Below are 49,133 nucleotides of genomic sequence, written 5' to 3'. Positions count from 1 at the left end.
AGCAAGAGGACCCATAGAAACACAACCTTTCGTGACAACCATTATAACATACCACACGATATGTCAAAATAGGGTAAGAACAATTTCTATTTGTTATCTGAAAATATACACGAAATGTCGCAAGCCCGCTTTTTCTTCATTTCCGGATCTTCATCGAGAATCTGCATTAACTGATCCTGACAGTCTTCGGCAAAAGAGCTTCCATAGAATTCTTTTGAGTTTTTTCAGCTAGTACTCGCCGCCACTTTCCAGCAGCTTCTATGTCGCGCTGAAATGTCAAATCTCATGGAAAATCAGCGGCGGCAGATTCATTTCTGTCCGCTTCTGCCACTTCTTAACCCATTTTTCACATAGCTTCAATTCCACTGAGAAACTGTCCTCAAGAGAGAATGTCAGATTAAAATCTGTGTATTCATCTCCCGCAAACGCTTTCTGCTTGGCGACCGCCGCCTTTTGAAGCATCAACGCCTCCCCAGAGTGCACGCGAAAGAAGCGCTGGCGCAGATCGGAAACAGAATTGCGATGCCGACGAACAGATATCCAGGGACCTATAAGGCTGTTTCATCACAGGAGACGTAACTATCTCCCAAGGCTACCTATTCGCTGGGGGACGGCTTTGGTGTGTGGCGTTCCCCATGCCGTACAAGTCCCTAGAAATGACAAGTTTTTCCTGACAATTAAGGCAACTGCCAATTGCTTTAATAAGGCTTGTAACACAAGCAAGAAAAGACGAGTCAGCAAAAATCGTATCCTTCGCAGCGGAGAAAGCCACCATAAGGATGGACGGTATGCCTTCAAACACACCGAACAATTTATTTATAGCTGGAAACCGTAAAAGACAGATGTGGACCAGAGGTGAAATGGGATAGTTTTTCCCTACGTGAAAAAGAAAAGCAACTTTTAATCGCTCCGATTGGTTTTCTATAGCTGTTTTCCATATGCTGTGGTACAATAAAGCCAACGTCACCTGCGGGAGGAAAAGGCAGTGAAAAAACGGCTGATATTAATGGCGATCGAACGCCACGCAATGGATAATTACATGAAAACACTGCGGGAATTCTTTCAGGACACGCTGGAACTGATCGGATACTATGCCAATGGGCAGGAGCTTCCGGCGCGTCTGGACTGTGACCTTGTGCTTTACACCTCGCAGGAACTGGTGCCGATCATTCGCCCGCGCATTACAGAAACAACCAACCTCCTGCTTCTGCGCCGTGTGCTGGTGCGCCGTGAACTGCAAAAGCTTTCTAACTGTCCGCCTGGGACGAGCGCGGTCCTGTTCGACTATACAGAGGAGACCGCCAAGTACATGATCTCACAGATTTTAGACTGCGGATATAAGCATATCAGTTTTACCCCCCTTGGCCGAGACAGCACATCCGAGACGCGGCAGAGGGCTCTCAATGGGCAGAACAGTTTGCTGGTCATTGTTGGCTTGGGCGACCTTGTCACCGCTTCTCTCCCTGAGACCATCGACTTGGGCTGGGCTGCAATCGATCCGAACGAACTGCTCGAGATCGCGATTCTGCTGCGTTGCTTCAATGATCAGATGGAACAACGGCTGTTGCAATACATCCAGTTCACCTCTAATGCCAATCACGGCATCCTCTACTTCCTGCGCACTATCATGGAATCCCAGAGTCGCTATCAGACCGTCGTCGAACTGCTGGAAGATGGTATACTCGTTTACCGAAAGGACGGCTATATCACACATTGCAACGGTGCATTTGCCAGCGCCCTTCATTTAAAGGAAAGCGATGTGGCTGGCGCAAACCTGCACAGCCTGCCGCTCCCCAAGGCCATGCGTGATATCCTGCTTGCCCTTCGGCCGATGGAGGATAAATGGGTCCCCGGCGGCGCCCCTCGGACGAGTTTCACGCTTTCGATATATGAGGTTGGCGTACTTTCCAAGGTCGTCGATTATGTAGCGGTCATCCGCAGCTCCGACCGTGTGCAGAGACGCAGCTCTCAGATCCGTCTGCATTTGAAATCGCAGGGCTTCCGTGCCAAATATACCTTCGACCACATTTTGGGCAACTCACCCGCAATCCTTTCCTGCCGCCATATCGCGGAGCATATCGCCCGCGCGGACGGTCCTGTGCTGATCACAGGCGAAACCGGCACCGGCAAAGAGCTTTTTGCGCAGGCGATACACAACGCTTCCGCGCGCAGCAGAATGCCGTTTGTTGCGCTCAACTGCGCCGCCCTCACGCCTACACTGCTGGAAAGCGAACTGTTCGGCTATGAAGCAGGCGCTTTCACCGGTTCCAAGTCCGAAGGGCATATCGGGCTGTTCGAGTGCGCACACGAGGGGACGATCTTCCTTGACGAGATCGGCGAAATGTCGATGGAACTGCAGGCCAAGCTGCTGCGCGTGCTTGAGGAGCATGAGATACGGCCGGTCGGCAGTCACCGCATCGTGCCGGTCAATGTGCGTATCATTGCGGCGACCAATCAGGACCTTTACCAACTGATGGAAGAGAAGCATTTCCGCGCCGACCTGTTCTATCGACTGAGCCTGTTTCCATTACAGCTGCCTCCCTTACGCGATCGTCCGGAGGACATCCCGCTTCTGGCGCGGGCCTTTTTGGAGCGTATCCGCGGCGGCGTAACCATAACCGACCGGCTGCTGCAAACGCTTATGGGATTGGAATGGCGTGGTAATATCCGTGAGCTGCGTAATTATATCCAGTACATGGAAAGCACGGGCAGCGATGTGCTCGACCTCGACGCGCTGCCGCCGCAAGCACGTATACCGTCAACCGCCGCGCAACGGACCCCCTTTTGCAATACTCCCTCATTGCTTCCCTCCGCGACCCGACAAGAGCAAAGGCTGATGCGCGCGGTGCTGAAAGCGCTGCTTGGCGAAACCATGAGCCGCAGTTCACTAACATACGCTCTGGAAAGACAGGGGTATTCTGTCAGTGAGTATCGGGTGCGCCAAGTGCTTGAACGTCTACGGGCGTACGGCTTGCTGACCTATGGCGCAGGCAGAGGCGGTATCCGCTTGACACAGAAAGGCCTGCTATCGGCATCCAGTCTGCTGACAGCAGAATAATCACAAAACTGGCGTTTTATTGGATGAAAATATGCATCCAATAAAACGCCAGTTTTCTTTTTTGTCATCATTTTCCCATAAATTGTAATACAGGCAAGGGAAGCCCTTAAAGAGTTTTTGTCAAAATTATAAAAATTAGATAAAGTATTTTACTTTGAAAATCACATTTTTTAATTATTTTGACCAAAAACCAGCTTTTTTGTCGATTCCTCACAAATTTGCACACAAAAAATTGTCCGACTCAAAAAGCAGTTTGGTATGAAAACTTGCTTTAATCATTTATATAAAAGCAATATCACGATTGCTTTTATATGTGCAAGAAAGGAGTTCGCAAGCATGAAAATTCTTCTGAAAAACGGCCAAGCTTGGCTCAACCACACTTGGCAGGCCGCCGATCTGCTGGTAGAAGGCGACCGTATCGCCGCAATCGAGACGGACATCGCGCAGCAGGCCGATCAAGTGATCGACGCCGCAGGCAAATACATCCTGCCCGGTATTATCGACTGCCACGTCCACCTCAGCATGAACGGCGGCCCGCACCCGATGGCCGACTTGGGTAAATGCCGTGAGGCTGAGGCCGTCCTGGTCGCCATGGAGAGCGCCGAAGAACTGGTGCGTTCCGGCATTACGACCGCGCGCGACTGCGGCGGCATTGACCGTGAGACCGTCCTCGTCCGCGATGCGATCAAAGCAGGCCGCATCCAGGGTCCACGCGTGGTAGCCTGTGTCGGCGCAATCCGTATAATCGGAGGCCATTTCTACGGCACCGAGATCGCCGGTGCGGATGAAGCACGCCGTGCCGCGCGCGATTATATCCGTAAGGGCGCGCAGTATATCAAGCTGATGGCGACTGCCGGCCTGGGCAAAATCGGCGAGCAGCCCGGCGTTGCCGAGCTGGATGTGGACGAGATGGCCGCAGCCATCCATGAAGGGCAAAAGCACGGCATGGCGTCGGCTGCGCATTGCCACAGCAAAGAGGGCATGATGAACGCGCTCGCCGCCGGCGTTACGACACTGGAGCACTGTACTTTCCTCGACGAGGAGGTTGTCGATAAGATTATCGAACAGGACGTTTTCATGGTGCCGACTTTCTCTCCTTACTGCCAGATGACCCGTTACGGCAAGGAACGCGGCGTTTCGCCTTACATGTGCCAAATGTCCCGTGAGATCTGCGAATACAAAAACAAAACTTTCCCGCTGGCATACCAGAAAGGCGTCAAGATCGCCTTTGGCCGAGACGCAGGCGCGCCGCTCGTCCGCCATGGCGAGTATTACATCGAGATGCTCGACATGGAAGCCGCCGGTATGTGCCGCACCGATATCATCATCAGCGCAACCGAAACCGCTGCGCAGGCCCTGCAGCTCGAAAACGAAACCGGCAGCCTGACTGTCGGCAAATGCGCCGATATCCTGATGCTTGATGCCAACCCGCTCGACGACCTGCGCAATTTCCGCAAGGTCAGTACCGTCATCGCTGCGGGCCGCATCGTGCGCTGAACAGACCACTCCCAAGCATCACTTATTATCATAAAAAGAAACGGACAGAAAGGTGTATTATTATGATGGATCCCAAAACCAATCCTGAATGTCAGGAATATTTCGATAAACTCAGCCTCGACAGCGAGATCACGCCTGAGATTTACCGTAACGCCATCGTTTCCGCGCAGAAAGGCCGCGCGATGATCAGCTATCTGGTCTGGAAAAAGATGAAAGAAATGTATCCCGAAATCGACGCGGACGCCGTCATGATCGCCACCTACCGCGAGTTCGGCATCATCAACGGCAAAAAGTGGGGCGAGATCACTAGCGCGAAGCAGTCGCTGCTGGCACAGTCCTCCAAGTCGGGCTATCTGGTATTCCAGCAGGAGCTCCAGGCGTATTCCGACGATTACGCGCAGAAAGACTTCCATTACTGCCCGCATATCGAGGCGGCCAAGGAGTTGGGCGCAACACCGGAGGAGATCAAGTTCTTCTGTCAGGAGATCCTGTCTGCAGGCGATTACGGCAATATGGAGCCTCACCCCTGCGTCAAGCTGGAATTTAAGAAGCAGATCGGCGCGGGCGACGATCGCTGCGAATACTGCGTGACCAAAATCAAGTGATTTTACCGCATTTGCGGCAATGTTTATAGGGAGTAAAGAATAAAAAGGAGGTACTGCTTTATGAAAAAATCCCAGAAGGTCTCATTGATCGCATCCTTTGCTTATGTGATCGTAGCGACTGTCCTGATCCTTCTGGTCACGCCAACGCTTGGCTGGAAGATCGGCTCGATCCCGGGCATGACTTATGTGGTCATGGCGGCATCGCTGCTATGTCCCATCGTCTGCTACATCATTGTCCCCCGGGTAGAGAAGATGGAAGAAGAAGAAAACCGTGCAGAAGGCAAGAAAGGGGAATGAGCCATGCAGGGCATCCGCGTTATAGAATTAGTTGAGATCGTTATTTATTTGATCGTCTGTATCGGCATCGGCGTTTACTACGGCAAAAAAGCGCACTCCTCCGAGGAGGAATACTGGGTTGCCAGCCGTTTCCTGAACGGTACATGGGGCGCTTTCGCGGTATATGCGGTCGTTGGCTCGGCCTCCACCATCATGGGCTCGGCCGGCATCGCATATAAGGCCGGCCTGCCCGCGGTCATGTGTGTAGCGCTCGGCTTCTCGTTACAGTTCCCGCTGATTGCGCACATCACCGCCGGCCCGCTGCTGGAAAAGAACATCTGCACGCTGGGCGACTTCTTTCAGGACCGCATTGGCGGCCGCCACGTCCGCTGGCTGTACGCCATCCTGTCCCTGATTTTCATGGCGGCGTATGTCGTCCCGAACATGAAGGCTTCCTCTATCGTCGGCCAGTACCTGATGGGCGATAACTTCAGCTATTCGCAGGTCGCTATCGTTATGGGTATCGTATTGGTCATTTATGCCTCTGTCGGCGGCATGTGGGCCGTGACGGTCACCGATATCATCCAGGGCGTTGTCATGATGATCGGTGTTGTCGGCCTTGCGCTTGCGATCCTGCTGAACTGCGGCGAATTCGGCGGCATTGCCGGTCTGCTGGAAGCCGCGGCAGCAGCCCGCCCGGCGATCGCACAGATGGGCTACGTCCCGATCGCCGCACTGGGTCTTGCCATGATCTGGGGACTATGGGGCTTGGTCGCTCCCATGACCGTTATGCGCGTGCTGACCATGCGGAACGGCAAATCCGCACGCCGCTCGCTTATTCTCGGCTCAATCTTCGCAGCCGTTACCGTTATCGTGGCGGGCTTTGTCGCTGCGGTCGCCGCGACCATCGATCCCGATCTTGCCAATGCTGATATGTCTTATATTGTCACCATGGAAAAATATTTCTCGCCGGTCATCGCGGGCTTCTTTGTCGCCGCAATCTTCGCCGCGATCATGTCCTCGGTCGACAGCTTCCTGCTGTCCGCATCGTCCTCGGTGGCGCGTGATATTTACAAGTTCCTGATCAATCCGCAGGCCTCCGAGCAGACGATCATCCGTCTCGGCACGATCTCTCTGATCATCATCGGCCTTATTACAACCGGCATCTCCTGCTTTGATCTGCCACTCATCTCGGTGCTGGCAGGATGGGCGGCGGGCGCGCTGATCTCCGCGTTCTGCTCACCCTTGGTCATCGGCCTGTACTGGAAAGGCATCTCCCGCAACGGCGTGTTCTGGAGCATGCTGATCGGCGCGGTCGGTTACATTTTCCTCAACCTCTGGCCGGCGTTCCCGTCCATGGGCGAGGTTATCGTGATGGTGCCGCTCACCGCAGTTATCTGCTATGTGGTTTCCAAGCTCTCCCCGGATAAGGAGAAGAAATAAATTTTACCTGAATGCCGCCGCGTCCCATGCGGATGTACCCAGGAAACCAACAGAATCATATCGGAGGGCCGCCTGCCCCTCAAGGCGGGCGGCCTTTCCTATCGTCATGGAGGATTACAGGATGAAGATCAAGGTGGCCCTCAACAAAAAACTGATCGGGCAGGAGCGCGCCGAACGAACCGCATCCAAACGCGCGCGGCGTAAGGGCAGAAGCATCTCCTCACAGCCCACAGTAGCGTTGTGCTATAAACGGCTTTACTTCAACAAACTGCTCGGTCTGGCCGCGCGCCCGCCATTCCAGCCTAAGAAGATCAACTATACGCTGTTTTATGACCCCGTTATGGGGCAAGGCGGTCTGACCGACTGCATCCCTGCCTATGAGGAGCGCGAAGTGGACGAAAGTCAAATTGTCAGGGAACGGTACACACTGGATGATTACGAAATGCAAAAAGATAATATTATTGAAAAAAACATCCTGCGCAGCTATTTACTCAAGCGTCCGGAGCTGAAATACATCGGCAGAGAGGAAGTCTACCTGCCATACTGGGTGTTCACTTACGCACCGGATGTCCAGATCTTAGTGAATGCTGCGACAGGACGTATCAATATTTAAATCGCAGGAAAGAGGATACCAAGCATGGATCAAAAGCTATATGACCAGTATATCACGGTGCTCAACGAAGAGCTCGTGACCGCGTTAGGGTGTACTGAGCCCATTGCGATCGCCTATGCCAGCGCATTGGCACGGGAGCAATTGGGCTGTATGCCGGAGCAGATCACCGCATATTGCAGCGGCAACATTATCAAAAATGTCAAGGGCGTCACCGTTCCCAACTCAGGTGGACAGAAAGGCGTTGAGATCGCCGCCATCCTCGGCGCGGTGGGCGGCAGGGCGGATAAGCAGCTTGAGGTGTTGACTCCGATCACCCCCGAGCAGATTGAGCAATCCCGCGCTCTGACGGCCAAGCACCTGTGCCGGGTGGAACTGGTGGAGGGCGTCGCCAACCTGTATATCCGCATCGAGATGCGTGCGGGTTCGGATACCGCACTGGTAGAGATCGCGGACAAGCATACCAACGTCACCCGCATCTCCAAAAACGGCAAAGACCTGCTTCATAAGGATTTCCAGCTCGACGACGGCAGCGTCAGCCATAAACGCGATTTTATGACGGTGGAGGGCATTCTGGATTTTGCAGAGTCTTTGCAGGTCAAGGACGTAAAGCCGTTGCTCGACCACCAGATTGAATGCAATATGGCCATTGCCGAAGAGGGACTGACGAACGCCTATGGCGCTAATGTAGGCAAAAACATCCTCAAGTTATACGGCACAGAAGATGTAGAAACACGCGCAAAGGCTTACGCCGCCGCCGGTTCGGACGCGCGCATGAGCGGCTGCGATATGCCGGTCGTTATCAATTCGGGCAGCGGCAATCAGGGCATTACGGTAACGGTACCCGTTGTGCAATACGCGCGGGCGCTGGATACCTCCGATGAAAGGCTATATCGCGCACTGGTAATCAGCAATCTTGTTGCAGCGCACCTGAAAACCGGTATCGGCAGCCTTTCCGCCTTTTGCGGCGCGGTCAGCGCAGCGACCGGCAGCGGCGCTGCCATCACCTATCTGCGCGGCGGCTCGCGCGCCCAGATCAAACTGACCATCAGCAATACATTGGGTACCGTCTCAGGCATGGTTTGTGACGGCGCGAAATCCTCGTGCGCCGCAAAAATCGCCTCCGCGATAGATGCCGCGATCCTGGCTGACAAGATGTCCGATAACGACGACTATTTCAAGGGCGACGAAGGCATCCTCGACGATAATATCGAGAACACCATCCGCAATATCGGTCGTTTGGGGCGTAAAGGTATGCACGATACGGATACCGAAATCCTTCGGATGATGATTGGGCAATGACCCCCATGCCTATGTAAAGGTCCGCTTCGCGGCAGACCGCCGTCCCCACGGTCTGCCGCTGCCCCAGATGAGCATGTCAGGCTCCCTTGTATCCTTGGCTACGCGGAGGCTGAGCAATATCGCAGAACCGCCTTCCTGCAAATGCTCTAACAGAGATCGCTCAGACTACTATGCAGACCAATCCCGCCACTCTATTTTTAAGGCTATATATAGCCGGATGAAAACCGTACCCACCGTTCTTAGGTCGAATGTCACCATACGCAGCAGGGTAAGTACGATATTTCGCGTTCCCCTTTTTCTACCCGCGGCTCCCTTTGCGGAAAAATCATACGGCGCTCTTTGCACCCCATATGAAAAGTCCCCGCGATCAATGCTGGGCACCCGTAAGACGGCAAATCAATAACTACAACACCAAACAGCAGCTGCCGTGTGGGCATAGGTAAATAAAACACGCTGGATATGGTTGATTTTCAACCAGTCCAACGTGTTTTTTCGTTTATTTGCGTTTTTGCCCTTGCCGGCGGTCAGGTGCGGGTTGGCCTTCCTCCGCCGGCTTGCTGCGGTTTTCAGCAGCTTGGACTTTTGTAGGATGCCCGCCTGCATGACGATTTCCTCCGATGTCAGGCTGTCGTAGTCAATGCGCAGCGTAATCATTTGAACGGACAGTCGCTTTTACAGGCCTAACATCCTATGGTGTAAACGGAATTGCCTTGAGCAATCCCATTATACCATAAGGCGAACAGAAAAAGAGATTTTTATACAATGTATCGAAACGAAATCAAAGTCCTATATCGTCCAGGCGAGCATACCATGAGCGATTGGTTGAAATCCTTATCGATGCGTACGGCTGGAGAACAAGCATCCTTAACCTGTCCAGCAAGCTACGGCGAGGCCGCAGAACTAACCGATACGCTGGGTTATAAGACCGTCTGGCAGAAGCGGAAAGGTTGAAATCTGCAAACGGCATCTTTGCCCATTGATTTTCGAAAAAAGGCGACCGGACGCTTTGGACAATTGTGATGCGAGGAACTTCTTTTTCATAAATTTTAATAAATATCAGGTCAGGGACAATCGGGTTGACATTCTAATTTATTTGCCACCCATCACGCATGGACAATATCCGTGTGCTCGCTGATCTCCCTGTTAATCGTGCATAGATCGTCCAGATTCAGGTCGTGCAGATTCTCATGCCCTGTGATGCGTGCAAACATCTTCAGTTCATCCAGCGTCACCTTCAGGAAATTGCCGACGCGCTTTGCCGCAACCTCGATCTTAAGCCGCTCCCTCAGCTCTGGGTCCTGTGTCGCCACGCCGACCGGACACATGCCGGTACCGCAGATCCGGTATTGCTGGCACGCCATGGCAATGAGCGGTGCGGATGCCATCGCGACCGCGTCCGCCCCCATGGCGATCGCTTTTGCTGCGTCCGCGGATACGCGCAGGCCGCCCGTAATGACCAGGCTGATATCGGAATGGACGCTGTCCAGATACTTTCTCGCCCGCGCCAGTGCATAGATCGTCGGCACACTGGAGGCATCGCGCAGCAGCAGCGGGGAGGAACCGGTCGCACCGCCCCTGCCGTCAATGGTGATGAAGTCCGGTTCCGCATAAACGCAGAACGCCAAATCCCGCTCGATATGGCCTGCCGCGATCTTGATACCGATCGGCCGGCCGTCCGACGCGAGCCGCAGCTGGGAAACCAGCTCTTTCATATCCTCCTTTGTCCGGATGCCCGGAAAACGGGAAGGTGCAATCACATCCTGCCCGACCGGCTTGTTGCGCACTTTGGCAATCTCCGGCGTTACCTTTTCCCCGGGCAGGTGTCCGCCCATCCCCGGTTTGGTCCCCTGCCCGATCTTGATTTCGATTGCATCCACGCGGCGCAGGATCTCCGGCGTGACACTGTACATATTGGCAACGTATTCAAAGATATATCGGTCGGCCGCCTCCATTTCCTCCGGCAGGATCCCGCCTTCTCCCGAACACATTGCGCTCATCGCCATCGCGCTTCCCTTGGCCAGCGCAATTTTTGCCTCGCGCGAAAGCGCTCCGAACGACATATGCGATATGTAGACCGGATTCTGCAGCACCAGCGGCTTTTTCGCCCGAGGGCCGATAACCGTTTCCGTGCAGACGGGCGCGTCCTCCTCCAGCGGCATGGGATCAAGCTGCGCGCCTAAAAGCAGGATATCATCCCACGCGGGCATCGGCAGTTTCGTACCCATTGCGGCGGATACGGATTTCCCGCTGACCGCCATCTGATGAATCTCCTCCATATAGCGGCAGCTCGCATCCTGCCGGTAATATTCCTTGGGATAGTCCAGCTTTTTCTCTGCAGCAGGCGGCGCCTCGGTATTTTTCACTTCCTCAAACAGCGCGAACGCGGTTGCCGGCTGATGGCACACCGGACACTCGTTCAGGCTGGAAAACGGCGCCTGTTCTTTTTCTTCGTCATAAATATATCCGCAGACATTGCAGCGATACCGTGCCATAACAGTTCCTCCTCATGCTTTCTTTCTACATTTCGGGCAGATATAATGGATCATCAGGTCATAAGACAAGATCTCTCCGTCCACCTGCCGCTCCAACGCTTGCGTCAGATCCTGCAGGGTGATGTCCGCCAGCGCGCCACAGCTCCGGCAGAGCAGATGGTCGTGCCGTGTCGGACGGTCGTAGCGGTCCGGCGAATCCTCCATACAGATCCGCCGCAGCTTTCCTTCATCGGTTAACCGGTTTAGATTGTTGTAAACTGTCGCCAACACTATGCTGGGGCATGTTTTTTTCAGCTCTGCGAAAATCTCCTCCGCAGTCAAGTGCTTCTGGGAATCCAGCACCAGCTTCCTGATCATTTCCGCATATTTGGCCAATTGTGTTCCGCCCTTTCTCTGGCTTGTTCCGGACAGGCGATGCCGCCCTGTCCCATACCGCCCGTTTCCACCGCCCTCCATTTTTAGAATTATTCTAATTTCTCGCATCTATCGTATCGCTGAAGCTGCTGGTTAGTCAAGGCAAACCCGCTCCACATTTCCGGCCTTTATTCCGTCCCTCGTTATCTTCCAAACTGCGCTGCCTGCAAAAGGCCACCGCCCAATCGGGCGGTGGCCTCCTTTGCTATACGATATCACTTCTCATTACTTTCAGGCGCTTCCTGTTCCAGCGGCGCGCGCACGATCTCGCCCGCCGGCTTGTCCAACCAGTATTCCGCTTCCTTCCTCGATGGGGCTTCCTGTCCCGCATACAGACGTCCGACCAGCTCCAAGCGGCCCGGCGTGGTATCCAGCCGACGCGCCAGCGCGCAGCGCTCCTCGCTGACGGGGATCACCTCCGCGGGCGGCGGCTCCTTCCCGTCGGGACGGTCTGCGCTCAGCCGCGTTCCCATGTGCTCCTTGAGCCGCGCGGTCTTTTCCTGTGTTTTGGCCGAAACCGCGACCATGACAAAATCGCTGTCCGCTCCGGTCAGCCCTCCGGCCGCGTACATCTGGTCCATCGTGCGCTCCATCGCCAGGTCCAGATGGGAAAAGCGCGGGATCTGCTCCTGCAGCGTTTCCGTGAGCGGCGCCGCGTCCTCGCCCACCGCCCGCACCTCCAGCACCTGGTCGAAGCGGTTGAGCGTATATTCGATCGAGTCCGCCGCGTCAATGCTGACGTAGGCGTACGGCTCATACGCAGCGTAAACGCCGGTCGTCGCCATCGCGCACAGGACCGCTGCGCAGGCCGCCCAGCTCAGGGGCTTTTTCCAGCTCCTGCGCCGCCTGGAGGCCACCTCAATGACCTGGCCGACCGAACGCCCCGCCGCATCCACCCGATAAACCGCGCCATCGCTTGCCAACGCGGCCGCCCGGCGGCCCTGTATTGCAACAATCACTGCCCGCATCGCGCGATCTCCTTCCGAATGGTCTGCAGATATTCCGAAAGCACCGGATAGTCCCCCTCCAGCAGCAGCGCGGCGGCGACAATATAATTCCGGTGCCGCTCGACCAGCTTGCGGGACACGCCGCTCTGCGCGGCGAGCGCCTTGACCGGAAGCGCGTGCGCGCGCCGCAGCTCCGCGAGCAGGGCAGGCGTGCGCAGCAGCGCGGCAACCGCCGCCGCACAGCCCCTGCGCGTTTTCTCCGCGCGCGGCGAGCATTTCCCCAGATCATAAAAGCAGAACCCATAGCCGCGGAACAGGCGGTTCGCCTCCTCGATCTCCTCCGCCGCGCCGGCGGCCGCGGGCGCCGCCATTTTTTCCACCACGGCGCGCTGTACCTCCGCGTCCGGCTGCTCCGCTTCCACTGCTCCGTCAAAAATCTGCGGCGAGAGCGGAACCTCCGCGTCAAACCGGCGCGCCGCGCGGTAATGATCGGTCAGCCGCCTGTCGATCACCAGCCGCGCGTAGCTGCCGAACGAGCCGCCCGCGGCGTTATAGGTGCGCACCGCCTCATAAAACGCCATGAGCGCCACGGAATACTCGTCGTCGCTGCGCGTTACGGCAAAGCCCGCGCTTTGGGAAGCCGCCCGCAGGATAAACGGCTGGTACGCCTCGATAAACCGCTCGAGGAACGGCGTGTCCTGCTGGGCGCGCGCCACCTGCTGTACGGTCTGCATCTTCCGGCCTCCTCTCCGCCATGCTTTTAAGATAGTTCTATCATAGCGGAGCGATGTGTTAAATGTGTGTATAAGCTGTTTTGTTATCAAGAAAATTTCATTGCAGGCCGACAAGAAGCCGCAGCGCCGCCGCAGCTTTTTCCCCTATGGCCCGCACGACGCCCTGCCGCGCCGCGTCCGCGGAAAGCAGAAGTGTATCCACGCTGCCCCGCAGCCCCTCCGACACGGCGTATTTGACCATTCCGGCGCTGCCGCTGCCGGCCGCTGCCGCCAGCGCGGCGGCACTTTGCTCGGTCCGGATATCTGCGCTGCTCATGCCGCCGCCCGTGCCGAGTACCGCTTCCGCGTCCCCGACGGCCTCTCCGTCCACCAGTACCGTATAGGTCGCGCCCTCTTCAACTGCCGCGGATGAGAAGATCACACTGCTCATGCTGCCCAGGGCGGTCGCCGTATACAGGGTGTTCCCCGCCCCGTCCTGAATCGTGACGATACTGCCCTCCGTGATGCCCAGCGCGCTTTCCGGCGCCATGCCGCCGCCCATACCGTCCGGACGGGCAGGCGCGCTGCCTGCCGCGCCGTCGGGCGCATTGTCGGGCGGCTCCATCCCATCCGCCGGAGGCGTTCCTCTGTCCGCGCCGCCCGGCCGGCCGCCGGACGGGTCCGCCGCCGCGTCCGCACCATCGGGCGGGGTGCCGCCGTTCATGCCGCCGCGTCCGCCGCCCATGCCGCCGGGCCGCCCGCCGCCAAACGAGGCGGTGCTGCCGACCGCGACATAGGCCTGCGTACCCGCCGTGGGCGTCATGCCCGCGCCGAACAGTGTGCCGCCTGACAACGTGAACGTGCCGTCGCAGTCGATCGCCACATCCATGCCCGCGTCCGCGCCGTATACCTCCACCGTGCCGCCGGTCATGTTGATGTCATTGTTGGAATCCAGACCGTCCGAGCCTGCGTCGATATACAGGTCGCCGCCGTGGATATTGATGGCGAACCGGTCGCTCCGCTCGCCGATATCGCTGTTGGCCGCGTTCACCCCGTCGTCCGACGCGACGATATCGATGTCGCCGCCGTATATATCGACCGTCGTCCCCTCCAGGCCCTCGTAGCTGGCGGTGATGCGGATTTCGAGCGTCCCGTCCTCCGTGGCGGCGTCCGCTGTGCCGACGGTTAGCGCATCGTCCGCATGCACGGCGTCGTCGCCGGTCGCAAGCGTGAACGAGCCGCCGGTCACGGATACGGTGTCCGCGTGCAGCGCGTCATCCGCGCTGTCGATGGCAAAGCTGCCGCCCGTAACGGTCAATGCGCCGCCCGCTTTCATGCCCTTGCAGGAGGACGCGTCCTCCGCCAGTGCGGTTTCATGCCCGCCGTTCGCGGTGATGTCGAACGAACCGCCCGTAACGGTCAGATCCCCGTCCGCCTGAATCCCGTCCGCGGCTGAAACCAGCGTGAGCGTGCCGCCCGAGATCGTGATATCGCCCTGGGATACGGTATCCGGATCGGTTTCATCGTCCGCATCGGGCGAAGCCTTGACCGCGTCGCCGCCCGCCGTGATGGTCAGCGCGCCGCCGAGGATGGCCAGCTCGTCATCGCACGAAAGCCCGTCGTCCACCGCGTCGATGGCGAGCGTCAGCGCATCGACCGTGATCGAGGCCTCGGCCGCGCCCTTGATGCCGTTCTTATCGTTTCCCTGCACGGTCAGCGCGCCCGTGCCGCCCAGCGTGAGCGTGCCGCCGGTCTTGACCTTGATCGCGGCGCTCTCGTCATTTGCGCCCGCGCTGTCCGCGACCGTGTTTTCACTGCCCGCGGCGGCGAGCAGCGACGCCTCCGCCGCTTTGCCCACCGTGATCGGCGCGGTCGAGGCCGAGGACAGCTCCAGCCCGTTCAACACGAGCGTCACGCCCGTAACCTCCTTTTTGACCGTCACCGAGCCGTCCGCGCATGCGCCGGACAGCACATAGGTCCCCGCGTCCGTAATGGATACCGCGGTCCCGTCGATCTCATACCCGCTGTACTGGCCCGACGCGGCCGCGCCGGTATCGGAAAACGCGATCAGCGTCGCGTTTTCCTCCGTGTAGCTGACCGGCGCGGCGCAGGCCACAGTGGGGAGCAGCGACGCCGCCATACCGGCGGCGAGCAGGGCGGACAGCAGTCGTCTTTTCATAAAGGGCATCTCCTTTTTTCTCATAGTGTTTCCCGAAGCTGCGGCACCTTGCCGCACACGATATCCAAATTTCCATTGCGGCAGCGGATCGCATCGAGCAGCTCCTTTTCGATATCCGCTGATTTGAGCGTGATATGGTAGTGCAGGTTATACAGGCTGCCCATGTTGGTCGTCCGCACAGAAACCAGCTCGCAGGCGCGGGTGTATTCGGCAAACAGGTCGTCGAACAGGCCGGTGTAGTCCAGGTTCTCCGGAATGGTGATCTTCAGCTCCTTTTCCTCCGGCGGCTTTTTGCCGAAGGAGAGCAGGGAATACACGGTCAGCAGCAGGCAGACCGCGATGCCGGTCACGGCCGCAATGCCGATATAGCCCATGCCGCAGGCAAGGCCGAGGGTCATCGCCAGAAAAATACAGGTGATATCCCGCGCCGAACCGGCCGCGGAGCGGAAGCGCACCAGGCTGAACGCCCCCGACACGGCCACGCCCGCGCCGATATTGCCGTTGACCAGCAGGATGATGACCTGCACCAGCGCAGGAATCAGCGCCAGTGTGACCGCCATGGACTGCGTATAGGCGTTCCGGAACATATATACCGCGGCGACCAGCACGCCCAGCGCGAGCGCCGCCAGCAGGCAGATGGAAAACGCGGAAGCGGTGATGCCCGCCGCCAGGATTGAACCGAATAAAATCTCAGGCACAGGAAACGCCCCCTTTCCCCAGCGTCTCTTCGCGAAGCATGGTTTGGTACGCGGCACCGTATTTGGAGAAGTGCGTCGGGAAAACCCCGGCCTCGGATAAGGCGCGCGACAGCCAGAGCGGGGCCGCCTGCGGAATCTTGATCTCCATCAGGCAGGTGCCGGCGTCGAGCAGCGGACGGCCGGCCGTGCCGGCCGCCAGATCAAGGTCCTCCTCCCTCCACCGGATGCCGGAATCGAACGTGATGCGCAGCTCCGGCTGGTGCCGGTCCTGCACCGCAAAGCGGTCATAGAAAATACATACCGCCGGCCGCAGCCCCTCATAAAAGCCGCGGAACCAATCGATCTCCCGCGCGATCTGTCCGCCGGCGGGCGCCGCCCCGCCGCCCAGGTACGCGATCGCCTGTCCATACGGCATGGCGATCCGGCGCTTGTAAACAATATGGTCGTACTTCTTCTTGATTTCGACAAACGCCTCGCTGCCGGCCTCCGGCGTGCAGTAAGCGCGCAGCCGCAGCTTTTCCTTATACGGCGGCCGGTCGAGCGACCGGCGAATCAGCCGGAAATCCGGCGTATCATAGTAAATATTGCCGATCGTGGACTGCGCGAACCGGTCGGGTACCATATGGGGTGCCAGCGCGCGCGCCAGCTGGTTATACTGCCGCTGGGTGACCAGATATTTTTTCTCATAGCGTTTGAATACATCCTGATAGGCTGTCATAAAGCGTTCCTCCCTGTAGCTGTTTTTTGCTCCTGTTTACTCATGCGGCGGGGCGGCGCCTTTTTTTGGGGTCGGTCACAGAATCTTCACGCAAATCCACAAAACCTACACAAAACCGCCGATACCCGCATCCGCCGCGCTGCCTGCCCCCGCAGCGCTTTCAGTAAAGAAAATTTTTCCAGTTTCGAGGAGTGTGTTCATAAAGATGTTCACGTTCCAAGGGACCGGCGTGATGTGCAATCGGCATATCACGCCGGTTCTTTTTTGTCGATAGTGCGTGAAAGACCGATTTCCCCAATAAAATTATAGTGAATATCAATTTGCTGGGTACGGTGTCCGCTGGACTTGTCCGGGGCGTGTACTACAATCTTTTCCACAAAAGCGTGAAGCAGTTCGGGGAACAGCTTGTCCGGCACGGTGTACTTTTTCACCAGCTTCAAAAAGCTGTCCATATTTACGCCCTGTTGTTCGCAAGCCGCAACGCTCTCCCGCAGTTCTTCCACACTGGCCTGTAAACCTGCCTGCTCCCGTTCATAGTCGGCAGACATTTTGGAAAAGCGTTCATCGGTCAGCTTGCCGTTGATGTTGTCCTCATATAACCGCTTGATGATGCCGTCGATTTCTGCAATGCGCCGCTCCTGCTGTTCCAGCGTCCGCTTGGCCTGCGCCTGTTCCTGTATCTGCGCCGCCATCCGGTTGGACATGGCCTGACGGACAAAGCCCTCGGTGTCCTCACGGGCAAAAGCAATGACTTCCCGCAGGTTTTCCAGCACAAGTTGTTCCAGTACCACCGCACGGATAAAATGGGCGGTACATTCGCCCTTTTTCCGCTTGTAGGTGCCGCAGGTGTAGTTGTCCTGCTCCCGCGCCCATGATTTGGTGCGGTTGAGGTTGAGCGTGCGGCCGCAGTCGGCGCAGTATAACAGACCAGAAAACAGTCCCATATCGCCCATACGGGTCGGCCTGCGCCGGTTCTCTCGGTTCTTCTGTACGATCTCCCACGTTTCCTGCGATACCAACGCCTCATGGGTGTTCTCAAAGACCACCTGTTTTTCTTCGGGATTTTGCATCGTTTTTTTACTCTTGTAAGATTTCTTGGTGGTCTTGAAGTTTACCGTATGGCCGAGGTAATCGCGGTTGTTCAAAATGTGGACAATGGTGCTGGACAGCCAGAAGCAGGGATGCTCCGGGTCATAGCGCCGGGTGCGCCCCGTGCGCTCAAACTCCAGCGTCCCCGGCGTAATAATTTCCATTTCCCGCAAATGGTGGGCAATCTTGCCGGGACCGTTGCCCTCGGCGGCAAGCTGGAATATCAGCCGGACGACTGGAGCGGTTTCCGGGTCGGTTGTAAGGTTTCCTTCGCTGTCCCGCAGATAGCCGTAGGGTGCCTGCGTGGAGAGCCGCTTACTGCTCATGCCCTTTGCCTTGAATACGGCGCGGATCTTCTTGCTCGTATCTTTCGCATATCATTCGTTTATGATGTTTCGGAACGGGGTAAAATCGTTGTCCTCGCGCTCACTGTCCACGCCGTCATTGACGGCGATAAACCGCACGTCAAACTCCGGGAAGCGAATCTCCGTATACATCCCCACCTCAAGGTAGTTGCGCCCGAAGCGCGACATATCCTTGACAATAACCATGTTTACAAGGCCGCTTTCAATATCGGAAAGCATTTCCTGAAAGCCGGGACGGTTGAAGTTCGTACCTGAAAATCCATCGTCTTTATAGACTTTATACCGGGTGATGTCATGGTCTTTCGCATACTTTTTGAGGATTTCGATTTGATGGGCAATGCTGTTGCTGTCGCCCTCGTTATCATCGTCGCGGGAGAGACGAACATAGAGCGCCGCCCATTTCCCTGTTTCTGAATTGTTGTATGGATAGTTTTTGACAGACTGCCTTTTCATTGTAGACCTCCATTCCGGCAGTCACCACAGCAGGTCTTTTATGACGCTATTATTATACCATTTTTCGCAAAATAGTGCAAATATTCAGCGTTTTGCGCTGGTTTTCCTCTCTTTTGTTGCAATGTCGATTAAGTGGCGTACATGGTCGGCTGCGGTGCTGCCTGTCTGTTTGAAATGCGAGGTCACGATGTATGTAGTACCATCTATGGTCCTTTCTCTCTTTGGCGGCTTTGCGCGGGTATGGCCTGCCATCGGAACACCTCCCATAATGCGTCCCAAGTTGGGACTGATTTTACAATATGACCAAATCCGCTTCGGACGCCGGCATGCTCCAATGCGGATTTCATTTTTGCAAAATAGCAAGAAGCAGTTCAGGCGGCGGCTGGCATGGCCGCTCCATAGGTTTTCCCTCCCTCCATTCCCATGGCGGGGCGTCCTACGCTGTGACGCATAGCCGACACAAGTATCATTATCATCCATGCAAGGTCGCGGCCCGCAGCTTTTGCCAATCGCTGCTCCCCAGCGCGGCGTTTCCCGCTCCTGCCAATCGGCTGTCATGGCGCGCCCGCTGTCCGGCTCTCCCGCATGGGGAACGTTTTCTGGACTGCTCTATTCAGTTGTCAGGGAATTCCCTTTACTATTATTTCTGAAAAACCGAATGGGATTAGAAATTTTCGCCAAAAGAAAACAAAGATTCTAAAAACAACATTCTTTTTGAGATTGTTCTTAAAATACAAAACAGGAAAAATTATACTGAATTCATTCACCTGTTCATTGTCATGAAACAGATTTACAGCCGCACAGCTATCCGGTCGGCCGAATCAGGATAACCAATGTACAGCGCCGCCGGAGGGGCGTTGTACAAGCAAGTATGGCATTTGTGCCACAAACGCCGCTTGTCAGGGGCAGGCCCCTGAAACCCCATGCGCAAGCAGCGGGGCGTTATCCCGTGTGCGGAGGGTATCCCGCCGTCCATCCGCCGTCAAGGCCGGGCGTCTGCTGCGCAGCCGCCCGCGAGCCGCCCCTTTGATGGGGCGGGACTTGACTGCGGATTTCCGGTGGGATTAGAGGTCGCCAAGGGGATAACGCCTCACAGGGCGCGCAATGCGCGCCCTGTGTTTATGCTGGTCTCCAGACAGGACTGTACCCAAAAACGAAAACCGAATTTAATGTGTCCCAAGTTGGGACTCATTTTGAATGACGCTGCGAAAGCTGCGCTGGACTATCCGGCGCGGTTTTTCCTAGTGGCACTTATTATTCTGTGAAAGTAGGGCCGAACTTGATTTTTTCCCGATAATCTGTCAAAAGTTCCTAAAAGAAAATGCTTTACTATATTTCCAACGCTAATCAGGTCTTTTAATCTGTCCCAACTTGGGACGCATTATTTTCCCGAAACAGAGGAACTCCCGTGCGATTATCACACGGGAGTCCTTTTCAGGTGCTTACAAGTTGAAAAATGCAGGTTATGCCATGTCGCGATACAGGAAGGTCACGATTTGGGCGCGGGTGCAGGCGTTGTTCGGGCTGAACGTCGTCGCGCTGGTGCCTGCTGTAACATTCTCAGCCACTGCCCACTGGACAGCCGCAGCATAATATGCGTCAGCCGCTACGTCGGCAAACGAGCTGCTACCGGAAACGGCAGGGGAGCCGTTTGCACGATACAGGAACGTTACCGTCTGCCCGCGGGTCACGGTTGCATCCGGGCTGAACGTGGTGGCGCTGGTGCCGCTGGTGATGCCCTTTTCCACGGCCCACAGAACCGCGTCATAGTAGTAGGCATCCGGCTTCACATCGGTGAATGGATTTGTACCGCCTGCCTTGGGCGAGCCGTTCGCACGCCACAGGAAGGTGACCATCTGCGCGCGGGTGCAGGAAGCGTTCGGGCTGAAGGTGGTAGCGGTGGTGCCGCTGGTGACGCCCTCTTCGACCGCCCACTCGACCGCATCATAGTAGTAGGCGCTGGTGGATACGTCGGTGAACACCGGGGTTTCCGGGGTCTCCGGCTCGGTGGCGGCCTTCTCGAAGATGGCCTTGACCGTCACCTTGGATGCGGGCATGGTGAAGGTGTACTTGCCGTTGCCCTTGTTGGTGAGCTTCACGGTATCGCCATTCTTGTCAGTGACGGTCAGCTCGTCCAGCTCGTAACCGCTGTTCGGAGTGACGGTGATGGTGACCGTGCTGCCCTTGGAGGCGTTCTTCGGGCTGACCGATACAGAACCGTTGGACGCCGAGGACACGCTTACGGCGTAGCCGCTGCTGCTGGACGAACCGCCGCCGCCACCGCCGCCGGAAGTGGACAGGTTGACCGTGATAGTCTCTGCCTTGGTAACAGTGAATGTGCTGGTCTGGGTGCGGTAGCCGCTCTTGGAGACCGTATAGGTATAATTCTTACCGTTCTCCAGTGCATACTTGCCGCCGACTGCGCTTACTTCGTTGCCATCAGAATCCTTGACAACGATGCTGGCGTCGGACGGGGTTACGCTGAAGGTAACGATGGATGTCTGCTTGCCGGTTCCTGCCACGCTGCCGGTGCCAGAAATCGTACCGCTGTTTTCAAGCGTGCCGTTATTGGTCAGAGTAACATTTTCCGCAATCGTCAGGGTCACACCCTCAGCCACCTTCAGGGTGACGTTTGCGGGGATGCTGGCATCGCTGTCCAAGCTGGCATTCTTTACAACAGTAATAACGTTATTTGCACTGACATTATCGCTTTTCAGTGCGGTATCCAGATCTTCGTACACGGTCTGGGTGGTCTCGTTGTACGCTTCGCCCAGCTCGGAAACGTCGTCCGTGTAGTAGGTGTAGCCCTTCAGGTTATCGCCAACGCCTTTCACATCATCAAAGCTGCTGAAATTGGAGCCAGTGAGGGTAATAGTCGTGGCATTCTCAGAGCCCGCGGGCTTCTCTGTCCAGATCTTAACAGGTTCGGCCATGTTGTTGTCGGCGCCCGTCAGGGTGAACGAACCGCTGTTGTCCACATTCACCGCGCCCCAGGTGTTGCCGCTGGTGGTAAGGTTTGTGGCAGTGACCTTGCCATTGTTAACCACAACGGCAGCGGTGCCGCAGTTCTGGATTTTCACGTTTTCAAGCGTAACATTGGGCTGGCTGCTTTCATCAGCCTTCGCCCAAATGTTGATGCCATGGCGGGTGCTCTCATGGCCCACGATGGTCAGATTCTTAATGGTGACCGTTGCGCCCGCAGCCGTTACACCGAGAATATGGTTCTTCTGGGGATAATCATTGGTGGTCTGCCATCCCTCTGCCTTTGCGGTGATAGAATACCCCGCGCCGTCCAGCGTTACGCCGTCGGGGAGCGTATAGATTGCCTCAGAGGCAAGGGAATCGGCTGTATTGGAAACCTCAATATTCTTGAGCAGCGTAATGGTGCCGCCGTTGTCCTTTACAGCGTTCAGAGCCTCCGTCAGAGAACCGCTGCCGGTGCTGACAGACTCACCGTCTACCACCCAAGTGGCCTCAGCATCTGCCGCAACCTCCTGCGCAGTAAATCCGGAGAAGTGGGGCGTGGTCCAAGTCAGCTTACCACCATCCTTGTCCCAAGTGGTCTTCATCGGGCCACGCTTACCGCTGTCGGTGCAGTAGACAATAACATCGGCAGCGTTCTCCGAGGCGGAGTAAGTCACCGTAACATCAATAGTGGAGGTAGTGCTTTCGGTAAAGACATCCTCACTACCAGCCTTGGCCGTGATTTCCCAGCCAGTGACCTTGTCGCTGTCCTTCTTCACCTCGACGGAGATCTTAACAGCAGCCTTGTTCGCTGCCTCGGTCATATCCTTCCAAGCGTCGCTGGAAATGTCCAGAGTCGCTACATCGGTGACCAGGGAAACATCGTTGTTGGAGTTCTTAACAGAGGTCAAGGACTCGTTGGCGATCGAAACCGTAGCAGAGGTGACAGTTTCATTGACAACAGGATCGCTCGATCCATCTTCTTTCGTGCCTGTCGTCACGTCGATCTGGATGGTGTCGTTTTCGGTGTTGACCTCGTCGCCGTTCTGGTCATTGTTGGTATTGTAGCTGCCGCCCACGGAAGCGCTGGCATTTCCGTTCGATGCCGAGGCATCAGCCTCCATACCGCTGGTGGGAACGACCTGATAGGTACCATTCGATTCCTGCGTGGTGTAGCCAATGGCGCAGTAATCCTTCGCATTGTTGGAGAACGTGCCGCCAGTGATGGAAACAACGCCCTCCGGGCAAGAACCATCTGTCGGAAAGCTGACATTCGTAACGGGCTGAAGGCTCTCCACGGCATTCCCGTACAGCTCCGCGATTGTACCTTTAAAAGTACCGCCAGCGATATCGATCTTAGCAGCAACTGTCGGCCAAACCTGGGGATATTTCATCTGCCAAGTATATACATTCTTGGCAAAGGTGCCGCCGTTGATGGTCAGTTGACCGCCAATATTGGAATATGCAGCACTGTTAACATCGCCGTTAAAAGTACCGCTGTTGATGGTGGAAATACCCCAGTTCTGCACAGCCTGATCACTCGAGATGGTGCCGCTCTCAACAGTCAGCTTACCCAACTTATTCGCGCCAGACTCGTCCACCTTGATAGCGATGCCTTTGCCGCGGGATATGGTCAGGTTGTCACCCTTGACATGCAGCTCGCCAAGCACACAAATAGCGGTGATGGTGCCGGTCGTGTTGGTTCGACTGTCGGTAATGGCGCTGTTCGCAGTATTGCCAACCAGCTCCAACTTGGCATCAGAATTGATTTTCAACATATAGTTGTTGTTCGTTATGGTGCCGTTGCTGATCGTGTGGCCGTTCAGGTCGATGGTCAGCGTGCCGGTAATTTCCTGCATAGCCGACAACTCCACGTCTTTCAGCAGCGTGACCGTGCCGCTGTTTTCCTGCGCAGCCGAGATAGCCGCCTGCAAGGTTGTGTAAGTAGTGTCACCAACCTGCGCCACCGACTCCGTTTCGACTGTTCCTCCAACAGTATCGTCTTCATTGGTGTTGTCGTCTTCAGAAAGCAATACGGTTTCTTGACCGGTTTCTTCTGTGCCTTCGTCTGTGGCAAAAGCCGCAGGCGCCATCGTCAGCATCATGGCCATAGCCAGCAATGCGGACAATAATCGCTTTTTCATGTTTTTCCTCCTTTTTGTTTGATATAGGGAATTGCTGTCTTGTGCTTTGTTGTACAAAGACCACCCCCGTCATTTTGGGAAAGTGTACTTTTCCAGAGGAGTATTTCGGTTTGTGAATTTGCGCGGAAACCCTTGAAAAATTAAGGAATATCGAGTATGATTTTCATAGGTGCTTACCGACTAAGATTTTGGAAAAGTACACTTTCCCAAACTTTTATCCGATTTATTTAACCTCCTTTTTCAAATCGCACGGCTTTGTCATAGAACGTCCCCACCGGCATCCCGCAGGCTTTCGCCGCCAGCCGGAGAGGGATTTTCTTTTCCCGCCATGCCTTATGTACCTCGTGGAAGTTATCGGGCAGGGGCAGGGCTGGCCTGCCGAACTTCACGCCGCGCGCCTTGGCGGCGGCGATACCCTCGGCCTGCCGCTGCCGGATGTTTTCGCGTTCGTTTTCCGCGACGAAGGACAGCACCTGCAATACGATATCGCTGAGGAACGTCCCCATCAGGTCTTTGCCGCGCCGTGTGTCGAGCAGGGGCATGTCCATCACGACGATATCCACGCCCTTTTCCTTGGTCAGTATGCGCCATTGCTCCAAAATTTCCTTATAATTGCGCCCCAGACGGTCAATGCTCTTGATATAGAGCAGATCGTCTTTTTTCATGCGCCGCAACAGTTTCTTATATTGCGGCCGCTTAAAATCTTTTCCGCTCTGCTTGTCGGTGTAAATATTCCGTTCAGGGATGCAAAGCCCTTGCATGGCAACAAGCTGCCGGTCCTCGTTCTGGTCGCGACTGCTGACGCGGATATATGCGAATGGTTCTCCGATTTTGTATACCTCCTTCATATTCTGACTTCCATAGGCCGTTCCCTTGGTTGTTAGTGTATCGCATATTGGCTTCCTCTGCTTTCATGGGATTTAATACGTCCCAAGTTGGGACTGATTTCTTTCTATCTGCGTTTTGGTCGCAGGCTTGCCGGGACCAGAATAAATGCAGGGCGCGCATCGCGCGCCCTGCGGGAGTGTTATCCCCTTGGCGACCTTTAATCCCGCTGGAAATCCGCAGTCAAGGCCCGCCCCTTTGGTGGGGCGGCTCGCGGGCGGTTGCGCAGCAAACGCCCGGCCTTGACGGCGGACAGACGGCGGGATACCCTCCGCACATGGGATAACGCTCTGCTGATGCGGATGGGGTTTCAGGGGATTGTCCCTGACAAGCGGCGTTTGTGGCACAAATGCCGTACTTGCGCGGACAGCGGCGGCTGGTCAACTTCTATCGGTCTAGCCGCTATCCCACTGTCCGTCCGGCTGCAAATCCGTTTCGTGATGGATTGATAGATGGATAGATTTAATTAACTCAGTATAATTCTTATCAGTATAATTAGATTCGTTTTTTCCGCACTCTTGACTTCCTGTTTTCCGCGGTACAGAAGTATCATTTTGAGCCGTCAAGACTGCTGCGTCTGTACCGTCTTGACCTCGACTGCCGATAGGATGATTGGGCGGCTCCGGACGCTCTTGCACGGTAAACTGTTTGACATAGATTTTGGACGGTTGCCCTGTCCCTGACGAATACGTTCCATTAAGCCGACGCCTTTTTTATCATCCAACTCATTCAACAACTTTAATACCTTGTCCTTTTTGCAGTTGAGGTGTTCCGCGATATCCGTGACAGTATAATAGATAAATACACGTCCCTGTTCGTCATACCAGCCATTACGGGCGGATAAGCACATACGATCCAGCATTAAACTGTAAAGCAGCTTGGCGTCTGTGGATAGGCCGCGAAACTGAGGGGAGGTAAACAACAGACGGGGAACCCGCAGAAAGCGGAAGCTTTCGGACTGTTCTCCGTAGTAATAATCGAAATTCATTTTTTGCATAGACTTTTCCTCCTTGGTAGATAAGAAAAACGGCACTATCCAATGGATAGTGCCGTTTTCTGGCGTTTATTTCCTTGTCATAAAGATTTTTGTGCGGTGACTGCCTCTTTTTTTGCTTTTTCCACTTTCTTTGCTACTCTTTATGAGTATCGAGCTTGTTTTTGCTGATTTAACGCTTGCAACCTTTCCCCGCATTGGATATAATGAAAGCAGCTTATTTTACTAAAAGCAGGGGATCGAGATGTCAACGCTTAAAGAATTAGCTGAATACACCGGTTTTTCCATCACAACCATCTCCCGTGTGCTCAATAACGACCCGACCATGAGCGTCAGCGACGCCACCCGCGCCAAGATCCTGGAGGCCGCGGGCAAGCTGCATTACCGCTCCTCCGCCCGCCCGCGCCGGATCCGGACGGGCGCGCCCTCCTCGCTGCGCATCGCCATCGCGGAGATGCTTTCTCCGGCGGAGCAGTTAGTGGACCCTTATTACCTCTACCTCAAAAATTACGCCGAGCAGCGCTGCTGCGACTGCGGCTATTCGGTCATCCACCTGTCCGAGCAGGCCGGCGCCTACCGCGCGCCCGTCCCCACCTCGTTTGACGGCCTGCTGGCCATCGGCATTTTTTCCGAGGCGCAGATACAGAACCTGTCCGCTCTGTCGTCCAACCTTGTGTTCCTGGATTCCGCGCCGGATGAGCTGAAGTTCCCCTCGGTCGTGCTGAATTTCCAGTTAGGGGTGGAGCAGGCGCTCGATTACCTGCTCGCGCGCGGCCACCGGTATATCGGCTTCCTGGGTCCGGACCGCAAGCTCGACCAGAAGAAACGGCCCGCGCCCGAGGTGCGCCGCCAGTTTTTCATCGACTATATGACGCGCAAGGGCCTGTTCGACCCCGCGTTCCTGTTTGAAGCGAAAATGACTTCCTCGGACGCCCGCGCCGCGCTGTCCGGCCGCATCCAGTCCGGCGGCGCTTTGCCGACCGCCCTGCTGGCCGCCAACGAGGAAGCCGCGATCGGCGCGTGCGCCGCGCTGCGGGAAAACGGCCTGCACGTTCCGCGCGATATGTCCATCATCAGCTTCAACGACACACCGCTCTCCACCCTCACCGACCCGCCGCTCACCAGCGTCAGCACCCATGTCGCCGCCATGAGCGCCACGGCGGTCGACCTGCTTGCGCGCAGCCGCCGCGATGCGGACGCGCTGCCGGTAAAAATCGTTGTCCCCCCCTCGCTGATCGAGCGGGAAAGCGTATACGCCCCCATCCGCTGACCCCAGGCGGCCGGTCTACCAGACCGGCCGCTTTTTTACCCAAAACGGCCCCTGGATTTTTGTTTATATTTTTAGTAAAACAATGCTTGAAGTTTTACTAAAAATTGAGTATGCTTAAATCACCAGGATATCATCCTGAAAAATTGCGATCAAAAAGGAGATGAGCCGTATGGAAGAGCAAGCGATCCTTCTTCAGGCGATCGACAGCGGCGCGCTCGACGCCCGCCTGTCCGCTGTCTGCGGCTGCGGCAGCGAGGGGCTTGCACACAAACGCGCCCGCCTGTCCGGCCTGCTGCACAATTACGGCGCTGCTTTCGGCAAAGCGGGACGGGTCGGCCTGTTTTCCGGCCCGGGCCGCACCGAGCTGGGCGGCAACCACACCGACCACCAGCACGGCTGCGTGCTGGCCGCCGCAATCGATCTGGATGCGCTCGCCTGCGCCGGCCCCAACGACGGCATGACCGCGCGCATCCGCTCGGCGGGCTATCCCGACCTTGACATTGACCTGACCATGCTCGCGCCGCAGCCTGCGGAAGCGGGTACCTCGGCCGCGCTGGTGCGCGGAATCGCCAGCCGTTTTATTTCCCTCGGGTATCCGGTGCGCGGCTTCAACGCCTGCATCGATTCTGTTGTGCTCGGCGGTTCCGGCCTGTCCTCCTCGGCGGCGTATGAAGTGCTGATCGGCGTAATCCTCAACCATCTGTTCTGTGGGGACGCGGTCAGCCTGGTTCAGATCGCGCAGATCGGCCAGTATGCGGAAAACACGTTTTTCGGCAAGCCCTGCGGCCTGATGGACCAGCTCGCCAGCGCGGTCGGCGGCATTGTGTCCATCGATTTCCAGAACCCCGCGTCGCCCGCGGTCCGCAAGCTGGATTACGACCTGTCCTCTTCCGGCCATGCGCTCTGCATCATTGATTCCGGCGCGGACCACGCGGACCTGACCGACGAATACGCCGCGATCCCCGCGGAGATGGGCGCGGCCGCCGTGTGCTTCGGCAAGTCCGTGCTGCGCGACGTGGACTACCATGAATTCTGGAACAACCTCGCCCTTGTCCGCCGGCAGGCCGGCGACCGCGCCGCGCTGCGCGCCATGCACTTCTTTATGGATAACCTGACCGCCGTCAAGCAGGCGCAGGCGCTCGAAAGCGACGATTTCTTCCGCTTCCTCTCGCTTGTGAACCAGTCCGGCATCTCCTCCGGCCTGCTGCTGCAAAACCTCTACTGCACGGCCCGTCCGCAGGAGCAGGCGGTATGCGTCACCATCGCGCTCGCCAAGCAGCTTCTCGCTGGGGAGGGCGCGGCCCGCGTCCACGGGGGCGGCTTTGCCGGTACCGTGCAGGCCTTTGTGCCGAACGGCAGGAAGGAGCAGTTCCGCGCCGGTATGGAGGCCGTGCTGGGGAAGGGCTGCTGCCACTTCCTGCACATCCGTCCGGAGGGCGGCGCCGTGATTGCGTAACGGCGTCCTGAGCGTTCCTCATATCTAACTTACTGGGAGGGTATTTTATGTCTATTCTTGTTCTGGGCGGCGCGGGCTATATCGGCTCGCACACCGCGCGCGCGCTGGTTGAGGCCGGACGCGAGGTGGTTGTCGCGGATAACCTGGAAACCGGCTTCCGCGCCGCGGTCCCCGCAGGCGCGCGCTTTTACGAGGGCGATATCCGCGACCGCGCCTTTGTCGACCGCCTGTTTGAAAGCGAGCGGATCGAGGGCGTGATCCACTTCGCCGCCAATTCCCAGGTCGGCGAAAGCATGGCAAAGCCGCTCAAGTATTACGACAACAACCTGTGCGGCACCAAAACGCTGCTCGAAAGCATGGTCGCCCACGGCGTGCTCACCATCGTCTTTTCCTCCACCGCCGCGACCTACGGCGAGCCGGAACGCGTGCCGATTCTGGAAACCGACCGCACCGAGCCGACCAACTGCTACGGCGAGACCAAGCTCTCGATGGAAAAAATGATGAAATGGGTCTCGGCCGCGCACGGCCTGCGCTTTGTCGCGCTGCGCTACTTCAATGCCTGCGGCGCGCAGCCGGACGCTTCGATCGGCGAAGCGCACAATCCGGAAACCCATCTCCTGCCGCTCATCCTGCAGGTGCCGAACGGCCAGCGCGAGGCCATCTCGATCTTCGGCGACGATTACCCCACGCCGGACGGAACCTGCATCCGCGACTATATCCACGTCTGCGATCTCGCACAGGCGCACATCCTTGCGCTTGACTACCTGCTTGCGGGACGGGAAAACAACGTGTTCAATCTGGGCAACGGCGTCGGCTTTTCGGTCAGGGAGGTCATCGAGGAGGCCCGCCGCGTGACCGACCACCCCATCCCCGCGCGGGTGGAGGCGCGCCGCGCAGGCGACCCCGCCCAGTTGATCGCCTCGAGCGAAAAGGCCCAGGCTGTGCTCGGCTGGAAGCCGCAGTACAACGACCTGCACACCATCATCCAGACCGCATGGGATTGGCACAAGGCCCATCCGCACGGCTACGAAGCGTAAGGAGGCGCCGCTATGATCGACAACGCAGTGGCGCAGCTCGTCCGCTATGCCGAGCAGACCGGCCTGATCGCGCCCGAGGACCATGTCTGGGCGGTCAACAGCCTGCTGGAAGCACTGCGGCTGGACAGCTATGCGGAGCCCGCCCTCCCCGACACGCCCATCGACCTGCCCGCCGTGCTGGACGCGCTGCTGGACGACGCGCACGCCCGCGGCGTGCTGGAAAACAACTCCATCGTCTACCGCGACCTGTTCGATACCGCGCTGATGGGCCGCCTGACCCCGCCGCCGCGCGAGGTCGCCGCGCGCTTCCGCGCGCTGTATGCCGAAAGCCCGTCCCGCGCGACCGACTGGTATTACCAGTTCAGCCAGGACACCAATTATATCCGGCGCGACCGCATCGCAAAGGATATGCAATGGAAAGCGCCCACCGAATACGGCGAGCTGGATATCACGATCAACCTGTCCAAGCCGGAGAAGGACCCCAAGGCCATCGCCGCCGCGCGCGACCTGCCCGCCTCGGCCTATCCCAAATGCCAGCTCTGCGCGGAAAACGAGGGCTATGCGGGCCGCGTCAACCACCCCGCGCGGCAGAACCACCGGATCATCCCAATCACGATTGACGGCCAGCCGTGGTTCCTGCAGTATTCCCCCTATGTGTATTATAACGAACATTGCATCTGCCTGAACGCGGCGCATACGCCCATGAAGATCGACCGCGCCTGCTTCCGCAAGCTGCTCGACTTTGTCGGCCAGTTTCCGCACTATTTTGTCGGCTCGAACGCCGACCTGCCCATCGTGGGCGGGTCGATCCTCGCGCACGACCACTTCCAGGGCGGACGCTATGAATTCGCCATGGCCAAGGCGCCGGTCGAGACCGCGCTGGCCTTCCCCGGCTTTGACGATATCCGCGCCGGCATCGTTAAGTGGCCGATGTCTGTCATCCGTCTGACGGGCGGCGACCCCGCGCGCCTTGCCGCGCTGGCCGACCGTATTCTGGCCGCGTGGCGCGGCTACACGGACAAGGACGCAATGATCCTTGCCGAAACCGACGGCGTGCCGCACAACACGATCACCCCGATCGCGCGGCGGCGCGGCGCGGATTACGAGCTGGACCTGGTGCTGCGCAACAACCTGACCACCGCGGAGCATCCGCTCGGCCTGTACCACCCTCACGCCGAGCTGCACCACATCAAAAAGGAAAACATCGGCCTGATCGAAGTGATGGGCCTCGCCGTGCTGCCCGCGCGGCTCAAAACCGAGCTGGCGGCGCTGGGCGAAGCGCTCGCGGCGGGCCGCGACCTGCGCGCCGACCCGCTGACCGCGTCCCACGCGGACTGGGCGGAGGGCTTCGCCCCGCACTATACCATCACCGCGGACAACGCCATGCAGATCATCCAAAAGGAAGTCGGCCTGGTGTTTGCAGCCGTGCTGGAGTACGCGGGCGTGTACAAGCGCACCGCCGAGGGACGGGCCGCGTTCCTGCGGTTCGCGGAAAGTGTGAAGTGACATGGATATCCGCTGCACCCCATTCGGAACCACCCATGACGGGCGGCCGGTCGAGCGCTATACGCTGACGGACGGCGCGTTCTCGGCCGCTGTCCTGACGCTCGGCGGCATCCTGCAGTCGCTCATCGTGCCTGACCGGAACGGCGTCCCGACCGACGTTGTCCTCGGCTTCGACACGGCTGCGGACTACCAGGCGCAGGACTGCTACATCGGCGCGCTGCTCGGCCGCTGCGCCAACCGCATCGCGGAGGGGCGCGTCACCCTTGGCGGCAGGCAGTACCAGCTCGCCTGCAACGACAACGGCGTCAACCATTTGCACGGCGGCACGACCGGCTTCGACCGGCGCATCTGGCGCGCTTCCGTCCTGCCGGACGGCCTGCTGCTGCGCTATGACAGCCCCGCCGGAGAGGAAAACTATCCCGGCCGGCTGCGCGCAAGCGTCGCGTACCGTCTGTCCGGCGGCACACTGTCCATCGCATATGCGGCGGAAAGCGACGCGGACACCCTCTGCAATTTATCGAACCACAGCTATTTCAACCTGGGCGGGCATGCCTCCGGCGAGGTGGGCGCACAGACCGTTTGCGTCCACGCGGCGCGCTTCACCCCGCTCGGCGGGACCGGCGCGCCCACGGGCGAGATCGCTCCGGTCGCCGGCACCGCGCTCGACCTGCGTCAGCCCGCCCCGCTCGGCGCGGGCTGGGACAGCGCCTGCCCGCAGATCGCGCGCGCGGGCGGCTACGACCACAATTATATCATCGATGGCACGGGACTGCGGCCGTTTGCCGAGGCATACTGCCCCGCGACCGGCATCGCGCTCTCCGTGCGTTCCGATATGCCCGGCATGCAGCTTTATTCGGGCAATTACCTGCGCGCGGACCTGCCCGCCGGAAAAGGCGGCGCGCGGTACGGCCGGCGGCATGGCTTCTGCCTGGAAACCCAGTTCTGGCCGAACGCGCCCGCCCTGCCGCATTTCCCGCAGCCCGTCCTCCGCGCGGGCGGGGAATACCGGCATCTCACGCAATTCTGCTTTTCTTCCCATTGATAACGCCCTTTGTGGAAAACCGCCGGAAACAGGCTGACGCTTGCTTTCGGCGGTTTTCTATAGACAAGCGGCCGCAAACCCGCTAAACTAAAAGCAACCCGATTTACAGAAAAAGGAGGATCTGCCATGTATACTGTGATCGTCGCGGACGACGAGCCCGAGCTGCGCCGCTCGCTGGTCGAGCGCACCCCCTGGGCCGAATGCGGCTTTACCGTGGTCGGCGAAGCGGAAAACGGCATGGAGGCGCTTGAGCTGGTCGAAAAGCTCGAGCCCGACCTGCTGCTGACCGATATCCGCATGCCGTTCCTGTCCGGCATCGCGCTGGCGCGCGCGGTGCGCGAGATCCGGCCCGCCATGCACATCGCCTTTCTCAGCGGGTATGACGATTTCACCTACGCGCAGCAGGCCATCCAGTATAATATCATCAGCTACATGCTCAAGCCGATCACGCTCGAGGAGCTGAAAAAAGAGCTTTGCGTCATTAGAGAAAAGATTTCCCTGCGCTATCAGGAAATCGCGCAGGGCCGCGCCGGACAGCCGCGGCCGGCCGATTTTCTGATGCCGCTGTTTTTCGGCGCCAACCCGCCGCTGACCGACGCCGCGCTCGAGCAATACCTGCACGGGCAGGCTGTGGAGTGCGGCCTGCTCACCGCGCAGGATATCCCGCCCGGCTACGTTGTGCTTGTCACAGCGATCGCCGGACGGGACGGCGCGCCGCTCACCTCGCGCGCGCATGTGCATGCGGTCGAGCTGGTGCTGCAGAAGTATCTGCACAGCGCCTCCTGCTTTATCGGCGGCCGCGTCGTCTCGCTTGTGATGGCAAGCGAATTCGATTTGAATAAATACCTGCATATCGCGGTCAGCGAGATTGTGCAGTCGATCGAGCGCGTGATGCAGGCGCGCTGCACGGTCGGCGTCAGCCGCACGGTCGGCGCGCTGTCAGACTGCCATACGGCTTACCGCGAGGCGATCGGCGTGCTTGCCTATCCCGCCGGACTGGGGGACGGCAGCTCCCGCTTTGTCGATGACCTGGAGGCGCGCGGCTCCATCCGCTCGGATTTTACGGACGCGGCGGCCAGGCTGGAAAGCGTTGTCAAAAGCGGCAGCCGCGCGCAGCTCACCGCGTATCTGGACAACCTGTTCGACAGCCTGCTTTCCGCCCGCCGCTCCGCGCTGGAAACCGACCTGATGATGGTCCAGCTCCTCAGCGCGCTTTGCCGGGCGGCGGGCGCGATCGTGGACCCGTCCACGGTGGACGAGCTTTGGCGCGCTTCCCCGCTCGCCGGCCTCTCGCTCTCCTACCGCTCCTTTGACGAGCTGCGCGCAAAAATGACCGACTTCTGCCTGCAGGTCAACGACGCGATCTCCCAGCAGTGTCGGGAAAGCGGCAAGCTGCTGTGCGACCAGGCGCTCGGCATGATCCGCGCCCAGTACGGGGACGAAACGCTTTCCCTCGCCTCGATCAGCGAGGCGCTGCACATCAGCCCGAACTACCTATCCGCGCTGATCCGCAAAAACACCGGCGAAACCTTTGTCAATCTGCTCACCGCCCAGCGCCTGGACGCGGCGAAGGAGCTTCTGCAATGCACCTCGCTCAAGGTCATGGAGATCGCCGCGCGCTGCGGCTATGCGGACCAGCACTATTTCAGCTATTGCTTCAAAAAGCGGTTCGACATCTCGCCGCTCGCCCTGCGGCGGCAGAACGCGGAGGATGGCGCATGAAACAGCAGCCGCTTTCCCTGTCCAGCCTGATGGTGCTGCTGGTCAGCGGCGTGGCCGCCATCACCGTGCTGATTTCCACCCTGGTGTATACGACGCTGTACGCGAACGCGCTCCGCTCCAACGCAGCCGCAAGCTCGGAGCAGTCGGTCGCACAGGCGGCAGGCGCGATATCCGATTACACCTCGGACGCCAGCACCCTGATCCGCCGCATCACCGGCGAGCTGCAAAGCGAGGCGGACGACCTGACGCTTGCGGAAACCTTCAGCACCATGGTGCAGATGCGCGACGACCTGACCAGCATCGGCGTTTACACCAGCTCCGGCCGGCTGCTTTCCTGCTGGACCTCGGGCCGCACGCGCAAGCCGCAGGCCGGCTCGCTCGACCTTACCGGCGTCGAGCCCGACCCCTCCGGCCTGTACTATACCCCGCCGCATGTGCAGAACCTGTATGCGGATTATTACCCCTGGGTGGTCACCATCGCCCGTCCCGCCGCGCTTGACCGCTACGGCGGGGAGGTCTTTGTGTCCATGGACCTGCAGTTTTCCTCCATCGCCGCTTATATGGACGCGGTCGGCATCGGCCAGCACGGCTACAGCTTTATCATCGACAGCGACGGCCGCCTGGTCTATCATCCGCAGCAGCAGCTCATCTATTCCGGCCTCAAAACCGAGGACACCGCGCCGCTCGCGGCGCTGGGCGACGGGGTGCATGCGGACCAGGATCTTATTCGGGTCATCAAATCCCTGCCGCAGGGCGGCTGGCGCATTGTGGGCGTCAGCTATCTGGACGAGCTGGTCCGTCAGCCGCAGCAGGCCGCGCTGCAAATGCTCCTGTTCACCGTTCCCATCGCCCTGTTCATCCTGCTCGGCGTGGCGCTTCTGATCGCGCGGCTGGTCTCGCGCCCTATCCTGCGCCTGGTGGGGGAGATGCGCGATTTTGAAACCGCCGCGCCCGACTTCGTTTATACGCCGGTCAGCGGCACACGGGAGATCTGCGTGCTGTCCGATTCCTTCGAGCATATGGTCGGCCGCATCCAGAAGCTCGTGGACGAGGTGAAGAGCGAGGAGGAAACGCTGCGCAAAACCGAGCTCAAGGCCCTGCAGGCACAGATCAACCCGCACTTCCTGTATAACACGCTGGACTCTATCCAGTGGATGTGCGAGCTTGGCCGCACACAGGACGCAGTTAAAATGGTCAGCGCGCTCGCCCGCCTGTTCCGCATCAGCACCTCCCGCGGCGAGGATCTGATCCCCATCCGCAAGGAGCTGGAGCATGCGGAATGCTATCTGATTATCCAGAAATTCCGCTATAAGGACCAGTTCTCCTACCGCTTCGACGTGGACGAGTCGCTTCTTGACTGCCTGTGCAGCAAGATCACGCTGCAGCCCATCCTGGAAAACGCGATCCTGCACGGCTTCGGCGAATTTGTCGAGGATGGGGAGATCACCGTTTCCGTCCGGCCGGACGGGACGGATATCCTGATGACCGTAACCGATAACGGCGTGGGCATGGAGCAGAGCCAGTGCCGGGCGATCCTGTCGCATGACCGCAGCGGCCCGGGCGGCATCGGCATCAAAAACGTCAGCGACCGCATCCGCATCTACTTCGGCGCGCCCTACGGCCTGTCCATCCAGAGCGAGCCCGACCAGGGGACGCGCGTCATCATCCGCCTGCCGCAGTCTGGGGGGAATGCGCATGAAAATCCGTAATTTGATCGGCGCCGCCGGCGCGCTGCTGTTCCTGCTGGCCGGCTGTTCCATCCCGTCCGGCAGCGTGCAGACGCAGAAGCCCTATGTCGCCGTAATCACCAAATCCACCAGCTCGGCCTTTTGGAAATCCGTCCAGTCCGGCGTGAAGGCCGCCGCCAGCGAATATAATCTGGACTACACGTTTGAGGGGCCGGCGAACGAGGAAGCCTGGGAGGATCAGAATACGCTGATCCAAAACGCAATCGATAACGGCGCGCAGGCCATCGTGATCTCCGCGATCGACTACACAGCGCCCGCCGAGCTGATCGACCAGGCGGCCGACCAGGGCGTCCATATCATTATTATCGATTCGGATATCCAGACCGACCGCGCCGCCATCCGCATCGGGACGGACAATTACAGGGCGGGCGAGGCGGCGGCGCGCGCGCTGTTCGACGGCGGCGGGGACGAGCTGTATATCGGCATTGTCGGCTTCGATATCCACAGTGAAAACGGCCAGAAGCGGGAGCAGGGCTTTGAGGCCGCCGCCGCGCGGGAAAGCCGCGCGCATATTGTGGAAAAGATCAACTGCTCCTCGCAGAGCGAAACCGTGCAGGCGGAAACACGCAGACTGCTGCTCCGCCATCCCGAGATCAACGCGATCGTGACTTTCAACGAGCTGACCACCCTCGGCGTCGGACACGCCATCGAGGAGCTTGGCCTGCGGGACACGGTGCGCGTCGTGGGATTTGACAATAATGTGGTTTCGGTCGGCATGCTCGAAACCGGCGAGATCGACGTGTTGATCGTCCAAAACCCGTTTGCCATGGGATATTTGGGCCTGGAAGCCGCTTTCCAGCTGATTAACGGCCAACAGCCGGACGCCGATCACATTGATACCGAGGTGCGCGCCATCGGCCGCGAGGATATGTATACCGAACAAAATCAGAAATTCCTATTTAGCTTCACACAAAATCAATGATTTGAATTGTATAATTTAACCAATGGATGTCGAATTTTTCGACATCCTTTTTCTTTTTTTAGTAAAAATTCAAACTTTATCAGTAAAGAATTCTATTTTATTTGCGCTGTTTTACTACTATAATGAAAGCACAACGAAAGGCAATCTGCCGAAGAGAAGAAAAGAGAGTCCTGAAGGAGGTAACTTACCATGAACATGAAGAGATTCTGGGCGGCCGGTCTGGCGGCAACGATGGCACTGTCCCTTACCGCGTGCGGCAGCGGCGACAACAACGCTTCCGACAACGGCGGCGGCGGGGACGCGGCTTCCAACGACCTGAACGTAGGCGTTCTGTATTATAACTACGCGGACACCTATATCGCTTCCGTCCGCGCCGCTCTGTCCGAAAAGCTGGATGCCGCGGGCATCGAGCACAACGACCAGGACGGCAACAACAACCAGACTACTCAGACCGAGCAGGTGCAGACCGTTCTCACCGCCGGCGCGGAAATGCTGGTCGTCAACCTGGTCAACACGTCCTCGGACGACGCCGCGAACGGCATTATTGACAAGGGCAAGGAAAGCAACCTGCCTGTCCTGTTCTTCAACCGCGAGGTTTCCGACGCTGTAATCAGCGGTTATGACAAGGCCGCGTTTGTCGGCACGGACGCGCCCGAAGCCGGCCACCTGCAGGGCCAGATGATCGGCGAATACCTGCTGGAAAACTACGACGCGTATGATCTCAACGGCGACGGCAAGATCTCCTATATCCTGTTCAAGGGCGAGCAGGGCAACGCCGAGGCGGAATACCGCACCCAGTACGCGGTGGAAGACGCCAACGCCCTTCTGACCGAGGCCGGCAAGCCGGAGCTTGAGTTCTACGATCCGAACAACTCCGACAAGTATCTGGTCGACCGCAACGGCTCCTGGTCCGCCGCAGCCGCGCAGGAATACATGACCACCGCCCTTTCCACCAACAATGACAGCAACAACAACATGATCGAGCTTGTTATCTGCAACAACGACTCCATGGCGGAGGGCGCGATCACCGCGCTCAACACCATCGGCTACAATCAGGACGGCGGCGATAAGACCATCCCCGTATTCGGCGTTGACGCGACCGACGCGGCAAAGTCTCTGATCTCCAAGGGCCAGATGGCCGGCTCCATCAAGCAGGACGCCGACGGTATGGCGCAGTGCATCACCGATATCATCTCCAACGTTGCAGCCGGCAAGGACATGATGGACGGTATTGCCGACAAGTACACGGTTGACGACAGCGTTAACAAGATCCGCATCCCCTATCAGATCTACCTCGGCGAATAAGCCTTTCCGCTAACGCTGCACTGCATGCAACCAACGGCCGCTACCGCGCACAAGCGGCGGCGGCCGTCTTTTCATCCAAAACAAAGGGGAAGGAGCAATCCATATGGCAAACGACGTCCTGCTGCAAATGACTGATATCTGTAAGCAGTTTCCCGGCGTCAAGGCGCTGGACGGCGTATCACTGACCGTGCGGCGCGGCACGGTCCACGCGCTGATGGGCGAAAACGGCGCCGGAAAATCAACGCTCATGAAATGCCTGTTCGGCATTTATGAAAAAAACAGCGGCACCATTGAGCTGGAGGGTAAGGAGGTCAACTTCAAAACCTCCAAGGAAGCGCTGGAAAACGGCGTCGCAATGGTGCATCAGGAGCTGAACCAGGCTCTTAAACGGACGGTTATGGAAAACCTGTGGCTCGGCCGGTATCCGTTAAAATTCGCAAACTGCATCGACGAAAAGAAAATGTACAAGGACTCGCTGGCGCTGTTTGAAAAGCTCGGCGTACACGTTAACCCCCGCACGGTGATGAGCACCATGCCGGTTTCCCAGCGCCAGATGGTCGAGATCGCCAAGGCGGTCTCCTATGACGCAAAGGTCATCGTTTTTGACGAACCGACGTCTTCTTTGACAGAAACCGAGGTCGAGCACCTGTTCCGCATCATCAACATGCTGCGCGACCAGGGCTGCGGCATCATCTATATTTCGCACAAGATGGAGGAGATCCTCCGCATCTCGGACGACGTTACCATCATGCGCGACGGCCAGTGGATCGCCACCGAGCCGGCCAGCCAGCTGACGATGGAAAAGATCATCAAGCTCATGGTCGGCCGCGAGCTGACCAACCGCTTCCCGCCCAAGACCAATACCCCCGGCGAGGTCGCGCTTGAGGTTGAGGGCCTGACCGCGATGTATTCGCACGTCCGCGACGTCTCCTTCCGCCTGCGCAAGGGCGAGATCCTCGGCATTGCCGGCCTGGACGGGTCCGGCCGCACCGAGGTGCTGGAAAATATTTTCGGCATCGCCACCCGCAAATCCGGTACCCTCCGCCTGGACGGACGCGAGGTACATAACCGCCGCGCGACCGAAAGCATCAAAAACGGCTTCGCGCTGCTGACCGAGGAGCGCCGCGCGACCGGCATTTTCGGCATCCTGAACATCCGTGAAAACACCGTCATTTCCAGCCTGAAGAAATATCTGAAGGGCGGCCTGCTCAGCGAAAAGGAAATGAAAAAGGATACCGACTGGGCCATCCAGGCCATGCGCATCAAGACCCCGACGCAGGAAACCAAGATCCGCTCGCTCTCCGGCGGCAACCAGCAAAAGGTCATCCTCGGCCGCTGGCTGCTGACCGATCCGGAGGTCCTGCTGCTGGACGAACCCACCCGCGGCATCGACGTCGGCGCAAAATACGAGATCTACCAGTTGATCATCGACCTGGCCTGCCGCGGCAAGGCGGTCATCATGGTGTCCTCGGAAATGCCCGAGCTGCTCGGCGTGTGCGACCGTATCTTGGTCATGTCGGGCGGCCGGCTGGCCGGCGAGGTGGACGCTGCCAACACCTCGCAGGAAGAGATCATGACACTGGCCGCCAAGTATGCTTAAGGGGAGGAAAAGAGCATGAACATCCGTTTTATCGATAATATAAAGCGCAAGTACGCCGATTACAAGGCGATGAGCGCTTCCGAAAAGCGCAATTACTGGAAAGAATGGCTGATTAGCTATTCCCTGTACATTTTTCTGATTATTGCAATCATCGGCATCGCCATCTATAAGCCGTCCTTTATCGCGCCGCGCTCCCTGATTAATATGCTTTCGCTGACCGCGGCCAACCTGCCGATCGCGCTCGGCATCGCGGGTACGATCGTATTGACCGGCACCGACCTGTCCGCCGGCCGCGTCGTCGGCCTGACGGCCTGTATGTCCGCCGCGCTGCTGCAGGCGGCGGATTATCCGAGCAAGATGTTCCCCGGCATTCCGCAGCTTCATCCTGCAATCATGATCGCGGGTACGCTGGTCATCGTAATGATCGTCGGCGCCGTGATCGGCCTGGTCAACGGCTTCTCGGTCGCGAAATTCGGCCTGCATCCGTTTATCGTCACCCTGGCGACCCAGTTAATCACCTATGGCGTCCTGCTCCTGTTCACCAATATGAACGGCAACAGCGGCGCGCCGATCTCCGGCCTGTCCGAGCCGTTCAAGCAGTTCGTCAACGGTTCGGTTGTCAAGATCGGCAAGGACCAGATCCCGATCCCGAACTTTGTCTGGTATGCGCTGGTCCTCACCATTGTGATGTGGTTCATCTGGAACAAGACCCGTTTCGGCAAGAACATGTTCGCCTGCGGCTCCAATCCGGAAGCGGCCAACGTATCCGGCGTCAACGTGGCCAAAAACACCATGATGGTATTTATCCTCGCGGGCATCATGTACTCGATCACCGGCTTTATCGAAGCCGCGCGTATCGGCTCGAACAGCCCGTCCACCGGCCAGAACTATGAGCTGGACGCAATCGCGGCCTGCGTTATCGGCGGCGTGTCCTTTGTCGGCGGCATCGGCTCGATCGGCGGTATCATCGTCGGCGTGCTGCTGCTCCGCATCATCTTTGTCGGCCTGACCGTGCTTTCGGTCAGCGCGAACTGGCAGTACATCATCAAGGGCCTGATTATCCTGATCGCCTGCGCGATCGACATGCGCAAGTATCTGGCCCGCAAATAAACCGCATCAAATAAAGAGGGGCTGTCCGGCAGCCCCTCTTTTTATTGCTATTCCTCAGCGCAGGAAGCCCTCGACAATCTTGGCCTCGGCCTCCTCCTCCGTCAGCCCCAGGGTACACAGCTTGAGGATCTGCTCCCCGGCGATCTTGCCGATCGCGGCCTCATGGATCAGCGCCGCGTCCGCATGGTTCGCGCCCAGCTCCGGCGCGGCGTTCACCGTGCCGTTCCCGATAATAATGGCGTCGCACTCGCTGTGTCCGGTGCAGCGGCAGTTGCCGCGTATCAGGGAGCGGAACGCCTGATGCGACTGCCCCTTGGCGACCGAGCGTGAAATCAGGTCGCAGCCGCAGTCGTCCCCGTTCAGCTCCACGACGAAATCGGTCTCCGCGCGCTGCTCCCCATCCGTGAGGATGCGTTCCCGCACACGCAGCTTTGCGCCCGCCGCCAATACGGCTTTCATGGTCCGGCGGGTGGAATCCACGCCGCCGATCTGGGTGGTTTCCATTTCCATCGTGCTGCCCTCGGCCTGCTCCACCTCGGTAACCGGATCGATGACCCGCGCCCCCGATCCGCTGCCCGTGCCGATGTGCTTTTCCAGGTACCGCACCCGCGCGCCCTTTTGCAGGAAAAAGCGGTGGACGCCGTTGTGCCGCGCCTCGCCCTCGCCATCCGAATGGACGCCGCAGCCTGCCACGATGGTCACGTCCGCGTTCTCCCCAATATAAAAATCATTGTACACCAGGTCGTTTTCCGCGCTGTGCGTCACGCAGGCCGGAATATACACCTGCTCCCCCCTGGTGCCGGGCGCCACGGTGATATCGATGCCCGGCTTATCGGTTTTGGAGGTGATCTGGATATGCGCGGTAGACTGACGGCCCGCGCACTGTCCGTCCTCGCGGATATTATAGGCCGCGTTCCTGGGTACGCCCGTCCAGTTCGATACGGCCGCGAGCAGCTTTTCCGTGATCCGGTTCATCAGGCGTCCCCCCTTTCCAGCGGGCAGGGGCGTCCCTGCGTCTGTCCGTCAAACAGGCGGGGGAGCATCTCCTCCCTGCTGCCCTGCGCGGACACCCTGCCGCCCGAAATAATCACAATTTCGTCCGCGATCTCCAGAATACGCCGCTGGTGCGAAATAACGAGGATCGAACCGTCCACCTCGCTGCGCAGCTTGCGGAACACATCAATCAGGTTGTTGAAGCTCCACAGGTCGATGCCCGCCTCCGGCTCGTCGAACACCGAGAGGCGCGCGCGGCGCGCGAGCACGGTTGCAATCTCGATGCGCTTGATCTCACCGCCGGACAGGCTTCCGCTCACCTCGCGGTCGATATACTCCCTGGCGCACAGGCCCACCTGGGATAAGCTGTCGCACAGCGCGTCCTCATCCATGGCCTTTCCCGCCGCAAGCTCCATCAGGTCGCGCACGGTCAAGCCCTTAAAGCGCACCGGCTGCTGGAAAGCATAGGCGATTCCGTTCCGCGCCCGCTCGGTCACGCTCATGCGGTTGATGATGCGGCCATCGAGCAGGATTTTCCCGCTGTCCGGCTGCTCGATGCCGGCAATGATCTTGGCAAGACTGGTCTTGCCGCCGCCGTTCGGTCCGGTCACAACCACGCATTTCCCGTCCGGCACGGTCAGGCTCACGTTGTCCAGAATCTCCTTCTCCGGCACGCGCCAGCAAATATCTTTTAGTACCAACATTTTATGGTTCCGTCCTTTCAACGTCCAATGCTGTGTTCTGTATGGTTATTTCTAACCTATACCAATTTTATCACTTTTCTGTGCAGTGTCAACAGCCGCGGCGGCACCAGCGGAAAGAATTGCCGCCGCGCGGCTGCGGCCGAATTGACAACAAACGGGCTTTGCAGTACAATACATGCAGTACCGCTGTTGCATGCGCAGCCGTCCGAAAGGAGCGCCCCTCAATGGAGCACCAGGCCATCACCATTCTCCGCTATATTTCCCTGCTGCAGCGCAACACGCGCCGCTATTTCGATCTCATGCTCGAACAGGACCAGATCGGCAGCGGGCAGCAGTTTTTCCTGCTCCGTATTTTTGAGAATGACGGAATCAGCATGCAGGATCTTGCCCGTCTTGGCAGCTTTGACAAGGGTACGGTAACGCGCGCGGTGCAAAAGCTGGTCATCGAGGGCTACGTCCGCACGGAAGCCGACCCGCAGGACAAGCGCGTGCGGCATATCTACCTGACCGAACGGGCGCGTCCCCTGATCGACCATGTTTACCAGATCCGCGATTACTGGACCGAGGCGCTCACCCGCGGCCTGCGGGAGGAGGAGAAGCAGCGTCTCTTGGGCGCGCTACGGGATATGGCGGAGCGCTCCTCCGCCACGCTGGAAGCGTTGAGCGGAGGGGAAACCGATCCCGCCTTTCCCCTGTCATAAAAAGACGGCTTACGCCGTCTTTTTTCTTTTCCCGCGTTACAGGTGGAACCGGCGCTGCAGCTCGGCCTTGATCGTCTGCCACTGGAACAGCAGCAGCGCAGCCAGCAGCACAACCGCCAGCCCCGTACAGACCAAGGAGGGCAGCTTGACCTTCGCCACGCCACACGCCACCAGCACTGCGGGTACGATGCCCAGCACGCACGCCCCGATAAACGGTCCTGCAAACGCGCGCACCGGCATTTTGAACAGCACGGCAAACAGCAGCATTGCCAGCAGGCCGACCGCGCATACGCAGGGCAGGACAAAATCGGCCGACCAGCCGCGCCAGCCGGTCCAAATGTCCCAAAGCACGCTCAACGCTGGGATCAACAGCACCTGCCAGCCGATATTCTGCGCAATATCCCGCCGGTAGGCAATGCCAACCGCCGCGGCCGACCACACGCACGCCGCGCCCACCGCGACGAATATCCACCACCAGTCATCCATGCCCAGAGCCAGGTTGACCAGCAGGCACACCACGGTCACGGCGATCGCCAGCAGACCCAGCAGCCGCAGCGCAAAGCTGCCGGTGAACCGCGGCTTCTCGAGCGATGGGAACACCTCGGTATCCGGTTCGGGCGTACCGGAAAGCCGGCCGCCGCACAGTGGGCAGCAGGCTTTGTGTCCGGCAACCGTTACCTTGCAGTTGGGGCATCGCTGCATAGCGCATCCTCCTCCTCGTGATACTCGTTGCTGCGGATCTCCACATCGATCCCCTCGCCGACCAGCAGCTCGAAAAAACGGCGCTGAACCTCGGTATTCTCAAACGCGGAGGTAAAGCCGAAATGCAGGCTGTTCCCAAAGGAGCAGGTACAGAGCTGGGTTGCGTGGGTGGACATGAACACGCCGAACCCGCGCACGAACGGGTGCAGCGCCTCGGGCAGCCGGAATTTTCCCACGTTGGACAAAACCGCGGTCTCGCCCCGTTCCGCAATATCGCCGGAAATGCGGAGTACCGGATTTTTCAGCACCAGCGGGATCGGCCGCAGCACCGGATTATGTTCCAGCGCCGCCAGCTTATTCATGCGTGCGCCCAGCCGTTCAGGCGTCAGCTCGTCGCGGAACGACTGCGCCACGCACGCGATAATATCCGGCAGCGTGCCGTCCCGACGGGAAAAGTCGTACCCCACCCGTATCGTGCCGAAAAAGTTGCGCGTTGTGTGCGAGGGGAAAAAGCCGCGCAGGTCGACTGGGATGGTCAGCACGACCGGCCGCTTTTCATGCCGTACATACATCTCCCCGTGAATGGCGGCAAACAGCGCCGCGGCCAGGTAAACGGTCAGCGTGGCGCCATATCGGTGCGCCGCGTCCAGCACCTGCCGCACATCCGCAACGCCCTCCAGGATCATAAGCGCACCATCCGGCCGCTTTGCGCCCCGCAGGCGGTACGCCTTACCCGCGGAACGCTCGGCCGTGCTGCCGCCGTGCGGCCTGTAATACTTCTGGAAGCTGTCCGACCCGCGCTGGAAGACCGAGGCCTGAGGCTGTCCGTCCACACCGGCCTCCGGATGGCGCAGCGCCAGGTACGCGGTCACCAGCGCCTCAAAAAAGCCGATCGCCCCCGCCCCGTCCGCAAGCACATGGTACATATCCAGACTGGCCTTGCGCCGCCAATAGCTGACGCGGAACAGCAGCGACTTGCTGCCGTTATACAGCGGCGCGCAGGGCGGCGCATGCTCCGGCTCTACTGACGGACGCAGCGGCGTCTGCTCCAGGTAGTACCAGAAAACGCCGCGCCGCATGACCATCAGCAGGTGCGGGTACTGCATCAGCGTGCGGTCGAGCGCCTCCTGCAGCACGTCTGGCGCGACCGGCTCGGTGAATTCGCAGGAAAGGCGGAACACACCGGTATCCGACCCATGTGAGGTGGGCGGGAATATCTTGGCCGCGTTGTCCAAACGGCTCCAGCTTAGTGTTTTTCGGTTTTGTCTGTTATCCGGCATGAGCGCTGTCTCCATTCAGGAAATGATCGATCATATCATAGGTACGCCGCACCAGCTTGAACCGCATGGGAAGCGAAAAATACCCGTGCAGCGCGCCCGGCATGCGGTAAAGCATGACTGTATTGCCTGCGTCCCGCAGCGCGCGGGCATACGCCTCGCCCTCGTCGCGCAGCGGGTCATACTGCGCGGTGATCACCAGCGTGCGCGGCTGGCGGGACAGGTCCGCCGCCAAAAGCGGTGCGAAATACGGGTCGTTGAGCTTTTGGGGGTCGCCGCCCGCGTACAGTTCCATATAGTCGCTCACCCGCTTGGCGGTGAGCAGGTAATCCGTCCCGTTTTCCCGCACCGAGTCGAAGCGCGTGTGCGGGGAATGGTCGTTGTACGTCGCGGGGTAAATCAATATCTGCTGCGCGACCGTAAACTCCCCCCGATCGCGCGCCATGAGCGAAACGGCGGCCGCGAGATTGCCCCCCGCCGAATCGCCGATCAGGGTAATCTCCTGCGACCGTACGCCGAACAGCTCCGGATGCCGGTATACCTCGCGCGCGGCAGCGTAGCAGTCCTCCAGCCCCTCTGGGAACGTATGCTCGGGCGCCAGGCCATATTCCACCGACGCCACGCGGCAGCCCGTTTTCCGCGCAAGGCTGCGGCACACGCTGTTATAGGTGTCCACGCTTTCCAGCACCCAGCCGCCGCCGTGAAAAAACAGCAACAGGCGGCTGTCCGTCTGTTTTTTGGGAGAGTAGATGCGCACGCGCACCTCATGCCCGTCCCGCTCGACCCTGCGGTCCCACAGCTGGTACAGCGGCGAAAGCGGCGTCCGCAGCCCGCGCAACACGCGCTCTACCTTATAGGTCCTGCCCACATCGATATTCGCGGCATAGCTGAGGGTATGCAGCGCCGCGCGCATCGCCTTGCTGATCGCCATTCGGCTTCCCCCTCCCGTTTTCCATAGTATCAGTATACCACGCTTTCCGATACGCGCAAAGCCCCTTGTTTTTTTACACGGAATTAACAGTTTCCCCTGCGTTTCCCCTTGACGCGGCCGCCGTCCGTTAGGCATAATAGAACGTGGAAAGCATGCTTTCCGGAAAGGTGATCTTTATGAACGATACGCTTTCGCTGCTCCGCTCCAAAAAAGGCTTTATCTGCGATATGGACGGTGTCATCTATCACGGCAACCGCCTGCTCGACGGGGTTCCCTCATTCGTCGAGTGGCTGCAAAAGGAAAATAAGAGCTTCTTGTTCCTGACCAACTCTTCCGAGCGCTCGCCGCTCGAGCTGCAGCAAAAGCTCGCCCGTATGGGGCTGGAAATCGGGGAGGAGCATTTCTATACCTCCGCGCTCGCGACCGCGAAATTTGTCGCCAGCCAGAAGCCCGGCGCTTCGGCGTATGTGATCGGCGCGCCCGGCCTGGTCGGCGCGCTGTACGAGGCCGGCATCGTGATGAACGACGTGGATCCGGACTATGTCATCGCGGGCGAAACCAATACCTACAACTATCAGACCATCCTCAAGGCGGTCGATCTGGTGAACAAGGGCGCGCGCCTGATTGCGACCAACTCCGACCTGACCGGTCCATCCGAACAGGGCATTATCCCCGCGTGCCGCGCGCTGGTTTCACCGATCGAGCTGGCCACCGGCAAGCAGGCCTATTATGTCGGCAAGCCCAACCCGCTGATGATGCGCACCGGCCTGCGTCTGCTGGGCGTGCATTCGCATGAGGCGGTCATGGTCGGCGACCGAATGGATACCGACATCGTCGCCGGCATCGAAACCGGCCTGGACACCGTGCTGGTGCTTTCCGGCTGCACCACGCGCGGGGATGTGGAAAACTATGCTTACCGCCCGCACTATATTCTGGACGGCGTCGGCTGTATCCCGCCGCAGGAATAACCTCTGAAGCAAAAAAATGCCGCGGCGCAAGGCCGCGGCATTTTGGCATTCAAATATGATATTCGATTTCGTGTTCCTGCTCTTTTTCCTCTGCTTTTTTCTTTTCGTCGCGCTTTTTTTTGGGGCCGTCCAGGTGGGAAATATACAGGTATTTCCGAATCACGAACAGCGCGCCCACCGCCAGAACCGCCAGCATATTTTCCAGCGGGGAGGTATGCTCCACCACCATCTGGCGCGCGACCGCCAGCAGCATCACGTCAACCACCGAATCAATCGTATAGCTGGTGATCATCTTGATCAGCTCGATGCCGATGATAATCAGGCAGGCGTCGCTCAAGCGGGCCTGTAAGTAGTTCGGCACGGAAAACAGCAGTTGAATGTCCGTTGTGAAAACGATGCCCAGACTGGATACTACACAGGCGATCAGGATGATTAGCCCAAGCGTGATTTCGATTACGGTTGCCGCATTTGATATCTTGTCTCGAACGTCAGATCCCATGTTTCTCTCCTTTTCTTTTTCTCTTTTTCCTCATTTCCGGCTGGTTTTTCTATTCCGGCACTTTAATTATAACATGAATCAACCGCCGTCTGCAACAGGCGGCGGTTGATTTCGCGTGGGAAAGGGGGGAAACAACGATTAACAAGGCTGGCGTGAATCAGCCGATACCGCCGTAGAACGCGCCCAGAATCAGGGCGAGCAGTGCCAAAGGCACATAAACAAATTTGCCGAGTGTGTGGAACCAGTCGCCCACGTGCTTCTTTGCGCCCTCGCTGACCGCATCCATCGCGGTCTCTTTCTTGAGCACCCAGAAGAACATAATGCCGGCCAGCATCGCGCCGAGCGGGCAGATGTAAATCGAAACAACGTCCATCCACTGAGAAGTCCACGGCTGGATAGAAAGCGATACCAGCGCGCCGATCACACCGATCGCAGCCACGGCCGCGACGCGGTTGAACTTGAACTTCTCCTGCAGGAACGCAACCGGCGCTTCATACAGGTTGACGATCGAGGACACGCCCGCGAACAGCACACAGATGAAGAAGATCAGGCCGATGATGCGGCCGCCGGGCATCGCGTTGAACACGTTGACGAGGTAGACGAACATCAGGCCGGGGCCGCCGCTCACATCGTTGATCCCAGCGCCCAGCACGACCGCCATGGCCGGAATGATAACGAACGCGGCCAGCAGCGCCGCCAGTGTATCGAACACCGCCACATTGCGCGCGGAGCCCGGGATATCCTCCTTTTTGCTCAAATACGAGCCGTAAATCACCGAGCCGTTGCCCGCGACGGAAAGCGAGAAGAACGCCTGGCCGAATGCGAACACCCAAACCTCGACACTCGCCAACCCTGCGGGATTGATCGTGAATATGTACTTGTAGCCTTCGGACGAGCCATCCAGCGTGGCGATGTAAATGCCTAAGCCAAGGAACAGGAAGAACAGCACCGGCATCATGACCTTGTTGGCCTTTTCAATGCCGCCCGCAACGCCCATCGCCATGATCGCCAGGGAGACGACCAGACCAATGAGCTGCCACACGCCGTTACCGATTCCAAACAGGCCGCTCGAGAACATCGCACCGACAGACTGCACAAACGAGAACGCTTCTCCGTTTGCATTCGTCAACGTAGCCGAGGTTGCGTCAAACGCAGGGCCGATGATACTCATGTCCTGCCCCATCGCAAACAGGCCGCCTGAGATCGCAAGCCAGGTGTACTTAAAAATCCAGCCAAGCACAACCGTATAGCCAATGGCCAGCATCAAAGCGCCGATAATCGGAATCGCACCGATCAGCTCACCGGAACGCCGTTTGCCGGTGCGCTCCTCGGTACACATGCCGAAAGCGCCTACCGGTCCGGCCGCCGCGCGGCGGCCAAGCGCGAATTCCTCCATAACGCCGGAGGAGGCGATCAGGATTACAAAAATAAAGTATGGGATCAAAAAGGTCATGCCGCCGTATTTCTGCACCATGATCGGGAAGCGCCAAATGTTTCCCATACCGACCGCAGAGCCGATACAAGCTAAAATAAATCCCCATTTGCTTGAAAAGCCATCGCGTTTGGTCTCTTCATTACTCATAATTTGCACCCCTTTTCTTTTTCGGTTGCCCCCAAAGAACAAGGCCGCGGAAAAGATTCAGTTTTCCGCGGCCCGATTCATCATACTTGCCCTGCGCGCTTTCCACGCGGCGCAGGTTACGCCCAGATTTTCACACGGATATGGTTACTTTTCTTCGTTGGGGTAGGGCTCGAGGAAGGCATGGAAGTGACGCATCGGCAGCTTGTGGCCCC

The 49,133-nt window shown here is 58.4% G+C and carries 40 protein-coding genes and 1 pseudogene; 21 read left to right on the top strand and 20 right to left on the bottom strand.

Annotation, left to right across the window (positions count from 1 at the left end; translation table 11 throughout):
• Positions 1 to 276 precede the first annotated feature (276 nt).
• Positions 277 to 462, bottom strand: a complete 186-nt coding sequence (locus tag ACYQ3S_RS13120) for a hypothetical protein (RefSeq protein WP_459689707.1) — start codon at positions 460 to 462, stop codon at positions 277 to 279.
• A gap of 157 nt (positions 463 to 619) precedes the next feature.
• On the opposite strand from ACYQ3S_RS13120, the gene ACYQ3S_RS13115 reads away from it, so the two are divergent.
• The 8 genes from ACYQ3S_RS13115 (at position 620) to ACYQ3S_RS13080 (ending at position 8,791) form a co-directional block, all read left to right on the top strand.
• Entirely contained in the window at positions 620 to 835 is a 216-nt protein-coding gene (locus ACYQ3S_RS13115; RefSeq protein WP_459689708.1) for an integrase DNA-binding domain-containing protein, read from the top strand.
• A 150-nt stretch (positions 836 to 985) separates the two neighbouring features.
• Positions 986 to 3,058 carry a sigma-54 interaction domain-containing protein gene (locus tag ACYQ3S_RS13110; RefSeq protein WP_459689706.1) on the top strand — a complete coding sequence of 691 codons (2,073 nt, stop codon included), beginning with the start codon at positions 986 to 988 and terminating at the stop codon, positions 3,056 to 3,058.
• Positions 3,059 to 3,394: 336 nt separating this feature from the next.
• Positions 3,395 to 4,555: a metal-dependent hydrolase family protein gene (locus ACYQ3S_RS13105; protein WP_459689704.1), complete on the top strand. Its 1,161-nt coding sequence runs from the start codon at positions 3,395 to 3,397 to the stop codon at positions 4,553 to 4,555.
• 62 nt (positions 4,556 to 4,617) lie between these two features.
• On the top strand, positions 4,618 to 5,160 hold the full coding sequence (locus tag ACYQ3S_RS13100; RefSeq protein ID WP_459689703.1) for an L-2-amino-thiazoline-4-carboxylic acid hydrolase: 543 nt from the start codon (positions 4,618 to 4,620) through the stop codon (positions 5,158 to 5,160).
• Positions 5,161 to 5,220: 60 nt separating this feature from the next.
• Positions 5,221 to 5,457 (top strand): hypothetical protein, encoded by a 237-nt coding sequence (locus ACYQ3S_RS13095; RefSeq protein WP_459689701.1) that lies wholly within the window; start codon positions 5,221 to 5,223, stop codon positions 5,455 to 5,457.
• A gap of 3 nt (positions 5,458 to 5,460) precedes the next feature.
• Positions 5,461 to 6,879, top strand: coding sequence for a sodium:solute symporter family protein (locus ACYQ3S_RS13090; protein ID WP_459689700.1), 1,419 nt, complete (start codon positions 5,461 to 5,463; stop codon positions 6,877 to 6,879).
• 121 nt (positions 6,880 to 7,000) lie between these two features.
• The gene (locus tag ACYQ3S_RS13085; RefSeq protein ID WP_459689698.1) at positions 7,001 to 7,492 is read left to right on the top strand and encodes a hypothetical protein; all 492 of its coding nucleotides are present in this window, start codon (positions 7,001 to 7,003) and stop codon (positions 7,490 to 7,492) included.
• A gap of 24 nt (positions 7,493 to 7,516) precedes the next feature.
• Positions 7,517 to 8,791, top strand: a complete 1,275-nt coding sequence (locus ACYQ3S_RS13080; RefSeq protein WP_459689696.1) for an L-cysteine desulfidase family protein — start codon at positions 7,517 to 7,519, stop codon at positions 8,789 to 8,791.
• Between the two features lie 396 nt (positions 8,792 to 9,187).
• Here the strand turns inward: ACYQ3S_RS13080 and ACYQ3S_RS13075 are convergent, their stop codons facing one another.
• From ACYQ3S_RS13075 to ACYQ3S_RS13020, 12 genes and pseudogenes are all read right to left on the bottom strand, one after another.
• Entirely contained in the window at positions 9,188 to 9,394 is a 207-nt protein-coding gene (locus ACYQ3S_RS13075) for a hypothetical protein (RefSeq protein WP_459689694.1), read from the bottom strand.
• A 500-nt stretch (positions 9,395 to 9,894) separates the two neighbouring features.
• On the bottom strand, positions 9,895 to 11,283 hold the full coding sequence (locus ACYQ3S_RS13070; protein ID WP_459689693.1) for a glutamate synthase-related protein: 1,389 nt from the start codon (positions 11,281 to 11,283) through the stop codon (positions 9,895 to 9,897).
• 12 nt (positions 11,284 to 11,295) lie between these two features.
• Positions 11,296 to 11,658, bottom strand: a complete 363-nt coding sequence (locus tag ACYQ3S_RS13065; protein ID WP_459689691.1) for a Fur family transcriptional regulator — start codon at positions 11,656 to 11,658, stop codon at positions 11,296 to 11,298.
• A 254-nt stretch (positions 11,659 to 11,912) separates the two neighbouring features.
• A complete protein-coding gene (locus ACYQ3S_RS13060) occupies positions 11,913 to 12,665 on the bottom strand; it encodes an anti-sigma-I factor RsgI family protein (protein ID WP_459689689.1) in 753 nt (250 codons plus the stop codon).
• Positions 12,653 to 13,378, bottom strand: coding sequence for a sigma factor (locus ACYQ3S_RS13055; RefSeq protein ID WP_459689688.1), 726 nt, complete (start codon positions 13,376 to 13,378; stop codon positions 12,653 to 12,655). Before ACYQ3S_RS13055 ends, ACYQ3S_RS13060 begins: the two co-directional genes overlap by 13 nt.
• Before the next feature lie 97 nt (positions 13,379 to 13,475).
• Complete coding sequence (locus ACYQ3S_RS13050; protein WP_459689687.1) at positions 13,476 to 15,536, bottom strand: carbohydrate-binding domain-containing protein; 2,061 nt, start codon at positions 15,534 to 15,536, stop codon at positions 13,476 to 13,478.
• A gap of 20 nt (positions 15,537 to 15,556) precedes the next feature.
• Entirely contained in the window at positions 15,557 to 16,234 is a 678-nt protein-coding gene (locus ACYQ3S_RS13045; RefSeq protein WP_459689686.1) for a DUF4956 domain-containing protein, read from the bottom strand.
• Positions 16,227 to 16,952 (bottom strand): VTC domain-containing protein, encoded by a 726-nt coding sequence (locus ACYQ3S_RS13040; RefSeq protein WP_459689685.1) that lies wholly within the window; start codon positions 16,950 to 16,952, stop codon positions 16,227 to 16,229. The genes ACYQ3S_RS13045 and ACYQ3S_RS13040 overlap by 8 nt, the downstream gene beginning before the upstream one ends.
• Before the next feature lie 248 nt (positions 16,953 to 17,200).
• Positions 17,201 to 18,859, bottom strand: a pseudogene (locus ACYQ3S_RS13035) (DUF4368 domain-containing protein).
• A gap of 1,463 nt (positions 18,860 to 20,322) precedes the next feature.
• A complete protein-coding gene (locus ACYQ3S_RS13030; RefSeq protein ID WP_459689684.1) occupies positions 20,323 to 23,967 on the bottom strand; it encodes an S-layer homology domain-containing protein in 3,645 nt (1,214 codons plus the stop codon).
• Positions 23,968 to 24,194: 227 nt separating this feature from the next.
• Entirely contained in the window at positions 24,195 to 24,815 is a 621-nt protein-coding gene (locus ACYQ3S_RS13025) for a recombinase family protein (RefSeq protein WP_459689682.1), read from the bottom strand.
• A gap of 599 nt (positions 24,816 to 25,414) precedes the next feature.
• The gene (locus tag ACYQ3S_RS13020; protein WP_459689681.1) at positions 25,415 to 25,849 is read right to left on the bottom strand and encodes a replication initiator protein A; all 435 of its coding nucleotides are present in this window, start codon (positions 25,847 to 25,849) and stop codon (positions 25,415 to 25,417) included.
• A gap of 241 nt (positions 25,850 to 26,090) precedes the next feature.
• On the opposite strand from ACYQ3S_RS13020, the gene ACYQ3S_RS13015 reads away from it, so the two are divergent.
• From ACYQ3S_RS13015 to ACYQ3S_RS12965, 11 genes are all read left to right on the top strand, one after another.
• Positions 26,091 to 27,116 (top strand): LacI family DNA-binding transcriptional regulator, encoded by a 1,026-nt coding sequence (locus tag ACYQ3S_RS13015; protein ID WP_459689679.1) that lies wholly within the window; start codon positions 26,091 to 26,093, stop codon positions 27,114 to 27,116.
• A 169-nt stretch (positions 27,117 to 27,285) separates the two neighbouring features.
• The gene (locus tag ACYQ3S_RS13010) at positions 27,286 to 28,572 is read left to right on the top strand and encodes a galactokinase (protein WP_459689677.1); all 1,287 of its coding nucleotides are present in this window, start codon (positions 27,286 to 27,288) and stop codon (positions 28,570 to 28,572) included.
• A 47-nt stretch (positions 28,573 to 28,619) separates the two neighbouring features.
• Complete coding sequence (galE, locus tag ACYQ3S_RS13005; RefSeq protein WP_459689676.1) at positions 28,620 to 29,609, top strand: UDP-glucose 4-epimerase GalE; 990 nt, start codon at positions 28,620 to 28,622, stop codon at positions 29,607 to 29,609.
• 12 nt (positions 29,610 to 29,621) lie between these two features.
• Positions 29,622 to 31,115, top strand: coding sequence for a UDP-glucose--hexose-1-phosphate uridylyltransferase (gene galT, locus ACYQ3S_RS13000; RefSeq protein WP_459689675.1), 1,494 nt, complete (start codon positions 29,622 to 29,624; stop codon positions 31,113 to 31,115).
• Position 31,116: 1 nt separating this feature from the next.
• On the top strand, positions 31,117 to 32,157 hold the full coding sequence (locus ACYQ3S_RS12995; protein ID WP_459689673.1) for an aldose epimerase family protein: 1,041 nt from the start codon (positions 31,117 to 31,119) through the stop codon (positions 32,155 to 32,157).
• A 126-nt stretch (positions 32,158 to 32,283) separates the two neighbouring features.
• Positions 32,284 to 33,879, top strand: coding sequence for a response regulator (locus ACYQ3S_RS12990; RefSeq protein WP_459689672.1), 1,596 nt, complete (start codon positions 32,284 to 32,286; stop codon positions 33,877 to 33,879).
• Positions 33,876 to 35,588, top strand: coding sequence for a sensor histidine kinase (locus tag ACYQ3S_RS12985; RefSeq protein WP_459689671.1), 1,713 nt, complete (start codon positions 33,876 to 33,878; stop codon positions 35,586 to 35,588). The genes ACYQ3S_RS12990 and ACYQ3S_RS12985 overlap by 4 nt, the downstream gene beginning before the upstream one ends.
• Positions 35,575 to 36,549 (top strand): substrate-binding domain-containing protein, encoded by a 975-nt coding sequence (locus ACYQ3S_RS12980; protein ID WP_459689669.1) that lies wholly within the window; start codon positions 35,575 to 35,577, stop codon positions 36,547 to 36,549. The genes ACYQ3S_RS12985 and ACYQ3S_RS12980 overlap by 14 nt, the downstream gene beginning before the upstream one ends.
• Before the next feature lie 189 nt (positions 36,550 to 36,738).
• The gene (locus ACYQ3S_RS12975; RefSeq protein WP_307718892.1) at positions 36,739 to 37,854 is read left to right on the top strand and encodes a galactose ABC transporter substrate-binding protein; all 1,116 of its coding nucleotides are present in this window, start codon (positions 36,739 to 36,741) and stop codon (positions 37,852 to 37,854) included.
• A gap of 103 nt (positions 37,855 to 37,957) precedes the next feature.
• Positions 37,958 to 39,454 (top strand): sugar ABC transporter ATP-binding protein, encoded by a 1,497-nt coding sequence (locus tag ACYQ3S_RS12970; protein ID WP_459689667.1) that lies wholly within the window; start codon positions 37,958 to 37,960, stop codon positions 39,452 to 39,454.
• 15 nt (positions 39,455 to 39,469) lie between these two features.
• On the top strand, positions 39,470 to 40,564 hold the full coding sequence (locus ACYQ3S_RS12965) for a galactose/methyl galactoside ABC transporter permease MglC (protein WP_459689665.1): 1,095 nt from the start codon (positions 39,470 to 39,472) through the stop codon (positions 40,562 to 40,564).
• Between the two features lie 54 nt (positions 40,565 to 40,618).
• Here the strand turns inward: ACYQ3S_RS12965 and ACYQ3S_RS12960 are convergent, their stop codons facing one another.
• A complete protein-coding gene (locus tag ACYQ3S_RS12960) occupies positions 40,619 to 41,539 on the bottom strand; it encodes a SufB/SufD family protein (protein ID WP_459689664.1) in 921 nt (306 codons plus the stop codon).
• A complete protein-coding gene (locus ACYQ3S_RS12955) occupies positions 41,539 to 42,261 on the bottom strand; it encodes an ATP-binding cassette domain-containing protein (protein ID WP_459689662.1) in 723 nt (240 codons plus the stop codon). The genes ACYQ3S_RS12960 and ACYQ3S_RS12955 overlap by 1 nt, the downstream gene beginning before the upstream one ends.
• A 224-nt stretch (positions 42,262 to 42,485) precedes the next feature.
• Here ACYQ3S_RS12955 and ACYQ3S_RS12950 point away from each other — a divergent pair, with 224 nt between their 5' ends.
• Entirely contained in the window at positions 42,486 to 42,962 is a 477-nt protein-coding gene (locus ACYQ3S_RS12950) for a MarR family winged helix-turn-helix transcriptional regulator (protein ID WP_459689660.1), read from the top strand.
• Between the two features lie 36 nt (positions 42,963 to 42,998).
• Here ACYQ3S_RS12950 and ACYQ3S_RS12945 read toward each other — a convergent pair whose 3' ends face one another.
• The 3 genes from ACYQ3S_RS12945 to ACYQ3S_RS12935 are packed head-to-tail and all read right to left on the bottom strand — an operon-like array spanning position 42,999 to position 45,872.
• The gene (locus tag ACYQ3S_RS12945) at positions 42,999 to 43,664 is read right to left on the bottom strand and encodes a DUF6320 domain-containing protein (protein WP_054327817.1); all 666 of its coding nucleotides are present in this window, start codon (positions 43,662 to 43,664) and stop codon (positions 42,999 to 43,001) included.
• Positions 43,637 to 44,944, bottom strand: coding sequence for a hypothetical protein (locus ACYQ3S_RS12940; protein ID WP_107631554.1), 1,308 nt, complete (start codon positions 44,942 to 44,944; stop codon positions 43,637 to 43,639). Before ACYQ3S_RS12940 ends, ACYQ3S_RS12945 begins: the two co-directional genes overlap by 28 nt.
• On the bottom strand, positions 44,934 to 45,872 hold the full coding sequence (locus tag ACYQ3S_RS12935; protein ID WP_147573718.1) for an alpha/beta hydrolase: 939 nt from the start codon (positions 45,870 to 45,872) through the stop codon (positions 44,934 to 44,936). Before ACYQ3S_RS12935 ends, ACYQ3S_RS12940 begins: the two co-directional genes overlap by 11 nt.
• A gap of 176 nt (positions 45,873 to 46,048) precedes the next feature.
• Between ACYQ3S_RS12935 and ACYQ3S_RS12930 the strand changes: the two genes are divergently transcribed.
• Entirely contained in the window at positions 46,049 to 46,840 is a 792-nt protein-coding gene (locus ACYQ3S_RS12930) for an HAD-IIA family hydrolase (protein WP_054327877.1), read from the top strand.
• Between the two features lie 49 nt (positions 46,841 to 46,889).
• Here the strand turns inward: ACYQ3S_RS12930 and ACYQ3S_RS12925 are convergent, their stop codons facing one another.
• Together ACYQ3S_RS12925 and ACYQ3S_RS12920 are read right to left on the bottom strand one after the other, a co-directional pair.
• Entirely contained in the window at positions 46,890 to 47,339 is a 450-nt protein-coding gene (locus ACYQ3S_RS12925; protein ID WP_459689657.1) for a phosphate-starvation-inducible PsiE family protein, read from the bottom strand.
• 157 nt (positions 47,340 to 47,496) lie between these two features.
• A complete protein-coding gene (locus ACYQ3S_RS12920) occupies positions 47,497 to 48,921 on the bottom strand; it encodes a sodium-dependent transporter (protein ID WP_459689655.1) in 1,425 nt (474 codons plus the stop codon).
• Positions 48,922 to 49,133 lie beyond the last annotated feature (212 nt).

The organism is Agathobaculum sp. TL06 (assembly GCF_054658635.1).
Note: the sequence above shows the minus strand (reverse complement) of the source record. Positions and strands in the feature narration are given on the sequence as shown.

Excerpts from the sequence above, each read along its gene's own strand:
- ACYQ3S_RS13120 (WP_459689707.1), bottom strand. The coding sequence starts at position 462 with ATGCTTCAAAAGGCGGCGGTCGCCAAGCAGAAAGCGTTTGCGGGAGAT.
- ACYQ3S_RS13105 (WP_459689704.1), top strand. The coding sequence starts at position 3,395 with ATGAAAATTCTTCTGAAAAACGGCCAAGCTTGGCTCAACCACACTTGG.
- ACYQ3S_RS13100 (WP_459689703.1), top strand. The coding sequence starts at position 4,618 with ATGATGGATCCCAAAACCAATCCTGAATGTCAGGAATATTTCGATAAA.
- ACYQ3S_RS13095 (WP_459689701.1), top strand. The coding sequence starts at position 5,221 with ATGAAAAAATCCCAGAAGGTCTCATTGATCGCATCCTTTGCTTATGTG.
- ACYQ3S_RS13090 (WP_459689700.1), top strand. The coding sequence starts at position 5,461 with ATGCAGGGCATCCGCGTTATAGAATTAGTTGAGATCGTTATTTATTTG.
- ACYQ3S_RS13085 (WP_459689698.1), top strand. The coding sequence starts at position 7,001 with ATGAAGATCAAGGTGGCCCTCAACAAAAAACTGATCGGGCAGGAGCGC.
- ACYQ3S_RS13080 (WP_459689696.1), top strand. The coding sequence starts at position 7,517 with ATGGATCAAAAGCTATATGACCAGTATATCACGGTGCTCAACGAAGAG.
- ACYQ3S_RS13075 (WP_459689694.1), bottom strand. The coding sequence starts at position 9,394 with ATGCAGGCGGGCATCCTACAAAAGTCCAAGCTGCTGAAAACCGCAGCA.
- ACYQ3S_RS13070 (WP_459689693.1), bottom strand. The coding sequence starts at position 11,283 with ATGGCACGGTATCGCTGCAATGTCTGCGGATATATTTATGACGAAGAA.
- ACYQ3S_RS13060 (WP_459689689.1), bottom strand. The coding sequence starts at position 12,665 with ATGCGGGCAGTGATTGTTGCAATACAGGGCCGCCGGGCGGCCGCGTTG.
- ACYQ3S_RS13055 (WP_459689688.1), bottom strand. The coding sequence starts at position 13,378 with ATGCAGACCGTACAGCAGGTGGCGCGCGCCCAGCAGGACACGCCGTTC.
- ACYQ3S_RS13050 (WP_459689687.1), bottom strand. The coding sequence starts at position 15,536 with ATGAAAAGACGACTGCTGTCCGCCCTGCTCGCCGCCGGTATGGCGGCG.
- ACYQ3S_RS13040 (WP_459689685.1), bottom strand. The coding sequence starts at position 16,952 with ATGACAGCCTATCAGGATGTATTCAAACGCTATGAGAAAAAATATCTG.
- ACYQ3S_RS13030 (WP_459689684.1), bottom strand. The coding sequence starts at position 23,967 with ATGAAAAAGCGATTATTGTCCGCATTGCTGGCTATGGCCATGATGCTG.
- ACYQ3S_RS13025 (WP_459689682.1), bottom strand. The coding sequence starts at position 24,815 with ATGAAGGAGGTATACAAAATCGGAGAACCATTCGCATATATCCGCGTC.
- ACYQ3S_RS13020 (WP_459689681.1), bottom strand. The coding sequence starts at position 25,849 with ATGCAAAAAATGAATTTCGATTATTACTACGGAGAACAGTCCGAAAGC.
- ACYQ3S_RS13015 (WP_459689679.1), top strand. The coding sequence starts at position 26,091 with ATGTCAACGCTTAAAGAATTAGCTGAATACACCGGTTTTTCCATCACA.
- ACYQ3S_RS13010 (WP_459689677.1), top strand. The coding sequence starts at position 27,286 with ATGGAAGAGCAAGCGATCCTTCTTCAGGCGATCGACAGCGGCGCGCTC.
- galE (WP_459689676.1), top strand. The coding sequence starts at position 28,620 with ATGTCTATTCTTGTTCTGGGCGGCGCGGGCTATATCGGCTCGCACACC.
- galT (WP_459689675.1), top strand. The coding sequence starts at position 29,622 with ATGATCGACAACGCAGTGGCGCAGCTCGTCCGCTATGCCGAGCAGACC.
- ACYQ3S_RS12995 (WP_459689673.1), top strand. The coding sequence starts at position 31,117 with ATGGATATCCGCTGCACCCCATTCGGAACCACCCATGACGGGCGGCCG.
- ACYQ3S_RS12990 (WP_459689672.1), top strand. The coding sequence starts at position 32,284 with ATGTATACTGTGATCGTCGCGGACGACGAGCCCGAGCTGCGCCGCTCG.
- ACYQ3S_RS12985 (WP_459689671.1), top strand. The coding sequence starts at position 33,876 with ATGAAACAGCAGCCGCTTTCCCTGTCCAGCCTGATGGTGCTGCTGGTC.
- ACYQ3S_RS12980 (WP_459689669.1), top strand. The coding sequence starts at position 35,575 with ATGAAAATCCGTAATTTGATCGGCGCCGCCGGCGCGCTGCTGTTCCTG.
- ACYQ3S_RS12975 (WP_307718892.1), top strand. The coding sequence starts at position 36,739 with ATGAACATGAAGAGATTCTGGGCGGCCGGTCTGGCGGCAACGATGGCA.
- ACYQ3S_RS12970 (WP_459689667.1), top strand. The coding sequence starts at position 37,958 with ATGGCAAACGACGTCCTGCTGCAAATGACTGATATCTGTAAGCAGTTT.
- ACYQ3S_RS12965 (WP_459689665.1), top strand. The coding sequence starts at position 39,470 with ATGAACATCCGTTTTATCGATAATATAAAGCGCAAGTACGCCGATTAC.
- ACYQ3S_RS12960 (WP_459689664.1), bottom strand. The coding sequence starts at position 41,539 with ATGAACCGGATCACGGAAAAGCTGCTCGCGGCCGTATCGAACTGGACG.
- ACYQ3S_RS12955 (WP_459689662.1), bottom strand. The coding sequence starts at position 42,261 with ATGTTGGTACTAAAAGATATTTGCTGGCGCGTGCCGGAGAAGGAGATT.
- ACYQ3S_RS12950 (WP_459689660.1), top strand. The coding sequence starts at position 42,486 with ATGGAGCACCAGGCCATCACCATTCTCCGCTATATTTCCCTGCTGCAG.
- ACYQ3S_RS12945 (WP_054327817.1), bottom strand. The coding sequence starts at position 43,664 with ATGCAGCGATGCCCCAACTGCAAGGTAACGGTTGCCGGACACAAAGCC.
- ACYQ3S_RS12940 (WP_107631554.1), bottom strand. The coding sequence starts at position 44,944 with ATGCCGGATAACAGACAAAACCGAAAAACACTAAGCTGGAGCCGTTTG.
- ACYQ3S_RS12935 (WP_147573718.1), bottom strand. The coding sequence starts at position 45,872 with ATGGCGATCAGCAAGGCGATGCGCGCGGCGCTGCATACCCTCAGCTAT.
- ACYQ3S_RS12930 (WP_054327877.1), top strand. The coding sequence starts at position 46,049 with ATGAACGATACGCTTTCGCTGCTCCGCTCCAAAAAAGGCTTTATCTGC.
- ACYQ3S_RS12925 (WP_459689657.1), bottom strand. The coding sequence starts at position 47,339 with ATGGGATCTGACGTTCGAGACAAGATATCAAATGCGGCAACCGTAATC.
- ACYQ3S_RS12920 (WP_459689655.1), bottom strand. The coding sequence starts at position 48,921 with ATGAGTAATGAAGAGACCAAACGCGATGGCTTTTCAAGCAAATGGGGA.